This window comes from Plantibacter sp. H53, assembly GCF_001650455.1.
GTDB lineage: Bacteria > Actinomycetota > Actinomycetes > Actinomycetales > Microbacteriaceae > Plantibacter > Plantibacter flavus_A.
On the sequence record NZ_LWCT01000049.1, the window covers coordinates 1 to 57,671 of the forward strand.

At 67.4% G+C, this 57,671-nt stretch carries 44 protein-coding genes and 2 pseudogenes (1 of these 46 running past the window's edge); 20 read left to right on the forward strand and 26 right to left on the reverse strand.

Translation table 11 applies throughout. The features are described 5' to 3' along the window. Positions 1 to 41 precede the first annotated feature (41 nt). Positions 42 to 3,200, reverse strand: coding sequence for a discoidin domain-containing protein (locus A4X17_RS16500; RefSeq protein ID WP_064296753.1), 3,159 nt, complete (start codon positions 3,198 to 3,200; stop codon positions 42 to 44). After that, complete coding sequence (locus A4X17_RS16505) at positions 3,200 to 4,288, reverse strand: hypothetical protein (RefSeq protein WP_064296754.1); 1,089 nt, start codon at positions 4,286 to 4,288, stop codon at positions 3,200 to 3,202. The genes A4X17_RS16500 and A4X17_RS16505 overlap by 1 nt, the downstream gene beginning before the upstream one ends. Positions 4,289 to 4,485: 197 nt before the next feature. Here A4X17_RS16505 and A4X17_RS16510 point away from each other — a divergent pair, with 197 nt between their 5' ends. Beyond that, complete coding sequence (locus A4X17_RS16510; protein ID WP_082916240.1) at positions 4,486 to 6,339, forward strand: glycoside hydrolase family 35 protein; 1,854 nt, start codon at positions 4,486 to 4,488, stop codon at positions 6,337 to 6,339. 15 nt (positions 6,340 to 6,354) lie between these two features. Here A4X17_RS16510 and A4X17_RS16515 read toward each other — a convergent pair whose 3' ends face one another. From A4X17_RS16515 to A4X17_RS16535, 5 genes are all read right to left on the reverse strand, one after another. Continuing rightward, complete coding sequence (locus tag A4X17_RS16515; RefSeq protein ID WP_231884424.1) at positions 6,355 to 7,443, reverse strand: LacI family DNA-binding transcriptional regulator; 1,089 nt, start codon at positions 7,441 to 7,443, stop codon at positions 6,355 to 6,357. Between the two features lie 215 nt (positions 7,444 to 7,658). Next, on the reverse strand, positions 7,659 to 8,708 hold the full coding sequence (locus tag A4X17_RS16520; protein ID WP_064296895.1) for an aldo/keto reductase: 1,050 nt from the start codon (positions 8,706 to 8,708) through the stop codon (positions 7,659 to 7,661). A 58-nt stretch (positions 8,709 to 8,766) separates the two neighbouring features. After that, positions 8,767 to 9,759 carry a hypothetical protein gene (locus A4X17_RS16525; RefSeq protein ID WP_064296755.1) on the reverse strand — a complete coding sequence of 331 codons (993 nt, stop codon included), beginning with the start codon at positions 9,757 to 9,759 and terminating at the stop codon, positions 8,767 to 8,769. Positions 9,760 to 9,838: 79 nt separating this feature from the next. Next, complete coding sequence (locus A4X17_RS16530) at positions 9,839 to 10,186, reverse strand: GntR family transcriptional regulator (protein ID WP_064296756.1); 348 nt, start codon at positions 10,184 to 10,186, stop codon at positions 9,839 to 9,841. A gap of 211 nt (positions 10,187 to 10,397) precedes the next feature. Then, a complete protein-coding gene (locus tag A4X17_RS16535) occupies positions 10,398 to 11,213 on the reverse strand; it encodes a DeoR/GlpR family DNA-binding transcription regulator (protein ID WP_064296757.1) in 816 nt (271 codons plus the stop codon). Positions 11,214 to 11,371: 158 nt separating this feature from the next. On the opposite strand from A4X17_RS16535, the gene A4X17_RS16540 reads away from it, so the two are divergent. From A4X17_RS16540 to A4X17_RS16570, 7 genes are all read left to right on the forward strand, one after another. Continuing rightward, positions 11,372 to 12,688 (forward strand): alpha-glucosidase/alpha-galactosidase, encoded by a 1,317-nt coding sequence (locus A4X17_RS16540; RefSeq protein WP_064296758.1) that lies wholly within the window; start codon positions 11,372 to 11,374, stop codon positions 12,686 to 12,688. 62 nt (positions 12,689 to 12,750) lie between these two features. Further along, positions 12,751 to 14,106: an ABC transporter substrate-binding protein gene (locus tag A4X17_RS16545; RefSeq protein ID WP_082916241.1), complete on the forward strand. Its 1,356-nt coding sequence runs from the start codon at positions 12,751 to 12,753 to the stop codon at positions 14,104 to 14,106. After that, entirely contained in the window at positions 14,106 to 15,065 is a 960-nt protein-coding gene (locus tag A4X17_RS16550) for a carbohydrate ABC transporter permease (RefSeq protein ID WP_064296759.1), read from the forward strand. Before A4X17_RS16545 ends, A4X17_RS16550 begins: the two co-directional genes overlap by 1 nt. Next, positions 15,065 to 15,961 (forward strand): carbohydrate ABC transporter permease, encoded by an 897-nt coding sequence (locus A4X17_RS16555; RefSeq protein WP_064296760.1) that lies wholly within the window; start codon positions 15,065 to 15,067, stop codon positions 15,959 to 15,961. The genes A4X17_RS16550 and A4X17_RS16555 overlap by 1 nt, the downstream gene beginning before the upstream one ends. Positions 15,962 to 16,078: 117 nt before the next feature. Further along, a complete protein-coding gene (locus A4X17_RS16560) occupies positions 16,079 to 17,251 on the forward strand; it encodes an SIS domain-containing protein (protein WP_064296761.1) in 1,173 nt (390 codons plus the stop codon). Positions 17,252 to 17,253: 2 nt separating this feature from the next. Next, positions 17,254 to 18,219, forward strand: a complete 966-nt coding sequence (locus A4X17_RS16565) for an N-acetylglucosamine kinase (RefSeq protein ID WP_064296762.1) — start codon at positions 17,254 to 17,256, stop codon at positions 18,217 to 18,219. A gap of 256 nt (positions 18,220 to 18,475) precedes the next feature. After that, on the forward strand, positions 18,476 to 19,360 hold the full coding sequence (locus A4X17_RS16570) for a DUF2268 domain-containing protein (protein WP_064296763.1): 885 nt from the start codon (positions 18,476 to 18,478) through the stop codon (positions 19,358 to 19,360). 12 nt (positions 19,361 to 19,372) lie between these two features. On the opposite strand, the gene A4X17_RS16575 is transcribed toward A4X17_RS16570, so the two are convergent. Beyond that, positions 19,373 to 20,179: a MerR family transcriptional regulator gene (locus A4X17_RS16575; protein WP_064296764.1), complete on the reverse strand. Its 807-nt coding sequence runs from the start codon at positions 20,177 to 20,179 to the stop codon at positions 19,373 to 19,375. A 407-nt stretch (positions 20,180 to 20,586) separates the two neighbouring features. Then, positions 20,587 to 23,679: a lamin tail domain-containing protein gene (locus A4X17_RS16580; protein WP_064296765.1), complete on the reverse strand. Its 3,093-nt coding sequence runs from the start codon at positions 23,677 to 23,679 to the stop codon at positions 20,587 to 20,589. Positions 23,680 to 23,845: 166 nt separating this feature from the next. Here A4X17_RS16580 and A4X17_RS16585 point away from each other — a divergent pair, with 166 nt between their 5' ends. Both A4X17_RS16585 and A4X17_RS16590 read left to right on the forward strand, forming a co-directional pair. Beyond that, complete coding sequence (locus A4X17_RS16585; RefSeq protein WP_064296766.1) at positions 23,846 to 24,685, forward strand: dienelactone hydrolase family protein; 840 nt, start codon at positions 23,846 to 23,848, stop codon at positions 24,683 to 24,685. A 38-nt stretch (positions 24,686 to 24,723) separates the two neighbouring features. Then, positions 24,724 to 25,101 (forward strand): bleomycin resistance protein, encoded by a 378-nt coding sequence (locus tag A4X17_RS16590; protein ID WP_064296767.1) that lies wholly within the window; start codon positions 24,724 to 24,726, stop codon positions 25,099 to 25,101. A 49-nt stretch (positions 25,102 to 25,150) separates the two neighbouring features. On the opposite strand, the gene A4X17_RS16595 is transcribed toward A4X17_RS16590, so the two are convergent. Both A4X17_RS16595 and A4X17_RS16600 read right to left on the reverse strand, forming a co-directional pair. Then, on the reverse strand, positions 25,151 to 26,473 hold the full coding sequence (locus A4X17_RS16595; protein ID WP_064296768.1) for a GNAT family N-acetyltransferase: 1,323 nt from the start codon (positions 26,471 to 26,473) through the stop codon (positions 25,151 to 25,153). Positions 26,474 to 26,532: 59 nt separating this feature from the next. Continuing rightward, on the reverse strand, positions 26,533 to 27,342 hold the full coding sequence (locus A4X17_RS16600) for a MerR family DNA-binding transcriptional regulator (RefSeq protein WP_064296769.1): 810 nt from the start codon (positions 27,340 to 27,342) through the stop codon (positions 26,533 to 26,535). A gap of 152 nt (positions 27,343 to 27,494) precedes the next feature. Here A4X17_RS16600 and A4X17_RS16605 point away from each other — a divergent pair, with 152 nt between their 5' ends. Beyond that, a complete protein-coding gene (locus A4X17_RS16605) occupies positions 27,495 to 28,673 on the forward strand; it encodes a Fic family protein (protein WP_231884425.1) in 1,179 nt (392 codons plus the stop codon). 65 nt (positions 28,674 to 28,738) lie between these two features. Here the strand turns inward: A4X17_RS16605 and A4X17_RS16610 are convergent, their stop codons facing one another. The 5 genes from A4X17_RS16610 to A4X17_RS16630 all read right to left on the reverse strand — a co-directional run bounded on the left by A4X17_RS16610 (position 28,739) and on the right by A4X17_RS16630 (position 34,739). Next, a complete protein-coding gene (locus A4X17_RS16610) occupies positions 28,739 to 30,004 on the reverse strand; it encodes an MFS transporter (RefSeq protein WP_064296771.1) in 1,266 nt (421 codons plus the stop codon). Next, positions 30,001 to 31,380 (reverse strand): acetyl-CoA carboxylase biotin carboxylase subunit family protein, encoded by a 1,380-nt coding sequence (locus tag A4X17_RS16615; protein ID WP_064296772.1) that lies wholly within the window; start codon positions 31,378 to 31,380, stop codon positions 30,001 to 30,003. Before A4X17_RS16615 ends, A4X17_RS16610 begins: the two co-directional genes overlap by 4 nt. Further along, positions 31,370 to 32,146 (reverse strand): aminotransferase class IV, encoded by a 777-nt coding sequence (locus A4X17_RS16620; protein WP_175484324.1) that lies wholly within the window; start codon positions 32,144 to 32,146, stop codon positions 31,370 to 31,372. Before A4X17_RS16620 ends, A4X17_RS16615 begins: the two co-directional genes overlap by 11 nt. A 65-nt stretch (positions 32,147 to 32,211) precedes the next feature. Further along, positions 32,212 to 33,468, reverse strand: coding sequence for an ATP-grasp domain-containing protein (locus tag A4X17_RS19040; RefSeq protein ID WP_139205289.1), 1,257 nt, complete (start codon positions 33,466 to 33,468; stop codon positions 32,212 to 32,214). Then, positions 33,465 to 34,739, reverse strand: coding sequence for a DUF6421 family protein (locus tag A4X17_RS16630; RefSeq protein ID WP_064296775.1), 1,275 nt, complete (start codon positions 34,737 to 34,739; stop codon positions 33,465 to 33,467). The genes A4X17_RS19040 and A4X17_RS16630 overlap by 4 nt, the downstream gene beginning before the upstream one ends. Before the next feature lie 868 nt (positions 34,740 to 35,607). Between A4X17_RS16630 and A4X17_RS16635 the strand changes: the two genes are divergently transcribed. Both A4X17_RS16635 and A4X17_RS16640 read left to right on the forward strand, forming a co-directional pair. Continuing rightward, the gene (locus A4X17_RS16635; RefSeq protein ID WP_064296776.1) at positions 35,608 to 35,790 is read left to right on the forward strand and encodes a hypothetical protein; all 183 of its coding nucleotides are present in this window, start codon (positions 35,608 to 35,610) and stop codon (positions 35,788 to 35,790) included. Positions 35,791 to 35,804: 14 nt separating this feature from the next. Continuing rightward, positions 35,805 to 36,350 (forward strand): GNAT family N-acetyltransferase, encoded by a 546-nt coding sequence (locus A4X17_RS16640; RefSeq protein ID WP_064296777.1) that lies wholly within the window; start codon positions 35,805 to 35,807, stop codon positions 36,348 to 36,350. A gap of 9 nt (positions 36,351 to 36,359) precedes the next feature. Here A4X17_RS16640 and A4X17_RS16645 read toward each other — a convergent pair whose 3' ends face one another. Together A4X17_RS16645 and tdh are read right to left on the reverse strand one after the other, a co-directional pair. Continuing rightward, positions 36,360 to 37,529 carry a glycine C-acetyltransferase gene (locus A4X17_RS16645; RefSeq protein ID WP_064296778.1) on the reverse strand — a complete coding sequence of 390 codons (1,170 nt, stop codon included), beginning with the start codon at positions 37,527 to 37,529 and terminating at the stop codon, positions 36,360 to 36,362. 49 nt (positions 37,530 to 37,578) lie between these two features. Next, positions 37,579 to 38,691, reverse strand: coding sequence for an L-threonine 3-dehydrogenase (tdh, locus tag A4X17_RS16650; protein ID WP_064296779.1), 1,113 nt, complete (start codon positions 38,689 to 38,691; stop codon positions 37,579 to 37,581). A gap of 160 nt (positions 38,692 to 38,851) precedes the next feature. On the opposite strand from tdh, the pseudogene A4X17_RS19735 reads away from it, so the two are divergent. After that, positions 38,852 to 39,697 (forward strand): annotated as a pseudogene (locus tag A4X17_RS19735) (LysR family transcriptional regulator); the annotation flags it as partial. 24 nt (positions 39,698 to 39,721) lie between these two features. Further along, entirely contained in the window at positions 39,722 to 40,171 is a 450-nt protein-coding gene (locus A4X17_RS19740; RefSeq protein WP_231884429.1) for a VOC family protein, read from the forward strand. Here A4X17_RS19740 and A4X17_RS16660 read toward each other — a convergent pair. Beyond that, a complete protein-coding gene (locus A4X17_RS16660) occupies positions 40,143 to 40,547 on the reverse strand; it encodes a hypothetical protein (RefSeq protein ID WP_064296781.1) in 405 nt (134 codons plus the stop codon). The genes A4X17_RS19740 and A4X17_RS16660 overlap by 29 nt on opposite strands. A gap of 225 nt (positions 40,548 to 40,772) precedes the next feature. Between A4X17_RS16660 and A4X17_RS16665 the strand changes: the two genes are divergently transcribed. Beyond that, complete coding sequence (locus A4X17_RS16665; protein ID WP_157583583.1) at positions 40,773 to 41,195, forward strand: hypothetical protein; 423 nt, start codon at positions 40,773 to 40,775, stop codon at positions 41,193 to 41,195. A 26-nt stretch (positions 41,196 to 41,221) separates the two neighbouring features. Continuing rightward, on the forward strand, positions 41,222 to 41,443 hold the full coding sequence (locus A4X17_RS16670) for a hypothetical protein (RefSeq protein WP_157583585.1): 222 nt from the start codon (positions 41,222 to 41,224) through the stop codon (positions 41,441 to 41,443). Positions 41,444 to 41,610: 167 nt separating this feature from the next. On the opposite strand, the gene A4X17_RS16675 is transcribed toward A4X17_RS16670, so the two are convergent. Both A4X17_RS16675 and A4X17_RS19850 read right to left on the reverse strand, forming a co-directional pair. Then, positions 41,611 to 47,523 carry a DUF3320 domain-containing protein gene (locus A4X17_RS16675; RefSeq protein ID WP_369808471.1) on the reverse strand — a complete coding sequence of 1,971 codons (5,913 nt, stop codon included), beginning with the start codon at positions 47,521 to 47,523 and terminating at the stop codon, positions 41,611 to 41,613. A gap of 384 nt (positions 47,524 to 47,907) precedes the next feature. After that, positions 47,908 to 48,330, reverse strand: a pseudogene (locus tag A4X17_RS19850) (Swt1 family HEPN domain-containing protein); the annotation flags it as partial. Positions 48,331 to 48,553: 223 nt separating this feature from the next. On the opposite strand from A4X17_RS19850, the gene A4X17_RS16680 reads away from it, so the two are divergent. After that, complete coding sequence (locus tag A4X17_RS16680; protein ID WP_064296783.1) at positions 48,554 to 49,648, forward strand: hypothetical protein; 1,095 nt, start codon at positions 48,554 to 48,556, stop codon at positions 49,646 to 49,648. A 31-nt stretch (positions 49,649 to 49,679) separates the two neighbouring features. Here A4X17_RS16680 and A4X17_RS16685 read toward each other — a convergent pair whose 3' ends face one another. The 5 genes from A4X17_RS16685 to A4X17_RS19745 all read right to left on the reverse strand — a co-directional run bounded on the left by A4X17_RS16685 (position 49,680) and on the right by A4X17_RS19745 (position 56,564). Beyond that, positions 49,680 to 49,898 (reverse strand): DNA/RNA helicase domain-containing protein, encoded by a 219-nt coding sequence (locus A4X17_RS16685; protein ID WP_064296784.1) that lies wholly within the window; start codon positions 49,896 to 49,898, stop codon positions 49,680 to 49,682. A 124-nt stretch (positions 49,899 to 50,022) separates the two neighbouring features. After that, a complete protein-coding gene (locus tag A4X17_RS16690; RefSeq protein ID WP_064296785.1) occupies positions 50,023 to 51,207 on the reverse strand; it encodes a GIY-YIG nuclease family protein in 1,185 nt (394 codons plus the stop codon). Continuing rightward, complete coding sequence (locus A4X17_RS16695; protein ID WP_064296786.1) at positions 51,204 to 53,189, reverse strand: DEAD/DEAH box helicase; 1,986 nt, start codon at positions 53,187 to 53,189, stop codon at positions 51,204 to 51,206. The genes A4X17_RS16690 and A4X17_RS16695 overlap by 4 nt, the downstream gene beginning before the upstream one ends. Then, complete coding sequence (locus tag A4X17_RS16700; RefSeq protein ID WP_064296787.1) at positions 53,186 to 55,915, reverse strand: DNA methyltransferase; 2,730 nt, start codon at positions 55,913 to 55,915, stop codon at positions 53,186 to 53,188. Before A4X17_RS16700 ends, A4X17_RS16695 begins: the two co-directional genes overlap by 4 nt. Before the next feature lie 175 nt (positions 55,916 to 56,090). Next, the gene (locus tag A4X17_RS19745; RefSeq protein WP_231884426.1) at positions 56,091 to 56,564 is read right to left on the reverse strand and encodes a recombinase family protein; all 474 of its coding nucleotides are present in this window, start codon (positions 56,562 to 56,564) and stop codon (positions 56,091 to 56,093) included. 13 nt (positions 56,565 to 56,577) lie between these two features. Between A4X17_RS19745 and A4X17_RS16710 the strand changes: the two genes are divergently transcribed. Together A4X17_RS16710 and A4X17_RS16715 are read left to right on the forward strand one after the other, a co-directional pair. After that, on the forward strand, positions 56,578 to 57,315 hold the full coding sequence (locus tag A4X17_RS16710; RefSeq protein WP_082916247.1) for an MBL fold metallo-hydrolase: 738 nt from the start codon (positions 56,578 to 56,580) through the stop codon (positions 57,313 to 57,315). After that, positions 57,306 to 57,671, forward strand: partial view of a nuclear transport factor 2 family protein gene (locus tag A4X17_RS16715; RefSeq protein WP_064296788.1) — the 5' portion only. 57 nt of this gene lie beyond the right edge of the window; the window shows 366 of its 423 coding nt (coding positions 1-366); its start codon is at positions 57,306 to 57,308; its stop codon lies off the right edge, out of view. The genes A4X17_RS16710 and A4X17_RS16715 overlap by 10 nt, the downstream gene beginning before the upstream one ends.

A 57,671-nucleotide genomic window follows, 5' to 3' on the forward strand; every position in this document is an offset into this window, starting at 1 on the left:
GGGTGTTGTGGTGCGGGGATGGGCGAGGGTGCTGCGGTGGGTCATCGGTTCATGGCCGATGCGCGACGGGCCCGCAGGGTGAGTGCTGCTGCTCCGGCCAGCAGGAGGAGGATCCCCGCACCTGCCGGCACGAGGCCGTCGACTCCGGTGCTCGCAAGCGAGCCGCCGTTGGAACCGGTACCGGTGGCGCCAGATCCACCGGTACCGGGGCTTCCTGCGCTGGGCGTGCCGGGCGTACCCGGTCCACCCGGCGTGACCGGGGTGCCGCCACCGGGCTCGAAGGCCTCGATCGCGGCGTTCAGCGCGACGACCGCAGCTTGCACGTCGGCGTTCGTCACGGCGGTGTTGCCGGTCGCGACGGTCTCGCGGTTGACGAGGGCCAGGACCGCCTCGGCCGAGGCGACCGCCGCGGTCAACGTCTCGGCACCGTCCGCCGCCGGAGCAGCGGCGCGCGCCGACTGAGCCGCGGCCGCCGTCGGGGCGAGGAGGGCCTTCGCCGTGCCGATCGACGCCGCGAGTTCGGTCGTGTCGACGATCTCGACCGTGACCCGCTTGGTCGCGTTCGAGCCGAACTCGAAGACGACCCCGGAGGTACCGAGCTCCTTGTCGGCGGCGAACGCGTTCGTGAGGGTGATCGTCGCGCCCTCCGCGGTGTCGGTGCGGACGTAGTCGGCACTGTCGAGGCTGCCGACGATGGCGCCGGAGGGCTGGACGTACCGGAGACCGGTGAGCGTGTCACCGTCGAGGTCGACCGTGAACGTGGGCAGGTTGTCGGGGTCCTCGGCCATCGCGGCGTTCTTGTCCATGACCGCTGCCGTCGGGGTCACCGTGGGGTCGGTTGCGGCTACCGCACTGTTGAAGACGCTGATGGTGGTCAGGGTCGGCGCGTAGATCTGGCCTGGCAGGAGACTCTCGAGCGACACCCGGAGCTTGGAGCTGGTGACGGATTCGAAGTCCTTCACGACCTTGCTCGCGCCGATCCCGGTCTGGGAGGAGAACGTCACCCAGGCCCCGGCCGCCGCGTCCCATCGCTGCAGGGAGAAGGCGTTGACGCGAGGATCGGTGCCCGAGTCGGTGAACTCCGAGAGGTCGACCTCGTCGAAGGTCGTGTCGGCACCGAAGTCGATGTCGATCGTCAGCGGATAGGTGGCGTCGTCGGCACCGGCCCAGCGCGTCGCCGGGTCGCCGTCGACGAGCTTGCCCGCGTTGAACTCGAAGTCGTTGTGCGGGTGCGTGCTGCTGGCGACGATCGGCTTGCCCTTGGCGAGGTCGACGCGCGTGTCCACGCCCTCGTTCTCGATCGGGTCGGTGTCGACCGGGTTCTCGACCTTCGTCCCGACCGCGGCCTCGTACAGCCCGATGTCGACGCCGTCACCGTAGTAGAGCTCGGCGCCGAAGAAGTCGTCCGAGCCGATGCGCTCGTTGTACCGGCCGGCATCGATCAGCGGCGAGGTCTCCTGCAGCTTGAACAGGGACGCGGAGTCGCGGATGGCGTCGACGCCGGCGTCCTTGGCGTAGTCGGCCGGGTTCCCGACGAACTGCGGGTCGCCGACGACGGCACGCTTGTCCACCGGCTGGTTGGCCGACTGCGCCCCGCTCGCCTCGAAGTAGGCGTTGTTCGAGAACACGCCCTTGTCGAGGCCGCCGGCCTTCCGTGCCCAGTTCGTGGAGGTGGTCGTCGAGGTGTTGTAGAAGATGTTGTTCGCGAAGTAGACGCGGTCCTTCAGCACCTCGTCGTGGAAGCTCTCGAGCTCCGCGCCGTCGTAGACGAAGACGTTGTTGAGGATGTACGTGGGCGAGTAGTTCGACGACAGCATGTTCTTGAAGATCACACCGTTGTCGTTGACGCTGAGGTTGTAGCGGGCGATCGAGTTGGAGCTGTTGCCCATGTAGGACATCCAGCCGCCCTGGTTGTCGTGCGAGTAGTTGTGCTCGTAGACGACGTTGAAGTTGGTGAACTCGAGGTCCCACGGGGTCGCGTCGTACTCGTTGGCGGGGCCGCCGTAGATCTCGTTGAAGCGCATCACGCTGTCGGCGCCGGCCCACAGGTAGAGGCCTGCGGAGACCTGGTTGTAGCGCTCGAGCCATCCGTTGGCCTCGTTGTACTCGGCGGTCAGGCGCTGGGTGTTCGCGAACTGGAACGGACCCTGGCCGGTGCTCTCGGCGTAGTTGTGACTGATCGTCACGTCGCGGCTGTAGAGGTCGCGGTCGCGGACCCAGAGCTGTTCCCAACCCTCGTGGTACTTGCCGGAGGCGTCCGTCTGGCCCTGCTGGTCGCCGAACCAGTTGAACGCGAACTGCACCGCGTGCAGCTCGACCTTCTCGAAGGTGTTGTCCTGGATGCTGATGTCCTCGAAGTGGTGGCCACCCGTCGGGTACGCCGTGTACTGCTGCGAACCGAACACCTGGAAGTTGACCCCGGCGTAGTGGATCTTCTGCCAGGAGCTCGGGCCGTCGATGTCGTGGGCGAAGACGTTCGATATCGAGATCCCGCGCATGATCGAGTCGGTGCCGGCCTCGAGCTTGTCGGCGTTGATCGAGACGGAGATGCCGTCGCGGACGTAGCTGCCCGTGGTGATGTCGGTGGCGAAGTCGTCGTCGTTCGACACCTCGAGGTTCGCGATGTGGACGTACTGCTGGTTGCGGAGGATCACCGCGCCGGTCAGTCCGACGGTCTCGGGGTTCTTGACACCGGGACTCGTGAAGGGGCTGGGGACCTGTCCGTTCGTCGCGATGTAGGGACGGCGCGCACCGGCGTCACCGTACGCGTCGATCACGATGGGCGCGGTCTCGGTGCCCGAACCCTTCGGCCACAGGGAGGTGTTCGACCAGGTCTCGCCGGCCTTCAGCAGCACGCGGTCGCCCGGCGCGAAGGTCTTCGCGTTGACCGGGGTGAAGCTCTTCCAGGCGGTGGCCGCCGACGTGCCGGTGGCCGTGTCGTCCCCGGCGGTGGCGTCGACGAAGTAGTCCGTGCCACCCGTCGTGTTCGGGGTGTCACCGGCCCAGCCTGTCGGCGCGGCCGCCGCCTGGACGGCGGTCTCCGCGGTGGTCGGTGCCGCGGACGCCGCCGGAGCGAAGGCCGTGGCGAAGAGGGCAGAGAGCCCGAGGACGGCGAGTCCTCGGAGGGCGGGGTGCTGGGCTGTCCGGTTCCGACGTCTGCGTCGGGGTCCCGGGATCGCCGCGGGGGTGGCGGTGTTCATCAGTGCGTGTCCTCCATCGTGAGTTGGTGCAGGGCGTTGCTGTTCATCTGGCGTACTTGGGCCGCGACGCGTTCGGCGATGAGCGCGTCGAGGGCGGTGCTCTCGAGCTGGGCTCGGATCCGGTCGGCGTAGGCGGTGAAGGCGGCGTCCTGGTCGACGGTGACGGCGTCCACGCGGTAGACGACGTGCTCACCCAGCTCCACCACGGGCGAGCTGAGCGCACCGGCAAGCAGGGTCGCGACCTCGGCGACGAGGCGCGGGTCGGGTGTGCGGGAGCCGCCGTCGAGGAGACCGGTCGCGCCGTCGAGGGTGGACGCGGAGACGGTGGTGTCCGGGTCGGTGCCTGAGACGGCGTCGACGCCCTCCGCGGCGAGTCGTGCCGCGAACTGCTCGGCGGTGGTCGAGGCGAGCGGCACCGCGATCCGGGTGAGCTGGTAGGTGGAGGCGTTGAGTGTCCAGTCCTCGGCGTGCGCGTCGAAGGCGTCCCAGACCTCCTCGTCGGAGACGTCGATGACCGGATCCGAGCCCGAGCTCAGTGCAGAGACGAGCCTGGTGCGGAGATCGGCGATCGTCCGGCCGTAGAACTCCTGTGCGCGGAAGGAGGTGAGTCCGTAGACGACCTCGCCTTCGTCGAGCTGGGCCGCGCGGGCGGTGTTGGTGTCGGCGAGGGCCTGTTCGAATCCGGCGAAGTCCGAGAACGGGACGAGTCCGCGCTCGTGCCCGAGGTCGAGCACCACGCGGTCGGCCGCGAGCTCGTCGAGGGCCGCCGTCCGGAGTCGATCGATGGCGGTCGCGTCGCCGAGCGGTGCATCCCAGTCGACGGAACCGGATCCGGTCTCGACGAGGACCTCGTTCTCGATGGCGGGTCGGACGCGCTCCATGTGGAAGAGCAGCTCGTCGCGGGTGACCGAGGCTCCGTCGATGGTCCCCAGCTCGGCGGGTGCCGCACCCGCGCCGCTGACGGCGACACCGACGACGACCGTTCCCGTGAGCACCAGGGCTCCCGCGGCGAGCAGCAGCCGCGAGCGGTGCCGACCACGTGAGATCGCACCACGGAGGCCGTGGGCGGGAGCGTCGGTGCTGGTCATCGGTGCGGCCTTTCCGTGGGAGTGGAGCGGGGTCGGCGGTGCTTGGCAGTCATGCTGGCAGAAAATGCTACGGATAACAATCGATGACTCGAAAGCGTTACAAATCGGCTGAATTGAGCGAAGTAGAGGCTTGGCATCCATAACATGCATGGCCCATAGTGGAAGTCCGTACGCCGATCCGAGGAGACGACCGCACCATGACGAAGTTCGCCGACACCGTCGGTCCAGCCGTTCCGTTCGTGATCGACGACACCGTGCGGCGGGCTCCGGCAGCACTGCACTGGCGGGACGGCCGGCTCCTCCGCGATGGGGCACCGCACTCCGTGCGGTCCGGATCGCTGCACTACTTCCGCGTCGTGCCGGAGCAGTGGCGCGATCGGATGCTGCGCTTCGTCGACCTCGGGCTCAACTCGATCGACACCTACATCCCGTGGAACTTCCACCAGCCACGCGCGGACGCGGCACCGAGCTTCTCCGGTTGGCGTGACGTCGGCCGGTTCATGGAGACGGCCGCCGATCTGGGGCTCGACGTCCTGCTGCGACCGGGCCCGTACATCTGTGCGGAGTGGTCGAACGGCGGCCTGCCCGCTTGGCTCACCGCCCGCGACATCGCGCTCCGCAGCTCGGACCCCGGATACCAGCGGCCGGTCGAGACGTGGTTCGAGGAGCTCATCCCCCGGCTCACGCCGTACCAGGCGGTCCACGGCGGCCCGGTCGTCGCCGTGCAGGTCGAGAACGAGTACGGCAGCTACGGCGACGACGCAGAGCACCCCGGGTGGCTCGCCGCGCTGCTGCGTCGCCTCGGCGTGCAGGAACTGCTGTACACCGCGGACGGGCCCACCGACGTGATGATCGACGGCGGTTCCATCCCCGGGATCATGATGGCGGCGACCCTCGGCTCGAAGCCGGACGAGGCGCGCGCCCTCCTGCGGAGTCGGCGCCCGGACGAGCCGTTCTTCGTCGCCGAGTTCTGGAACGGGTGGTTCGACCACTGGGGGCAGCCGCACCACGTGCGGGACGCGCGGAACGCCGCAACGGTGGCCCGCGACATCCTGGCCGACGGCGGGAGCATCAGCATCTACATGGCGCACGGCGGCACGAACTTCGGGCTCTGGTCCGGAGCCAACATCGTCGAGGGCGAACTGCGTCCGACCATCACGAGCTACGACTCCGACGCGCCGATCGCCGAGGACGGCCGGTTCACGGACAAGTTCTTCGCCCTGCGGGAGGTCCTCGGCGTCGCAGACGAACCGCTGCGATCCCCCGAGGTGCGGTTCTTGCCGGAGGGCAGCGTGCCCCTCCAGCGCGGCGTCGGGCTCCTGGACGCACTCGCTGAGCTCGGCGACCCCGTGAGCCCGCGGTCGTCCGCGCCGCCGTCGTTCGAGGACCTCGGCGTCGACGGCGGTCTCGTCCTCTACGAGGCGGATGCTCTGCTTCCCGATCGACCGGTCGACCTCGTGTTCGACGGCGTCGCAGACCGCGCCCTCGTTTTCCTCGACGGGGCGTTCCAGGCCACGATCACCGGCTCGGGCACGGTCACCGTGACCGGTTCCGGCCTGGTGTCGAAGCTGACCGTGGTCGTCGAGAACCTCGGCCGCGTGAACTACGGTCCGCAGTTGGGCGCCGAAAAGGGCCTGCTGGGGCCCGTCCTCGTCGAACGCCGGCTCGTGCACGGCTGGCGGGCGCGACCGGTGGCCCTCGACCAGCTGGACCCGCTCCATCTCCGAGCGGTCGTCGACCGGACCATCGACCCGACGACCGCCGCGAGCGGTGGGGGCGGCCTGTCGAGCGCGACCTTCGTCGTCGACGAGCCGCTCGACACGCACCTCCGACTGCCCGGCTCCACGAAGGGCTTCGTCTGGGTCAACGGGGCGCTCCTCGGCCGCTACTGGAACATCGGCCCGCAGCAGACGCTCTACGTGCCGGGGCCCCTCCTGCGGGCGGGCACGAACCGTATCGTCGTCCTCGAGCTCCACGAGGCCGGATCGACCGTCAAGTTCGTCGATCGTCCGGAACTCGGACCGACCGAGGAGTACGTCGAGGAGTTCTGAGCTGCGCCGTGCGGGCTATGCGCGTGTCGTCGGTGCCGCGGTGCTCTCGCGCACGATCAGCTCGGGCAGCATGACCACCGTCTCCCGCTCCGCGGCCGGCTCCTCGATGAGCGTGAGCAGGTGCTCGACCGCCACACGACCCATCTCGCTGAACGGTTGCCGGATGGTCGTCAGCGGCGGTGAGGCGTATCGCGCCAGCGCGATGTCGTCCATGCCGATCACCGAGACGTCGCCGGGTACGCTCCGACCGAGTTCGTCCAGGGCCCGAAGGACGCCGAACGCCATCTCGTCACTCGAGACGAAGATCGCCGTCACGTCGGGCATGCGCCCGAGCAGCAGACCGTTGCGGTAGCCGGACTCCGGGCTCCAGTCCCCGTAGAGCACGGGCGGTTCGTCGATGCCACGGTCGCGCAACGCCGCCTGCCAGCCGGTCGTCCGGCCTCCCGCGTCCTTCCAGGCCGTCGGCCCGCTCAGGTGCCAGACGGTCTCGTGTCCGAGGTCGAGCAGGTGCTCCGTCGCCATGCGGCCAGCGGCCTCCTGGTCCACCCGCACGATCTCGTCGGCGAAGGACTCGAGGCCGTCGATCACCACGGTCGGCAGGTCGGCCGTGACCCGGAGCAGGGAGACCTCGTCCCAGATCGGGACGGCGATGACGAGGCCGTCGACACCCTGGTTGCGGAGCCGGTCGATGGCGTCGGTGATGGACGCGGCGGACAGCGATGTCGTGCCGGCGGCGCTCACGAAGTAGTCGTGCTGGTGCGTCGCCCGCTGGATGCCGAGCATCATGGAGGAGCGGGCGTAGTAGTCGGTCTCGTGGGTGAGGACCCCGATGGTGCGACTGCGGCCGGTGACGAGCGCGCGGGCGAGCCCGGTGCGCCGGTAGCCCGTCTGCTGGACGGCCGCCTCGACCTGGAGGCGGGTGACCTCGGTCACGTTGTCGAGGCCGCGGAGCACGCGGGAGACGGTCTGCGGGGAGACGCCGGCTATCGCGGCGACATCGGCCATCGTGGGCATCCGCGTCCGCTTCTCGCGACGCGATCGGCCCCCGCCGTTCGCCGTCGGTGTGGGCGCGTCGAGCGCGGTCGGTCCCCCGGGTGACGTCATTCCCACATGTTAGTCAATGGCACGGATAACACCTGAACCTCCACGCCGGTGTGCGCCGCGGCCGGCGCGGCGCGCTGTCGCGAGCGCACTCGAATCGGCGTGGCCGCGCCCCACAGCCGTGAGCGCGCCCCTCCGGAGACCCGCGCTGGCGTCATAGACCCGCGCTCACGTCAGCGCACCGCGCTGACGCAGCGGAGCCGGTCCACACGACGGCGTCAGATGAGCCCCTCGCGGCCGCCCGACACCCAGTTCGGGTCGGCGGCCCGTGGACCGCTCACCTGGTCGGCGTAGGTGTCGATCTCGGACCGGATCTCGTCCGTCAGCTCCACCTGGAACGCCTCGAGGTTCGCGTGCAGGTGCGCGACGCTCCGGGTGCCGGGGATCGAGACGACCCGTGCGCCGAGCTGCTGCCCGCGGTCGTGCACCCAGGCGAGCGCGAGCGCCTCCGCGGTCGTCCCGATGCGGCGGGCGAGGCTCCGGAAGCGTGCCGCGAGTTCGAGGTTCGCCGCGAGGTGCTCGGGCTGGAAGCGCGGGAAGTTCGCTCGCGTTCCACCGAGCGGCACCGTCTCGGCTGTGAAGTCCTCGGTGAAGAGTCCGCGCGACAGCGGTGAGAACGCGACGACCGTGACGCCGAGTTCCGCCGCCGTCGGGACCACGTAGGTCTCGATGTCGCGGCTGACGATGCTCCATTCCGACTGGATCGCGGCGATCGGGTGCACGGCGTGCGCGCGGCGGAGTTCGTCGCCCGTCGCTTCGGACAGACCGATGCGGAGGACCTTGCCGGCGGCGACGAGTTCGGCGAGCGCCCCCACCGTCTCCTCGATCGGTACGTTCGGGTCGACGCGGTGCTGGTAGTAGAGGTCGAGGTGGTCCGTGCCGAGGCGGGTGAGCGTCCCGTCGATCTGCTCGTGGAGGTGAGCACGGTCGCCGCGGATCCCTCGCTTGCCGATGCCGCCGCCGGTGACGATGCCGACCTTGGACGCCAGGAAGACGTCGTCACGGCGCCCGGTCAGGTACCGGCCGAGGAGCTCCTCGCTCCGGCCCTCGCCGTAGACGTTCGCGGTGTCGATGAGGTTCACGCCGCTCGCCAGGGTGGCGTCGAGGATGGTGGTGACCTCGGCGTCGGCGATCGCCCCGTAGGTACCGGCGATGGACATCGCACCGTACCCGATGGCGCCGACCTCCGCGGCGGTGTCGCCCGTGCCGATCGTGGTCGAGGGCAGTGCGGTCGTGGTCGGCTCCGTGGCCAGGGGCGCTTCGCTCATGGATTCACCGTACGGCTTCACGACAGGTTCGACGTCCGCTTCGTCACGCGGTGCAACGTCAGGCGCGTGATCCGGCTCGGGCGACGAGCGCCTGCAGGAGTGCGGCAGGTTCCTCAGGGTCGTCGATCGTGATCGCGAACTGCTTGCCGGAGGTGCTCGTGACGACGAGTCCGGGCCCGGAGCGCAGCACGACGGCCGAGCGACCGGGCATGATCCGGTAGCCCCAGCCGCCCCAGTCCATCGGGCGGATGTCGGTGGCCTCGACGACGTCGACCTGGTCGAGGGGGATGCGCTTCATGGGGATGCCGAAGAGCGAGACGACGCGGAGGCCGCGCCAGTCGACGCTGATCCGGAGGCGGATGAACGAAGCACAGAGGAGGGTCGCGACGGCGAGGATCGACAGACCGAACATCGCGACGCCCGACTCGCCGCGCAGCAGGATCGGTGTGTAGGCGACGGCGCCGATCGCGACGAGTGCGAGGGTGAGCCAGAGGAACAGCAGGGCCGTGACGCTCCGACTCCAGGCACCGACCTCGGTCTCGCCGAGATCCATCGGCGCCGGCCGGGCGCCTGCGCCTGCGAGCAGCGGCTGAGACGGCAGGATCACGGCGGGGATCACACCCCAGAGTGAGCACACGGCGAGGGGGACGATCCACCACCCGAGGACGGCACCGTCGACCGATCCCGCTTGGATGGTGAGCCACGTCGGGATGACCCAGACGGAGGCGGCCGACCCGGCGGCGATACCGATGAAGAGGATGATCATCCGCTTGGTCCGCATGCCGGGCCGCGGGAGGGCGAGCAGGATGACGGCTGTGACAGCAGCGACGGACGCGATGATCAGCGTCACGAGGAAGACGCGCGCGGCGGGCATGGCGTCGTCCGGTGCGCCGGTGCCCGACCAGTGCGAGGCGACGTCGGCCGGGATCGCATCGCCCCAGACGAGCCGCGTGAGTGCGATCGCGATCGCCGGGACGGCCATGGCGAGGCCGGCCAGGACGATTCGTCCGCGCGCTGGTGCCGCCGGTGGCGGTGTGGTGGTGTCGTGCATGTGCTCCCCCTGAGCTGCTGAGGTGGTCTGATCGTCGGTGTCGCCGATCGACGTGGTCGTGCGGTGACGTCGGTGATCGTCAGGTGCGTTCGATCATCCGGCTGAGGTCGTTCGGGGTGATCCCGAACTTGCGCGCCTCGGTGACGAGTTGGGCGACGAGTTCGTTGACCCGGACGAGGCCCGGGGCTGCGTCCTCGTTCACCCACGCGCCGCGGCCCTGTCGCATCCCGATGAGTCCGTCGTCGCGAAGCTCTCCGTAGGCGCGGAGGACCGTGTGCATGTTGATCTGCAGTGCTCGGGCGAGGTCGCGAGCAGGCGGGAGGCGCTCCCCCGGCGCGAGCGCTCCCGTCGCGATACCGGAGCGCACCTGCACCGCGATCTGCTCGGCGAGCGAGACCGCGGAGGTGGGATCGACGCGGAACAACATGTTTGCAATGGTACTAGAACAATGCTGCCTGCGCCCGCGACATCTGTGGGGTTGAGGTCGGCGCGGTGCGCTGACGCGAGTGTGCGCCACTCGGCGCGGGCGCACCCCACAACCGTGAGCGCGCCCCTCCGGAGACCCGCGCTCACGCGGCAGACCCGCGCTCACGTCAGCGCACCGCGCTGGCACAAGCCACAGCGGAGGGAGGGACGGGTCAGAGGGCGACGACGTGGACCGCGATGTCCGCGGCCGCGAGGCGCTCGAGCTCGTCGGGGTCGGCGGAGGAGTCGGTCACGAGGTCGTGGATCTGCCCCAACTCGGCCATGCGCGCGAGTGTGACCCTCCCGACCTTCGAGCCGTCGGCGACCACGATGACCCGCTGCGCGTGCCGCACCATCGCCAGGTTCGTCCGAGCCTCACGCTCGTCGTGCGTCGTCGCACCACCCTGCGCACTGATGCCGTCGGTCCCGAGGATCGCGGTACCTACGTTGATCGCACTGAAGGTGTTCTCGGCGAGCGCCCCCACCGCCTCGAACGACGTCGACCGCACCAGCCCGCCGGTCATGATCACCTGCAGGTTCGGCCGGGAGGCGATCTCGGTCGCCGTCGTGAGCGAGTTCGTCACGATCGTCAGCTCCGACCGGTTCGACAGCTCCTTCGCGACCGCCGCGGTCGTCGTGCCACCGCTCAGGGCGATGGCGTATGGCCCCGCGGGGATCATCTCCGCCACCCGCACCGCGATCCGCCGCTTCGCCTCACGGAACTGCGTGTCACGGAACCGGACCGGCACCTCGTCGCGTGCCTCGATCGCCCGAGCGCCACCGTGGGTGCGGAGGACGAGTCCGAGGTCGTCGAGGTCGGCCAGGTCGCGCCGGATCGTCGGCGCCGAGACCTTGAGCCGCTCGGTGAGCTCGTCGATCGAGACCACGACGTCGTCGACGGCGAGCAGTGCGAGGATGTCGCGCATCCGCTGGCTGCGCTTGCCCGACGGCGCGTGTCGAGACAGTTCCGCCGCTGTGGGTGCTCGCATCACTGCCTCCGTCCTCGGGTGCTTCATCGACCGACTCGCCAGAGCTCGACCGCCGCACCCGCCGTATCCCGCACCAGATGCTCAGCGAAAGTGAGCATTTGAGTCGATTTTCGATCAAGTTCTTGCTCGGTTCGATCACTGTAGTCGATGATCACTCCATGACACGAGTGACTTTCATCGGGGCGGGCAGCGTCGTCTTCACCCGCCAACTCATCGCCGACCTCCTTCGCTACCGCGACCTCGCCGGCCTCGAGATCGTCCTGCACGACATCGACCCCGAACGCCTCGCGGTGGCCGAGGGCACCGCTCGCCACGTCGACGAACGCCTCGATGGCCGATCGACGATCTCGGCGGAGTCCGACCGTCGTCGCGCCCTCGCCGGCGCGGACTTCGTGATCAACATGGTGCAGGTCGGCGGCATCCGCGCGACCGTCTCCGACCTCGAGATCCCGGCAGCGCGCGGCCTCCTGCAGACCATCGGCGACACCACCGGCGTCGGCGGCGTCTTCCGCGCTCTCCGCACCTTCCCGCTGCTCTCGGCCCTGACCGCCGACATGCGGGAGATCTGCCCCGACGCCCACCTCCTGAACTACACCAACCCGATGGCGATGAACATCTGGTGGGCGTCGGTCGTCGCCCCCGACATCAGCGCGATCGGCCTCTGTCACAGCGTGTTCTGGACGGTGAACGACCTCTGCGAGCTCGTCGGCGTGCCGATCGAGGGCACGAGCTACCGCGCCGCCGGCGTCAACCACCAGTCGTGGTTGCTCGAGTGGACCCACGAGGGCCGCGACCTCTACCCGGCCCTGCGCGACCGCATCCGCGAGGACCCGGAGCTCAGCCGCCGCGTGCGCGTCGAGATGTTCCGCCGCATCGGCTACTACCCCACCGAGACGAGCGAGCACTCGTCCGAGTACCTGTCGTGGTTCCTCCGCTCCCCCGAGCAGGTCGAGCGCTTCCGCCTCCAGCCGCTCGAGTACCTCGGCATCAGCGAGGAGAACGTCGCGGAGTTCGAGGCGACGAAGGCCGCTCTCTCGGCCGGGACCCCGTTGACGCTCGAGGACGAGGCGAGCGAGTACGCCCCGCAGCTCATCCACTCGCTGGTGACCGACACCCCGCGACTCATCCACGGCAACGTCGTCAACCGCGGCCTCATCGACAACCTGCCGCAGGGCGCCGTCGTCGAGGTCCCCGTCCAGGTCGATGCGAACGGCATCGCCCCGCAGCCCATGGGTGCCCTGCCCGTGCAGTGCGCCGCGCTCAACCGCCCGTACGTCTCCGTCGCCGAGCTCACGATCGAGGCCGCTCGCACCGGTGACCCGACCCTCATCCGGCAGGCGGTCCTCATGGACCCGAACGCCTCGTCCACCCTCACGCCCGAGCAGATCTGGGAGCTGTGCAACGACCTCGTCGCCGCGCACGGCGAGCTGCTGCCGGAGCCGCTGCGGGAGATCATCCCCGCCGACCGCATCTGACCGACCCGAAGCACCGCAGCCCCGCACCGTTCCCGAACGATCGACACAGGAGACGACCACCGATGTTCCCACCCCGTTCCACGATCCACGCTTCCAACTCCCCGCACGCCCGCCGCGCACGTCGCCTCATCACCGCGACCGCCGTCCTCGCCGTCGGAGCGCTCGCGCTCTCCGGGTGCGCCGGCGGGTCCTCCGGTGCCACGACGCTCGACAAGGATGCGAAGGTGAAGCTCACCTTCTGGACCGGGCAGGCCGACGCGGCCCAGCAGATCCTCACCGGTCTCGTCGACGACTTCGAGAAGCTGCACCCCAACGTGACCATCGACGTGTCCTCGGGCGCGCCGTCCACGGAGGACCTCCTGCAGAAGCTCTCCGCGAGCTTCGCGGGCGGCAACTACCCCGACGTCTCGTACGCCTTCGGTTCCTGGGCGAGCCGACTCGAGGCGTCCGGCCGCACCCTCGACATCACCGACCAGGTGGCGGAGCCCGACGTGAAGTGGGACGAGTTCTCCGAGGCGGCCCGGAAGACGGTGCAGCCGACCGGCGAGAAGACGATCGGCTTCCCCGCCGTGGTCGACAACATCTCGCTCCTGTACAACACGACCGTGTTCGACGCGGCCGGCGTCGACTACCCCACGGCCGACTGGACCTGGGACGACTTCCGCGAGGCGTCGAAGCAGCTCACCGACCCGTCGACGAACACCTACGGCTACGCGTACTCGGTGTCGGGCAGCGAGGAGACGACCTGGCAGTTCTGGCCGCACCTGTGGCAGAACGGTGGGTCGATCATCTCCGACGACGCCAAGACGGCCGAGTTCGCCTCGGATGCGGGCGTCGACGCACTGACCTTCCTCCGCGACATGGCGGTCGACGACAAGAGCGTCTACCTCGACCAGACCGACACGAAGTTCGGCGACCTGTTCGCCAGCGACCGCATCGGCATGATCACCTCCGGTCCGTGGCAGCTGTCGACGCTGCAGACGAAGGGCACCAAGTACGGCGTCACCGTCCTCCCCGGCACCGACGGCGACCACCAGACCGTCTCCGGGCCCGACGTCTGGGCACTGTTCGACCACAAGGACAAGAACCGCGAGTACTGGGCGTACGAGTTCACGAAGTGGCTCACCGACTCGGAGCAGGACCTCAAGTGGAACGTCGCCTACGGCAACCTCCCGCTGCGGTCGAGCGAGATCGACACCCCCGAGTTCCAGGCGCAGGTGGCTCAGCTGCCCGGCCTCGATGTGATGGCCGAGAACGGCGTGAACGCGAAGCAGGCCCGCCCGACCGTGCCCGGCTACGTCGGCCTGTCGGAGGCCATCGGCAAGGCGATCTCCTCGGTGCTGCAGGGCCAGGGCGACCCGAAGCAAGCACTCGAGGATGCCGCGAAGGCCGCCGACGACGCCCTGGCGGAGGACTGATGTCCACGGTCACAGGACGCGACACGACCCCCAGGACGGAGCCGGAGCGACCCGAACGTCTCCCGGCTCCGTCTCGGCGAGGCAAGAACCGACTTCGCGACAACCTCACCGGGTGGGGCTTCGTCGCCCCGGCGATGCTCATCGTGCTGGGCCTGTCGATCTTCCCCGCGATCTGGGCGTTCTTCCTGTCACTCCAGAAGTGGGACGGGTTCAGCGAGCCGGAGCAGGTCGGACTGGAGAACTACGCCAGCATGATCGGCAACGACGAGCTGCAGGCGGCCGTCGTCCACACGGTCGTCTACACGCTCCTGTTCGTCCCGGCGTCGCTCGGACTCGGACTCTTCCTCGCCGTGGCCCTCAACCGCCGGATCCGCTTCATCGGCGTCTACCGCACGGCGATCTTCGTCCCCTTCGTCGCCTCCGCGGCCGCGACCGGCATCCTCACGACCTACCTCTTCAACCCGCAGTTCGGGCTCCTCAACACCGTGTTCCGGTTCCTCGGACTCCCGGCGCAGGGCTGGCTCGAGGACCAGGGGCAGGCGATGGTCGTCATCACGATCATGTCGCTCTGGGGGCAGGCGGCGTTCACGACCGTCATCTACCTGGCGGCCCTGCAGGACATCCCCTCCGAGCTGCTCGAGGCGGCGCGGATCGACGGCGCGAACGCCTGGCAGTCGTTCTGGCGCATCACCTTCCCGCAGCTCGGGCCGGTCACCGTGTTCGTCGCCATCTGGCAGTTCATCCAGGCGATCCAGCTGTTCGACCTCGTGTACACCACCACGAGAGGCGGCCCGCTCGGCGCCACCCAGACGATCGTGTTCTACCTCTGGGACGCGGCGTTCAAGCAGTTGCAGTTCGGGTACGGTTCCGCGGTCGCCTACGGGCTCTTCGTGGTGACGCTCATCGCCACGATCGGTGTCGTCCTGTACTCCCGCCGCTCCAACGTGGAGGCATTCTGATGACCGTCCTGACCACCCCACCGCGCGGCGACGCCGCCACCGGCAAGCCGTCCGTGACCGCCACGCCCGCTGAACGACGCACCCGTCGGCGCTTCAGCCCCTGGCACCTCGTGCTCGCGCCGATCGCGATCATCTTCGCGATCCCGTTCGTGCAGATGTTCATCACCTCGGTGACGCCGGAGTCGGAGATCAACACCTATCCGCCCCGCATCCTCCCCTCGCACATCACCTTCGACGGGTTCGCGAAGCTCTTCTCCGAGTCGAACATCCTGCTCTGGCTGGGCAACACGGTCATCGTGTCGACGGTCGCGGTCCTGTCCCACCTCGTGCTCTGCTCGCTCGCCGGCTACGGGTTCGCGCGCCTGAAGTTCCGCGGCAAGACGATGGGCTTCCTCATGATCGTCGCGACGATCATGATCCCGACGCAGCTGCTCATGATCCCGACCTACATCCTGTTCTCCCGGATCGGGCTCATCGACAGCCTCGGGGCGGCGATCGTGCCGTGGCTGGCGTCGGCGTTCGGCATCTTCCTCATGCGGCAGTTCTTCCTGTCGCAGCCGGCGGAGCTCGAGGAGGCCGCGCTCATCGACGGCTGCACCCGCCTGCAGGTGTTCTTCCGGGTGATCCTGCCGCTCGCGAAGCCCGCGCTGGCGACGCTCGCGATCTTCACCCTGCTGGGTTCGTGGAACGACCTCGTCTGGCCGCTCATCGCGATCAACAACGACCAGGCCTTCACGCTGCAGCTCGGCATCACGAACTTCCAGGGCGCGCGCCGCACCGACTGGGCGCTCCTCATGGCCGGCAACGTCGTCGCCACGCTCCCGCTGATCGTGTTCTTCCTCTTCGCTCAGAAGCAGTTCGTGGCGACCATGACCTTCTCAGGCCTCAAGGGGTAGGCACCGATCCCGGCGTGGCAGGATCGCCTCCATCGCCGCGAGAGCGCGTCACACGCTGAACCAACTCCGATACCTCGCAACTTCCTCTCATCACCTCGACCCACCCCAGGAGCAACCGTGTCCATCACCACCATCGTCGGTTCGGAAGCCACCGTCCGCGAGATCACCCAGCAGCCCGACGTCTGGCTCGAGGCGTCGACGGGGATCGCAGCCCGACGCGAGGAGATCGACGCGTTCCTCGCACCGCTCCTCGCCCGACCCGAGCTGCGGATCGTCCTGACCGGGGCGGGGACCTCTGCCTTCATCGGCGAGATCGCGGCACCCGCCCTGACCCGGACGCTCCGTCGCCGGATCGACGCCGTCGCGACCACCGACATCGTCTCCAACCCGCAGGAGTCGTTCGCCGAGGACGTCCCGCTGCTCCTCGTGTCGTTCGCGCGCTCCGGCAACAGCCCCGAGAGCGTGGCCGCGACGGAACTCGCCGACCAGCAACTCGCCGAGGTGCACCACCTGGTGATCACGTGCGACGAGACCGGCGAGCTGTACCGACGCCACCACGACCGCGCCTCGTCGCTCACCGTCCTCATGCCCCTGCGGTCGAACGACGAGGGCTTCGCGATGACGTCGAGCTTCAGCTCGATGCTGCTCTCGGTGCTCCTCATCCTCGGCGGCGCGGACGACGCCGCGGTGCAGGCGCTCGCGGCCGGCGCGACGACGATCCTCGACCACCGCGAGGTGGACATCCGCGCGCTCGCCAACGAGGGCTGCGAACGCGTCGTCTACATCGGCAGCGGCCCACTCACCGGTCTGGCCCGGGAGTCGGCGCTCAAGCTGCTCGAGCTGACCGCCGGACGGATCGTCACCTACTACGACTCGGCGCTCGGGTTCCGTCACGGACCGAAGGCGGTCGTCGACGACAGCACGCTCGTCGTCGTCTACCTGTCTTCCGATCCGTACACGCGGCGGTACGACCTCGACATCGTCGCCGAACTGCGCGCGACGCTCTCGCCGGAGCGCGTGATCGCGATCTCCTCCGAGCCCGTCGCCGACGCGACGGTGTACGACTGGGTGCTGCCCGAGCTCGCCGGCCTCGATGACGCGCAGCTCGCGATCGGCTACGTGCTCGTCGCGCAGCTGCTCGGTCTGTCCTACTCGCTGCAGCTCGGTGCGACCCCGGACAACCCGTTCCCGAGCGGCACGGTGAACCGCGTCGTGCAAGGGGTCCGGATCCACGAGTTCGACGGCGTCGACGACGCTCGGAGTGTCGCCGCTCGGCTGCAGGAGCAGTAGTCGTGGCGCGGTACCTCGGCGTCGACGGTGGCGGGTCGAAGACGGCCTTCGTGCTGCTCGACGATGCCGGACGGGTGCTCGCGGAAGCGAGGACGGCCAGCTGCTACTACTTCGACGAGGGGATCGAGCTGGTCGGTCGCATCCTCACCGAGGGTGTCTCGGAGGTGTGCCGGCAGGCGGATGTCACGACCGCCGACATCGATCAGGCCTTCTTCGGCCTTCCCGGGTACGGCGAGGTGAGTTCCGACATCGCCCACCTCGATGCGCTGCCGCGCGACGTGCTCGGTCACGACCGGTTCTCCTGCGACAACGACATGGTGTGCGGCTGGGCCGGATCGCTCGGCGCCGTCGACGGCATCAACGTCATCAGCGGCACGGGCTCGATGACGTACGGCGAGCGCCGTGGCCGGGGGCACCGGGTCGGCGGCTGGAGCGAGCTGTTCGGCGATGAGGGGTCGGCGTACTGGATCGCCGCCCGCGGGCTGAACGCCTTCACGCGGATGAGCGACGGCCGTCTGCCACGCGGTCCGCTCGCCGAGCTGGTGCGGGCGCGGGTCGGGATCACGAGCGACCTCGACGTGATCGACGTCGTCATGAACCGGTGGAAGGGTCAGCGGGGCCGCATCGCGGACCTCGCGAAGACGGTCGTCGCGGCCGCGGACCAGGGTGACGAGGTCGCCGTGCGCATCCTGACCGACGCGAGCGGGGAGCTGGCGGAGATCGTCGAGGCGACGCGCGTGGAGCTCGGTTTCAGCGGCGACGAGGTCGTTCCGGTGTCGTACTCGGGCGGGGTGTTCTCGGCCGAGCCGGTGCGGTCGGGTTTCGAGCAGGCCATCGCGGCGCTGCCCGCCCGGTACGAACTCCGGACCCCGCTGTTCGGTCCGGCGATCGGCGCCGCGCTGTACGCCGCGAAGCGCGCCGGGTCACCGCTCTCGCCCCAGGCGCTCGAGGTGTTGCGCTCCCGGTAGCCCGCTCCTCCACCCGCCGTCGCCTTGGGCCAGCGCGGTGCGCTGACGCGACCGCGGGCCTGACGCGCGAGCGCGGGTCTCCGGAGGGGCGCGCTCACGCGCGCGGGGCGCGGTCACGCCGGTTGTGCAGCGGTCACGCCGGTTGTGCGCGGCCACACCGGGCACGCCACACTCGCGTCAGCGCACCGCGCTGGCGCGAGGATGGGCTACTTGGAAGCTTGACCCTCACGCGGCGTGAGGCTTTAGCGTCGTCACCATGACGATCACGATCCTCGATACCGCCACCGGCATGCGTTCCGTTCTCGACGCACCGGAGGACGAACGACCCGCGCGACTCCGCGCCATGCTCGAGCCCGTCGCCGACATGTACCGGTACTTCCCCGGCGAGGTCGACCTGCTCGCCATGCACTCGATGGGCTCGGGATTCCCGATCGATCGGAGCCGGGATCGGGTCGTCGACGCCCTCGGCCGGCTCGTCGCGGCGGACGCGTGGGGACGGATCTCACGGGCGCTCGACGCGGCGGTCGCCACCCAGCTCGCGGCGGTGCCGACCCTCGTGGTCCCCGACATCGTCGTCCTGCTCGTCCTCGGCGACCCGGACGACACCTACTTCATGGAGTCGATCCGCGGATTCATCGGCAACGGCAGCGCGACCGGGTTCATCTCCCTCATCCTCTGGCCGACGGAGGAGAACCTCGCCCGCCTCGAGGCGGCCGCCGTCCACGAGCTCAACCACAACCTGCGGTACGCGCCGGGCGGGGTGGTGTGGGATCCGGCGACCGTCGTGGTCGGTGAGCAGATGGTGTCGGAGGGGCTCGCGGACGCGTTCGCCCGGCAGATGTACGGACCGTCCGGCTACACGCCGATCGGTGTCGCGCACCTCGACGACGACGCGGTGTTCGACCGGGTCGTCGAGGGTCTCGACGTCAGAGGGATGCAGCACTTCGTCTCGTGGGTGCACGGTGACGAGGCCGCGTTGCGATACGGGGGCGAGCCGGTCGGTCTGCCGATGGGTGCCGGGTATGCAGCGGGCAACCGTCTCGTGGACGCGTATCTTGCGGCGACCGGGTCGACCGCGGCCGAAGCGCTGCACGTCCCGAGCGCGACGATCATCGAGGTGGCACTCCGCGAGCTGGGCTGAGGCGGCTCGCGCTCACTCCCAGACGGCGGTCTCCGGGTCCACGCCGTGGCCGCGTGCGTTCGCGTCGATGACCCGTGAGAGCCACGCGGCGAGGCCGGGTTCGATCCGGTCGTAGGTGTCGGCCATGCCGGGCTCGGTGAGCGCGAGACGACCGATGATCACGTGCATGGACGGCGTGCAGTGGAAGTACTCGCTGAGGGCGGCGCGATGCCGTTCGGCGAGGGTGTTCGCCGTCTCGCTCCCGGCGACGACACCGGCGCGCTTGGCCTCGGCGAGTTCGTCGACCAGGTCGCGCATGGGTCCGACCAGCGCACGCCAGTCGTCCGACGTGCGGGTCGCGGACCGCTCGGCGTACTCGGCCCACTGCGCGGAGTCGCCCCAGCGGGCGCGGGCGGTTTCAGCCATCGTGGGGTTCCAGTCGTCGCCGAACACCGCCTGGCGCTCATCCTCGGGGACGAGCACGCCGACCTCGTCGGCTTCGAGCAGGCGGTCGACGGACCGGGCGACGGCTTCGAGTCGTTCGATGGTGTCGCCGAGTTCGCGCCGACGCTGTGTGAGCTCCGCCCGTCGTTCGGCGGCCGGAGCGCTGAGGAGGGTGGGGATGCGAGCGAGCGGGACACCGAGGTCACGGAGGAGCACGACGCGGCGGAGGCGGGCGATGTCGACGGGCAGGTACGAGCGGTAGCCGCTCTGGTTCCTTCCGGACGGCTGCGCGACGCCGATCTCGTCCCAGTGGTGCAGCGTCCGCACGCTGACGCCGATCTCGGCCGCCGCCCGACCGACGGTCACACCACCCTCGGCCCTCCCGTGCTCGTCCATCCCCCCAGCATCGCACCCGGGTCCGACCTGCGTCCTCTGCCCTCTGCCAGCGCGGTGCGCTGACGCGAATGCACCCGACCCGGCCCGAGCGCGCCCCACACCCGCGAGCGCGCCCCTCCGGAGACCCGCGCCCACGCGCCAGACCCGCGCTCGGCCCCAGCGCACCGCGCTGACACCGGTACCGAACTCGCCAGCGCGGTGCGCCGGCGTGAGTGTGCCCCCTCGGCGCGAGTGTGCATCTCCCGGCTTGAGCGCACCCCACACACGCGAACGCGCCCCTCCGGAGACCCGCGCCCACGCGCCAGACCCGCGCTCACGTCACAGCACCGCTCTGGCACCAGGCCCGACGGGTGACGCGAACGGCCCCGGGAGCTGTGTGCTCCCGGGGCCGTCGAACGTTCAGACGATCAGGCCGCCCGGCGACGCGCACGCATCGCGACGAGGACACCACCGAGGAGGACCAGCAGGACCCCAGCGCCGATCGTGCCGAACGGCAGCTCCGTCCCGGTCGTCGCGAGCGCCCCACCCGACGCCGCACCGTCGACGGTCGTCCCGTCGGCCGCGACGATCCGCACCTCGGTCCAACCGATGAGCGAGCCGTCCGCCGCGTAGACCGCGACCCGGTGGTCGCCCAGCGTCGCGTCGGCGGGGATCGTCGCCAGCAGGTCACCGGCGGCGTTCGTCGTGCCGGTGGCGACCCGCGCCGGCGTCGAGTACAGCCACACCTCGACGGCCGTCGCGGCGAAGCGGTCCTCGAGGCCGACCGTCACGGTCTCGCCCCGCCGCACCGTGTCCGCCAGCGTGATGGCACCACGGTTGGCCTCGGTGAGGCTCGTCCCGGGAAGCGGCGTGATCCCACCGGTCGGCGGCGTCACGGGCGGCGTGGTCGTTCCGGGCAGCGACCCGAGACGCAGGGCCTCGGAAGCGTAGCCGTCGGCGAACCAGTACACGGGACGCTCACCGTCGACCGACAGGGAGGCCGGCGCGGTCGCGAAGCCCTCGTTGTTGAGGTTGGGCAGGCCCGCCGGACGCTCGACCTGAGCGATCCCGGGCTGCTCGGTCCCGTTCAGCGTGATCTGAGCACCGGTGCCCGCGCAGCCGTCGTCGCACACGGCCCACAGCACGCCGAGGGTCGTGTCGTAGTCGAGCGCCATGACCGCCGGGAGGCCCGGGTCGATCGTCGAGATCAGCGTGGCCGAGCCGTCGGCGTTCAGTGCGAACGCGTAGACGTCGCCGGTGTCCTCGACGCCGACGAAGAACAGTCCGTCACCGTGGCCCGCGTAGTCGGCCGGGTCGTACGTCGCCTTCGTGTTGTCGTCGAAGAGCTTGCCGGCGAGGTCGCCGTCGGCCACCCACTCGACGGCCTCGACACCGAGGTTCGCACCGACCGTCGGCAGCAGGGCCGTGAGGTCCCACTCCTGGGAGGCGACGACGTCGGGTCCTGGCGCGTTCGGGTCGACCTTGAGCACGGCGTTGAGGGTCGTGCCCTTCACACTGTTGTCGCGCTCGACACCGACGTAGACGGAACCTGCGCCGTCGACGGTGATGCCCTCGGTGTCGGGGCCGGCAGCGGCGGGGTTCGACGCGTCCTTCTGGAAGCAGGCGCGCTTGCCGCTCTCCCAACCGTCGACGAACGAGACCGAACCGTCGGCGGCGATCGCGAGCTTCCAGAACGAGCCGGTGCCGTTGTCGACAGCCCAGAGGAACGCGCCGTCGGCCGTGACCTGGGTGTCGAGTCCTGAGCTGTCCTCGAGGAACATCGGCGTGGTGTCGAGCACCGTCACGTCGGGCGAACCGGGCCACGGACCGACCGGGATCTCACCGGCGCAGACGTTGGCCGTGCCCTTGGTGGCCTCGGCCGTCGCAGCGAAGGCGCCGGTCGCGTCGGGGCAGCGTCCCCAGGTGTTCGCCGGGTGGCCCTCGCCCCAGGTGGTCGCGTCGAGCAGTGCGTCGCCCTCGAACAGGCGAACCGTGTCGCCGCCGCCGAGACCGAAGCCGAGGGCTGCGCGCTCGATGACGAGGTAGCCGCCGGCCGCGATGCTCGTGCCGGTGGGGATGGCGTAGGCGTGGGTGTCGTCGTCGTCCTTCACGACGATGCCGGAGACGTCGAGCGCCGCGGTCGTCGGGTTGACGAGCTCGATCCAGTCGTCGGGCGATCCGCCGTCGGACTCGACCTCGTTGATGCGCACCGGGTTACCGCAGGCGTTGCGCAGGCCCTTGGTGGAGACGGCCGTGTCGACGAACTCCCCCGTGCCGTCCGGGCAGCGCGCGAAGACGCCGTCCGCGTGAGCCGCGTAGCTGTACTCGGCGACCGTCGCGCCGGCGGCATTCCGCACGGTGGTGGTGTCGCCGTTGCCGAGCCCGAACGCGAAGTTCACGTTCTGGTCGAAGACGAAGTACGCGCCGGGCTCGAGGATCGTGCCCGCGGGCAGCGGGGTCGTGTCGGCGGCGTGGCCCACCGGGTCGTTGTCCATGAGCGTCCAGCCGGAGATGTCCAGCGCGGTCGCCTCGAGGTTGACGATCTCGACCCAGTCGGTCGCGTCGTTGTTCGATTCGACCTCGTTGATCGCGACGTTCGGGAGGACGCAGTCGTTCGCGGCACCCTTGGTGATGCGTGCGAGCACGAACGGGCCTTCACCGTCGGGGCAGCGGGCGAGCGTCGCGGCGATGAAGTCACCGTCGATGGCCGCGTGGCCGCTCCACGTTCCCGAGCGGTCGATGAGGGTGCCGGTCGCGTCGAACAGGCGGATCTCGTCGGCGCTCCCGATGCCGATCGGGTCACGGAACGCGCCCTGCGTCTCGGTGCCGCCGACCAGGCCGATCGTCGCCTCATCGACCACGAGGAACTCGCCGGGGGCGATCGACGTGCCGGGCAGGAACTGCCAGCGGTGATCGTCGGAGTTGTCGCGGATCTCGTAACGCGAGATGTCGAGGGCCGTCGTGCCGGGGTTGAAGAACTCGACCCAGTCGGACGGCTGGGAGTCGATCTCGTTGATGCGGATCGCACCGTCGGTCTCCGGGACCTCGGGTGCGGTGAAGACGTTCGCGGCGCCCTTCGTCGACTCGGTGGTCTCGGCCCAGCCGGCGCGGTCGGCGGTGACGCCGTAGGTGACCGGCGCGTGTGCGGTCCACGAGTATTCGTCGGCGATCGCGGCGGTCGGATCGAACAGCCGGACCGAGTCGTCCTTGCCGAGACCGAAGCCGAACTGCGTGTCGTCGATGACGAGGAACGCGCCGGGCTCGACGACCGTGCCGGCCGGGAAGGCGTAGGGCTTGTCGTCCTTGTTGTCCTTCACGACCCAACCATCGAGCGTGACGGCGGTCGTCGCGGTGTTGGTGAACTCGATCCAGTCACCGGGGACGCCGTCGGAGGACTCGATCTCGTTGATCTGGAGCCCCGGCGCTGGGGCGGCGATGGCGGCGGCTGGCGTCGCGATGAGGGCGGTCGCACCGATGGCGCACGCGGCGGTCATCGTCAACACGCGGTTGAGGCGGGGCATGGGTCTCCAGGGCACGAAGGGACGGGGATCGTGTCCCATCCCATCGGCGCGGGGTGGCCGGGTGGAGGAGCTGCGGTGACCGGCAGGTGAACGACAGGTGGCTTCCCAGGCGGGACGTGCCACGATCCAGCAGATCTGACGCAGCGACCAGGACTACGCTCACCCCATGACCGACGACGCGACCACCGACACCGCTCCACGCGCAGACCTCACCGGCTGGGTGCGGACCCCGTTCACCGGCGGCGGCGTCACGCACGACCGCTTCGAGAAGGGGTCCGGGCCGGGTGTCGTCCTCATCCCCGAGCTGCCCGGACTCACGCCCGAGGTCCTGGGGCTCGCAGAGCATCTCGTCGCGGAGGGCTTCACCGTCGCGATCCCATCGCCGTTCGGAACCCCTGGCCACGAAGGGACCATCGGCTACACGCTTGCCAGCGTCAGCAAGGTCTGCGTCTCCGCCGAGTTCAAGGCGTTCGCGACCGGCGCCCACCGGCCCGTCGCCGACCACGTCCGGGCACTGGCCGCCGACCTTGCGGCCCGCACGCCTGGTCCTGGCGTCGGCGTCATCGGCATGTGCTTCACCGGCGGTTTCGCGCTCGCGGCGGCCGTCGACGAGCACGTCCTCGCCTCCTCCGTCATGAGCCAACCGTCCACGCCGTTCCCCGTGAGCCGCGCCCGCCGCGTCGACCCTGGGATGTCCGCCGCCGAGTTCGACGCCGTCGCAGCCCGTGCGGCTCAGGGCTCGGTCTGCGCACTCGGCCTCCGCTTCAGCGAGGATCGAGCCGTCCCACGAGAGCGCTTCGCCACCATCGCGGCCAAGCTCGGCGACGCGTTCGAGGTCATCGAACTCGACTCCTCCCCCGGCAACACCGCCGGCTTCGCGAAGACCGCCCACTCGGTCCTCACCGGCGAGGTCCGCGAGCGCGACGGCCACCCGGCGTTCGAAGCCCGCAAGCGCGTGGTCGCCTTCCTCCACGAACGACTCGCGACACCGACCACGTCGGCCTGACCTTCCCAGCCGTCCGACACGCTGCGATCATCGACTCCATGACCTCGACCCGACACGACCGCGCGACACCGAACCTGCCGTCCCGCAGCTTCGACGCGACGGAGACGTTCTACTCGGCGCTCGGGTTCGAGCGCACGTTCCGAGACGAGGGCTGGCTGATCCTCGTCCGCGGTGGTCTGCAGCTCGAGTTCTTCCCGGCACCCGACCTCGACCCGGCGTCGAGCAGCTTCATGTGCTGCCTGCGCGTGGCCGACGTCGACGAGCTCTACGACGCCATCCAACGATCGGGAGTCGTCGAGGCGACCGTCGGGGCGCCTCGCCTGCACCCGGTCCGGATGCAGGATTGGGGACTCCGCGCCGGATTCCTCATCGACCCCGACGGCACGCAACTCACCCTCATCGAGCAGCGCGGCTGATCGGCGACGGCACGACGTCCGCCGATTGCCGTTCGCTGTTCGGAAAGGCCTAGAAGAAGGTGATTCCGTGCGGCGCGCGCGGCGTCTGGAGCATCGATCGCAGCAGGAGCGGCGCTGCTGGGTCGGCCGCCTGCAGCACCCCGGCTGCGGCGAGCGACACCGGGGAGACCGCGCCGAGCAGGAGCGAACCGAGGTCGGCCACGTCGAGCGCGAGGTCGGCGCCGGCAGCGTCGGTCTCGTCGCTCAGCTTCGTAGCCGTGCCGCGGCCACCGGTCACCTCGAGGCGGAAGGTGCCCGCCGCGTAGCCGAGCGCGTCGGTGACGGCGATCGTCAACGTGCCGTCGACCGCGAACGGACGCGAGGCGAAGACGGCCGGGAGGTCGAGGACGCGCAGCCACACGTGGTCCTCTTCGTGCTCGATGTCGTACGCGCGGTTGTCGCCGAGGGCCGAGACGATCGGGTCGTCGAGCCTGGCACGGTTGTACTTCACGACGTCGTTGAGGTCGATGGAGAGCAGGAACTCCCACAGGGAGAGGTAGGCCGCGTCGGTCGCGTAGACGAGGTCGATGATCTCGATGCCGGTCTGACCGCCGGGCTGCTCGACCATGCGCCACGTGACATAGCCGTCGACCTCCTCGCCGTCAGCGGGACGGTGCACGGCGGCGCGGGTGTCCTTCGCCGGTTCACCGTCGCGACCCAGCGTGCCGAGGACCAACGGCCAGGATCCGGTGTTGCGGACCATGGACCCGATCGAGCGCTCGTCGAAGCGGTCGAACACCTGACGCGCGACGCCGTCGACCAGGTACTCGGGCGTGACGACCGACACGATGCCGCTCGTCGGCGCGAGGAACGGCAGCGCCTTCGCGCGCTTCACGACGACGTTGCGCTCACGGATCGCGGAGCCGAACCCGAAGCGACGGTAGATCGTGCCCTCGCTGGCGGTGAGGGCCGCGATCGCATAGCCGTCGGCGACGCCGCGCTCCAGAGCCTGCGTCATCATGCGGCGCAGGATGCCGCGGCGGCGTTCGGTCGGGCGGACCGTGACGTCGGAGATCGCCTGCGTGTCGATGCTGGTGCCGTCGCCCCAGCTGAGCGCCTTCGGGAACCAGGAGAAGGTGCCGGCGGGCCAGGTCTCGTCGACCGAACCGGGCTGCGGCTTGCGGACGTAGGCGCCGAGCAGCACCGCTTCGTCGGCGATGAGGTCGTTCACCTTGCGCTTGCGCGCCTCCGGCTTCGGGGTGGGCTCGTGGAAGCCGAACCCGATGGCGTCGAGCGCCGCGAGGCTCTCGGGCGTCGGTTCGCCGTCGGCCCCGTTCGCGAACGGGAACTCACGGAGCTCGTAACGGGCGTCGAAATCTTTGCTGTTGGCCACGAGTCCACCCTAACGACCCGGCCTGACACGTCTCCGGGAAGCGCGTTGGGACCGCGACCTCACGGCAGGGTGATCGACACCTCGACCGTGTACTCGTCGGCGGTCTGGCCCAGCACCCGCTGCCGGAGCTCGGTAGTCGGCATCGTGATCCCCCGCTCCGCGATCGCATCGAACAGGGCGACCACCGCGGGGTGCGTCGATCCCTCCGGAAGCTCGACGCCCGGTTCGGGTCGCCAGACCGCAGCGAGTTCGGTCCGCTCGGGCAGCACGCCGACCGTGGTCTCGTCACCACCCCACGTCGGTTCGAGCTGCGACGAGGTCGGCCAGCAGCAGACGATCTCGACCGCTCCCTGCTCACCCGGTCGGAGCGCGGTCCAGAACGGCCCCGTCGGCCCGACGCCGGCCTCCTGCACGGCGACGTAGAGCTGCGAGAACTGCTCGTTCGCGTCGTCATCGGTCACCGAGTCCTCGTCGCCGCGCGGCACGGTGAGCACCCGGCCGACGTAGGGCTGGGGAGGGAGCGAGCGTTCGACGATCTCGACCGGTGCCGCGAGCGACGCGACGACCGCGCGGGCCTGCGCGAAGGTGTGGTCCTCCTGCTCCCGCTGCTCCAGGACGAGGCGGTGGTGCACGTCGATCGCGGTCGACGGATCCGCGCCGGCGACGGTCACACCCACCGCGGCGAGGGGCACGCCGGCGTCGCGGAGTGCCTTCACGATCACGCCGGAACGCACCTGCTCCTCGCCGTAGCGGCGGTAGCCGGAGTCGGAATCGACCTCGGCTGGAACCAGCACGCCCTTCTCGTCGTAGTGGCGGAGCGCCTTCACGCTCAACCCGGTCATGCCTGCGAACTCTCCGATGTGCAACATGCTTCAAGCATCCCGTCTCCCCCTACGGGAGGGTCAACTCCGGTCCGAGCGGCCTTGAAGTTGCGCCTAACAGGTTCCTTAGTGAAGGATAAGCGCCTAAACTTCACTAAGAGCCCTCGTGACTGCAACTTGGGCCGATTCAGGAGGGGATGATGACGACAGCCGTCGCGTATGAGCAGCGGCCCTGGCAGTCGCGCATCGCCCCCGACGCGTTGCCGAAGCGCCAGCGACTCCTCCTCGCACAGCCATACGACGCCGCGGTCCCGCCACAGATCGCCGATCTCGACATCCGTCTGTCGGACGATCTCGTGGAGCTGCTGGGCGAAGCGCAGGAGCGGATCATCCGTTTCGACAGCGAGGTCGGTCACATCACCGCACCTTTCTCGTCGATCCTGCTGCGGAGCGAATCGGCGTCGAGCTCGCAGATCGAGAACCTGACGAGCAGCGCGAAGGCGATCGCCGAGGCCGAGTTGGATGAGCGCGACACCGGGAACGCGCCGCTCATCGTCGCCAATGTCCGAGCGCTGGAGGCGGCACTCGCGGCATCGGACGAGCTCTCCAACACGACGATCATCGCCATGCAGGAGCAGCTTCTCGGCACATCGGCACCGGAGATCACCGGCCGGTATCGCGACGAACAGATCTGGATCGGGGGCGGCAACTACAGCCCGCATGAAGCAGACTTCGTTCCGCCGCACCATGACCGTGTCGCAGCGGCGATGGACGACTTCATCACCTACTCCCTCCGACCGGCACCCCTCCCGCTCGCTGCGATCGCCGTCGCTCACGCGCAATTCGAGACCATCCACCCGTTCCCCGACGGCAATGGGCGCACCGGTCGAGCGCTGGTGCAGGCCGCTCTCCGGCGAGTCGGGCTGACCAGCGGGGTCACTGTGCCCATCTCAGCCGGCATCCTGCAGCAGCGTGACGACTACTTCGCTGCACTCACCAACTATCGGCAGGGCGACGTCGAGCCGATCGTCCGCGTGTTCGCCGATGGTGCGTTCCTCGCGATCGCCAACGGCCGGACGCTGGTGGAGGAGATCGAGACCATCCGGACGGCATGGCAGGAGGCCTTGCGCGACGTCCGCGCCGATTCGGCCGCGCATCGCATCACGGCACTGGCAATGGAACATCCGGTGATGAACAGTCGGCTCGTGCGCGAACATCTCGACGCCTCAGATCGCACGGTCTTCAACACCCTCGACACCCTCGTCGACCGTGGCATCCTCACGGTCGGCTCGTCGCGACAGCGGAACCGTCTCTGGACTGCGCCTCCGGTGCTCGCCGCCCTCGACGGGTTCGCTGCGCGCAGCATGCGGCGCGGTTGACGCCCTGGGCGGACATCGATCTCAGGATCGGACGGGCCTGAGCGGAAATGTGAATCCAGGCTCCATCAGCTGCACCTCGTCGCCTGGAACCGGCGCGACACCGCAACCCACAGCAGACCGCCGGTCATCGCGTACGCACCTCCGAGGATCAGCCATCCGACCGCGGTCTCTCCGACCGATGGCCGGATGACGATCGCGGTGAGAACAACCGGCGCGACCATGACCCCGAGCGACGTTCCGAAGCCGAAGACGCCCTGGTAGGCGCCGATCCGATGCGGCGGCGCGTAGGCGTAGCTCAGGGTCCACCCGGCAGCCGACGTCAACAGCTCGGCCAGGGTGAGGACGACGACAGCCCCGCAGAACAGTGCGGCGCCCGGCAGGTCAGGGAGCAGCGTCGAGGCTGCGAACAACGCTGTCGAGCCGAACAGCAGTCCGCCCGCGAGAGCGAGCGCACGACCCGACCGTGAGGGTGTGTCGGCGAGGCAAGAGATCGGGACCTGCAGCAGGACGACCAGGACGGTGTTGACGATGATTGCGACGGGGATGAGCACGTAGCGATCCTCAGTTCCGGCCGACACCCACAGCGGCAGCAGGAAGTCCAGGATCAGGTAGAACGAAGACAGCGCGGCGATCCCGAGGACGAAGACCGTGAATCCTTGGTTGGCGAACACTGACAGCGGCGATCCTTCCCCGACCTGTCGGACGTCGACCGGCTTCGGCCGAGGGGCGCGCAGCAGCAGCAGGATGCCTCCCACCTCAACTACCGCCATCGCAAGGAACGCTGCGGCATATGGAATCGGCGCGGGAAGTACGAGGACCACCGCAGCGAGCGCGGCTCCGATCGCGATGCCGAGATTGCCGACCGCACGCATCAGAGCGCGACACCTCGTCGCGGCCGCGGTCGGCAGTCGCTGACCGATCCAGGTCGCGAGGGTCGCCGCGGAACTCCGGTCGAATGCAGCCACCACGCTGAACGCGATGACAGCCACCAGCCCGTCGCCACAGAACACGAGCGCGCCGTACCCGACTGCGACACCGCACGACGAACCGACGGTGACCGCCTTCGGGCTGAGGTGGTCGGCGACGAACCCACCAACGAGCGACCCGGCAAGCCCGAAGGCCCCTGCGATGAAGACCGCGACCGCGACCGTCTGCTCATCGATGCGCAGCCCACTCGTCAGGTAGATGACCGACAGCGCCACGAATCCTCCGCGTGCCAGGGCTTTCGTAAGTCCGTTGGACAGCATGGCGACGACCGTCCGCCGATCCCCGTCACTGAGATCGTTCGGAAGACGCCAGCCGGCGCGCAGCCCGTGCAGCAGCGAGGTCATCCCGCACCTGGCCCGGCATCAAGACCGAACGTCGCCTCCGATGGCATCGCGTCGGAGAAGTGCGCTCGCTGCCAGGCCCGAAGCCCGGCGGCATCGGACGCTGGTGGTGCCACGTCGACCTGCTCAGCGAACCAAGCCTGGAGCAGGCGGACCCGCTCGTCGAACTGGGCGAGATCCGGCGCGGTGATGAGTGCCTCAGCGGTACGGATGTGCGTTCCGTGGGCGACTCCGTGCCGCAGGACCGATCCGGGGGCGAGGAAGTACCGGGCGAACTCGACGCCGCTCTGGCGGTGGACCTCGTCGAGCGTCGGAACCGTCAGGATCGTGCCCTCCGGCGTCAGCAACTGCGTCGTGCCGACGATGCCGGAACGCGTCGCGGTCGGCTGCTGCGCTTGTCGCCCGAGCGCGCAGCGGATAGCTGCCTCGACGATCGAGAAGCCGTACTTCAGGAGCAGCTGCTCGAAGGTGAAGGCCCCTCCACGCCGGAGGGCGCACTCACCGAAGACGTAGCCATCGGTCGGCGACCAGAAAATCTCCATGTGGAATGCCCCGCGCCATGCGCCGAGGGCGGACAACACCGACTCAGCCATCGGCGACACGTCCCTGTACACGTCAGGCGCTTGTGCCGGGTCGAGCTTCACCATCGTCATCGGCGCACCGGCGCTAAGCGATTGCAGCGGCGGAGCACCGTAGTGACTCATCGAGAGGAACTCGATGCGACCGTCGAAGACGATCCCGTCGACCACCCACTCCTTCGCGACGTCGACGCACGATTCGAGGAGGAAGTCCTTGTCGCCGGCGTCGGACTCGCCGAGGGCGATCAATGCCGCACGGAGCTCGGGCTCATTCCGGACGATCGCGGTGTGCATCGTCCCTGCGCGCGATGCCGGCTTCAACACGTACGAGCCAGGCCAGGGTACTGAACCGGCGTCGAACGTCCGCACATCTGGAATCGGCCAATGGGCGGCGGTCGGGATCCCCACTGCCTGGACCGCGCTCTTCTGCACGCGCTTGTCCCGGAAGACCGAGACATCACCCGAGCGGGTGAGCCGCGACGTGTCGGCAAGCGCGGCGAGCGCGTTGCAGGCGCCGAGCGCGAACTCGTCCGTCGTGTATACACCGTCGAACTGCTCGGGACGCGAGCCGGCGAGCATCAGAGCGGCGAGACAATCGTCGAGTCGACTGTGGTCCTCGACCAGCAGGACTGGCAAGTCTCCAAGCTCACGAAGCCCAGCTCGCGCACTGGCTCGTGAGCAGATGACCACCGTCTCGACGCCGAGGGCCGCTGCAGTATCGACCGCCGGCCAGTCGAGCCCGATCATCAAGAGCCGTGAACCGGCGACGTCGCGGGTGCGGTCGTTCGAGCTATCGGCCATGAACCGTCTCCAAGTACCACTGCTGCACAGTCCGTCCTATGTCTGTCTTCGGCAGCACGCGCCAATCCACGCTCCGGACCGGGACGACCTCGTACGCAGTGCCACAGACGAAAGCCTCATCCGCCTCGAACACCTCACTCGGCCGGACATGGCGTTCTTCCGTTCGCAGACTCAAGGACTCAGCACCGTTCAGGATCGTGCGTCTCGTGATACCTCCGAGAAACGTGTCTGCGATTGGCGTCACCAACGTGGAGCCGAAGACCAGGAAGACGTTCGCTCCCGTGACATCCGCAAGCCGGCCGTCATGCGTCGTGAACAGCGCGTCGTCGGCACCCGCCTGGCGCGCTTCCTGTGCGGCAAGTGTGCCGATCGTGTAGACCGTCGAGCACTTGGCCAGAACCGGAACAGTGTCCGGAGCTGGCCTCCGCCACTGCGACCAGCTGAGGTCGATGCCGTCTCGGGTGGCGAACGGAGCGGGCCACACCGCCGCAGCGAATGCGAGATGGACGGGCGCCCCCTCTCCGCCGAGCCCCAGCGCCTCTCCGCGCCAAGCGATGATCCGGAGGTAGCAGTCGCTCACGTCGAGCACTGCGAGATAGCTCTCGATCTCGAGGCAGATCCGTCGCCCGTCGAGCGGCAAGCCGAATCCGAGGTGCTCAGCGGAAGCGACGAGACGCGAGACGTGACGGTCAAGCTCGAAGGCCCGGCCGCCGTAGACGCGAATGCCCTCATAGACCGCCCCCGCGTAATGGAGGGCGTGGGACATCACCGAAGCCGTGGCATGCTCCGCGGGGAGAATCCGGCCATCCACCCACAATTGCTTCCGAGCCATCATGCGTACACGACCGAGATGTCTGCGTCGAGCTGATGGTGGAAGTCCCGCAGCTCACCGAGATCCGCGTGTGCAGAAAGAACGAAGGCCGGGTACCCACTGAAGGCAGGGTAGGGGAGGATGACTTCGCCGGGCCACATCATTTGGACGATGTCGAGAACGGCTGATCGCTGGCTCACCATATCGAGTCCTCGAATCTCCTGGATCACGCCGCTGCCGCGACAGGGCACGATGTAGTTACCGGCTGCTTGCACCACCGAGGTCGTCTCGTGATCGAACACGCTCGGGCGCCGCCCGGTAGCGGCAGCGAGTACCTCCGCGAAGAAGTCGATCCCGGTCGCGGCGCTCACGAGGGCGGCAGAGACACCTGAACCGCCGATGCGGGCGCCGATCTCCAAGATGTGAGGGGTGCCGTCCGCATCGAGACGGAGCTCGGTGTGCGTCGGACCACTGTCAATATCAAGCGCTCGGTGTGCCTCCAGAACGACTCGGCGGATGTCGTTCTCGCGTTTCAGGTCCAGGCCTGACGGGATCTGGTAGATCGACTCCTCGAAGAACGGACCCTGGGGCTGTCCTTTGTATCCGATGGACAGGATGCGGCTTGCTCCGGCGAAGGTCATGGCTTCGACCGCGAACTCCGGCCCTGCGATGAACTCCTCGACGACCACCTCGGTCGACGGACCGAGATCGGTCATCGCGGCGGCCGACCGGACAATCGCATGAGCAAGCTCATCGTGATCGACCACAAGCTCGACCCCTGTACTCGAGAACCCGTTCGATGGTTTGACGACCACCGGCAGGTCGAGTGACTTGGCTTCGGCGAGCAACGCTTCACCTACGGGCCCCGAACAGTATCTCGGGCTTGGTAGTCCACTACGCACCAAAGCCGACCGCATAGCCCCTTTGTCTCGCAGGCGTGAGATGACACGAACCGACAGTCCGGGCAGCTGATGCATCGCTGCTGCAAGACTCACCGCCGGTAGCGAGGCCTCATGCATGCCGAAAATGCCGGATGCGCGAAACCGACCGATGACATCACTCAAGAACTCGACGAACTCTGTTCCTCCGATCGGGCCCGACCAGTGCGCGATCACGACATTCGTCCTCTGTTCTGCGAGATCCCAATCGGAGGACTCGTCTTCGCGAGGAATCACGACCACGCGGCATCCGAGCTTCTGCGCACTCGAGATGAATCCGTCGAAGCGTCGTCGTGGATGAACGACGACGGCCACTTCCGGTTGATGCTCCCCGGTCACGCGGAGGGTGTTCTGCTGAAGTCCAACGGGGGTACGGCATCGAAATGTTCGACGTGACGGCGAAGAATGCGCTGTTCGTCGGTCAGCGCATACTTGTCACCCGCGACAGTACTTTCGACGAGGTACCGGCGCACCATCTGGGTCGCGTTCCAGCGGTACTCGTCAGGCGTCAATGAGTCACGTTCCAGGGCTTCAATGTCCACGACCAACGCACGCAATGCCTCGACCGCGCCGCCTTGGTCGATACCGATCACCCCACCGCGGATCTCCAGAGCTCCGCGATCCTGGAGGTATGAGAACAGGAAGATGCCAGTGCCCGCATCGAAGTTTCGCTCGGGGTGAGGCTCCAGTGGATAGCGGAACACCCGTTCAAGCAAGATCATGCTGAAGAGCTCGTCGAAGTACGGAACGTCACCTTCACGCGCCATCAGGAGCAGCTTGACGTCAACCTTGATCTCTTCAATCACCCCGATGAACCAGTGCATCTTCAGCACCGCGTTATCGGCCATGGACCACGGGCCCGAGAAGTGTGCACGGTCGTGCAGATACCCCCACAGACTTCGCACTTGAAAGCAGAGGTACTCGTCGAGTCGGGCTGAGCTCGAGAAGCGGTTGGGATCGTCCAGCAGGAGGCCGGCATTTGCGGCCGCGATCGTGCGGTGGATGTCGAAGAACTTGCTGAAGAAGAAGACCGCGTAGGACTGACGCTCGATCGGTCGGTGCGCGGCGACACTCTCTGGAAAGAAGACGAGGCAGTTACCGAGCGTGAACCCCTCGGAACCAGCGAGCAGGATCACGTCCATGTGCACGTCGTGGTCGTGCGGGTAGGTCGATTCCACCTCAGCCAGCAGCCTGGACTGATGGCGCTGGATGAAGAACAGCTCAAGTCGGACACCGGAGGGTGTCGTGCTGTTCGTTGCGCGAGTGACGCCGACGAAGAGGGCAGCTTCGCCGTCGCCGACACGGGAGAAGGCATCACGCGATCGGTCGAAATATGGCTTTTCGTCGAGTCCTCTATCGAGCCAATCGGCAATGTCGTCCGCGAAGGCTTGCGCCTGAACGTCCCGACCAATGTCCCCGAACACTGCAACGACTTGATCTCGGATACGAGTCAGTAGCTCTCGGTCCGAATCGGTCGGATCAGGGATGACCCCCAGGGCAGTTTGACGCAGTCGAAACGCATCGATGAGGGGCACCACCTGGTCGCGAAGAACGTCCGCTGTGGCCGCGTTGGCAGGCCGGATCAAGTTCTCCAAATTGGTTTCGAGCATGTTGGTCCTCTTCTTTGGTCGGCCGACAGCGCGTGCGGATAGACGGGTGAGCGTGCAAGGTGAAAGCCATGTCGACAGGGCCATGGTCGATGAGTGTCGTCAGCCCGAAGCGGTCAGCCGCCGCTTGTGTGGTGATACACGAGTCGGCGAGTCCGGCCGCGCAATCGGCTGCTGCTTGCGAGTTGCTGCTGCTCGAGATCCACCTGACCGCACCTGGAACGAGTGCTCGCGGTGCGGGGTGAGCCGCGCAGGTGGAAATGACCGCACCTTCAGTCGCATCGGTGCGCGCGAGGACCATCGAGTGCGTCGGCATGAGAAACGTGTCGATGATCGTCAGCTCCCCAAGGTTGCTGAACACGAGGTCATGGAGAGCCGGGTAGGCAGCGCAAGCCATGACCGCTTGCGACGCATCTTCGAGCGCCTGGACCGCTCGCTCCACACTGCTGTGAAGCTCCACTCGGCCCGTCACCTGATGATCGCTCAGCCATCTCCGCGCAGCCGCCTCGAGATTCGAGCCCTCCGGGCCCAAGGTATGAATGCGACTGATCGTGCCGAGATACTGCGGATCCACGTACTTCCCCCGTTGTTGGACTCGTGCATTGGGGTGTCTGCTCTACGGAGGCTCCCCGGCACGATGCGAGATGGCATCCAGAGTGCTCGGAGCCAGCAAGATCGAGCATAAGGTGGGCGAATAACATATATCAAGTATCAGAGGGTTAACAGGCGACTGTTGCCGTTTCACCTCCACCTCGGGGTGAGGCCCGAAGACGGCGACACTTGCGCGAGGTCCCGGGCAAGGCCGTCGGTGAGTGACCTCAGCACCGCTCAGCGGACCTCGCGGTCTTCGGCCAACCGGTAGCCTTCACGCGTGAACATCGATCCCACCGCATTCACCATCTTCTCCGTCACTGCCTGGCTCCTCGGCTTCATCCTGTTCGTGCTGCTGTGGATCTTCATCATCCGGACCGCGGTCCTCTCCGCGCTCCGGAAGCACCACGCGGAGACACAGGCCGAGCGCCGAGCCGCCGCAGGACGCGGCCTGCCGCAGTAGAGGTCGCGCAACCGATGCCACTTCCCCACGGCACAGAGCACCTGCGGTTCCGGCGCATGACGCCGGCGGACCTCGACAACATGGCGAAGCTCCTCGGCGATCCTGCGGTCATGGAGTTCTACCCGTCACCGAAGAACCGCGAGCAGGCCGCAGCGTGGATCGCCTGGAACGAGGACAACGACGCCCAGTACGGCCTCGGGCTCTGGATCATCGAGACCCACGACGGGGACTTCGTCGGTGACTGCGGCCTGACGTGGCAGCGGGTCAACTGCGAGCTGAAGCTTGAGGTCGGGTACCACGTGAGCGCCGCCTGGCAGGGTCGAGGGTTCGCGACCGAGGCCGCCGCCGCCAGTCGGGACTTCGCCCAGGAGCACACGGACTCGTCAGAGCTCGTCGCGATCGTCCACCCCGACAACCGGGCGTCGTCGCGCGTGGCGGACAAGATCGGCATGCGGCGCGTGGACGACGACCTCGGCGCAGACGGGTCGGTGCGGCACGTGCTGAGCATGCGACTTCGATCGACGGCCGCCCTCAGCGACGCCGATCACCCCGCCGAGTAGCCGCCGCACCTACCCCCGCGCCGCCACGAACGCGGCGACGCAGTCCTCGATGTCCTGCTCGCTGTGCGCGGCACTGATCTGCACGCGGATGCGAGCCTCACCGCGGGGCACCACCGGGAAGCTGAACGGGATCACGTAGATGCCCTGCTCCAGCATCCGCGCCGCGACCTGGGCCGCCTGCTGCTCGTCGTCGAACATCACCGGGATGATCGGGTGCGAGCCGTCCAGCAGCCGAAAGCCCTCCTCGGTCATGCGAGCACGGAACAGGTCCGCCTTGCGGAACAGTCCCTCGCGCAACTCGTCACCCTCCGCCGCGAGCTCCACGGCTCGACGTGCCCCGGCGACGAGCGACGGCGCCAGGCTGTTCGAGAACAGGTACGGCCGGCCCGACTGCCGCAGCACGTCGACGATCTCCTGCTTCGCGCTCACATACCCGCCCGACGCACCACCGAGCGCCTTGCCGAGGGTGCCGGTGAGGATGTCGACCCGGTCCTGCACGCCGAACAGCTCGGGCGTCCCGCGACCGCCCGGGCCGACGAAGCCGACGGCGTGCGAGTCGTCGACGAGGACGAGCGCGCCGTAGCGGTCGGCGAGGTCGCAGATCTCGTTCAGGGGTGCGTAGAACCCGTCCATCGAGAACACGCCATCGGTGACGATCACGGTGCGACGAGCGTCGGCGGCGTTCATGAGCTGCTGCTCGAGGTCGGCCATGTTGCGGTTGCGATAGCGCAGGCGTCGGGCCTTGCTCAGACGGATGCCGTCGATGAGCGACGCGTGGTTGAGCGCATCGGAGATGATCGCGTCGTGCTCGCCGAACAGCGCACCGAAGACCGCTCCGTTCGCATCGAAGCAGGAGGAGAACAGGATGGTGTCCTCCGTGCCGAGGAACGCGCTCAGCTCCTGCTCGAGGTCGCGGTGGATCTGCTGGGTGCCGCAGATGAAGCGGACGCTCGCGAGCCCGTAGCCCCACTCGTCGAGCGCTAGTTTGGCGGCCTCCACGATCGAGGGCTCGTTGGCGAGGCCGAGGTAGTTGTTGGCGCAGAAGTTCCGCACCTCGCGACCGTCGATCGTCACGTGGCTACCCTGGCGGGACGTGATCGCGAACTCGCGCTTCGTGAGGTCGTCCGCCTCGATGGCGTCGAGCTGGTCGCGCAGTTGGTTCTTGATGATGCCGTACATGTCGTCTCCTCGGGGTCGAGTGGGCGGTTGAGCTGAGTGTGGCGGTCGCTCAGGCGGCGGTCGCGGCGTGGGCGGCGACCGGTGCCTGTTCGTCGATGACGCCGGTGATGACGACGTCGCGGTTGTCGGTCCAGTCGATGAGCACCTTGCCCGCCGCTCCCCCGCGCGCGGTGTCGAACGCGTCCTGCCAGGAGGCGAGCGGGAAGCGGGCGGTCACGAGGGACTCGAGGGCGTTGCGGAGCTCAGGGCTGTGGTCGACCATCGCGCTCGCGTGATGCCAGGTGTCGAACATCTCGCGGCCGTAGATGCCCTTGATGGTGATCATGCGGGTGATGACCTTGGTCCAGTCGATCTCGATGTTCGTCGACGGGAGACCGAGGAGGGCGACCTTGCCACCGGTGTTGAGGTTCTCGATGAGCTCACTCGCCGCAGCGGCCTGTCCCGACATCTCGAGGCCGATGTCGAAGCCCTCCAGCATGCCGAGCTCGACCTGGGCGTCGGCGACCCGCTCCTTCGAGACGTCGACCACGCGGTCGGCGCCCACGGCGAGCGCCTTCTCGAGGCGGTCGGCGACGACGTCGGTCGCGACGATGTTGCGCGCCCCGGCGACCCGGCAGACGGCGATGGCCATGAGACCGATGGGGCCGCAGCCGGTGATGAGGACGTCCTCACCGAGGATCGGGAAGCTGAGGGCCGTGTGGACGGCGTTGCCGAGGGGGTCGAACAGGGCACCGAGGTCGGGGGTGACCTGGTCGCCGTGGACCCAGACGTTGGTGGCCGGCAGGACGACGTACTCGGCGAAGGCGCCGTCGAGGTTGACGCCGAGGCCGCGGGTGTGACGGCAGAGGTGACGGCGGCCCGAGCGGCAGTTGCGGCACGTTCCGCAGACGAGGTGCCCCTCGCCGGAGACCGCTGCGCCGACCGGGATCCCCTCGACGCGGCTGCCGACCTCGACGACTTCGCCGGAGAACTCGTGGCCGGGGACGAGCGGGGCGTCCACCGCGCCGGCCGCCCAAGGGTCCCACGACTCGATGTGGAGGTCGGTGCCGCAGATGCCGGTGCGGTGGACGCGGATGAGAACGTCGTCGGAGCCCATGGCCGGCATCGCACGCTCGATGAGTTCGAAACCGGCGGTGTCGGGTCGTTTCCAGAGGGCGAGCAACGGCGTTCCTTCCTGCGGGAGCGGCGGCGGCCGGTGGTATCGGCTGACGCGGACGGGCGTCTTTGCGCTGTCCTGGTGACCAACGTAGTCAGATCGATCCGTCATGAATATTGAGGGTTTCCACGTGACCAGTTAGCTTGAGCTGATGAATCTCTCTCAGATGCGGATCATGCGCGAACTGGCCGAGCGCGGCACGATCGCGGCCGTCGCACGGCACCTGCATGTGACGGCGCCGGCGGTCTCGCAGCAGCTGGCCGCGCTGCATCGTGAGCTTGGCGTCGCGCTGACGTATCGGGTGGGGCGCGAGATCCGCCTGACCGAGGCCGGCATGGCGCTGGCCGAGATGGCGGGCACGGTGCACACGCTGATCGACCGTGCGGCCGAGACGGTGCGCGAATACGGCGACGACGCCGGCGCACGGGTGCGGGTGGCGGCGTTCCAGAGTGCCGGGCAGGCGTTGCTGCCGGGATTGCTGGAGGACGCTGAAGGTGGCCCGTCGCTGGTGTTCGGGGAGCACGATGTCGCGCAACCCGAGTTCGCCGAACTCGTCGACCAGTACGACCTCGTCGTCGCGCACCGGATGGACCACGACGAGCCGTGGCCGTCGGAGCAACTGTCGGTGACGACGCTGTTGAGCGAGCCGTTCGACGTGGCGATGTCGGTGGACCATCCGCTGGCCGGGCGGTCATCGGTGTCCGCGGTGGAATTGGCGGACGAGTCGTGGATCGCCGCCCACGCGGGCTTCGCGCCGGACGTCGCGCTCGGGGTGGTCGAGGCGACGGCGGGCGTGCGGTTCCACCGCGCGCATCGGGTGAACGACTACCACCTGGCGGCGTCGCTCATCGTGGGCGGGGAGCTGCTGGCGTTGTTCCCGAGGTACACGGCGCCGCGGGCCGACCCGCGGCTGGTGCTGGTGCCGCTCGAGGACGTGCGGATCGCCCGCAACATCGACGTGCTCGCGCGTCCGCATGCGCTGGCTCGGGTCGCGGTGGCGGGGACGCTGGAGCGACTGCAGGACGGAGCTGATGCGCTGCAGCGGGAGCGTCCGGCGGCGCCGGCCGGTCCCGGGCTGCATCACGTCGAGGTGTGGCTCGCGGACGTGGAGGCGGAGCGTGCGAGCTGGGCCTGGCTGCTGTCGCGTATCGGGTTCTCCATGGAGAGCGAATGGCCGGGCGGCGAGTCCTGGGGGGCCGGTGACACCTACGTCACGCTGACGGCGTCGCCGAACCTCAGCGCGGAGTCGCACGATCGGCGCCGTCCGGGCGTGAACCATCTCGCGTTCCGTGGCGGCACGCGGGAGGCCGTCGACGCGATCATGTCGGCGGGCCCCGAGCACGGCTGGCGGCCCCTCTACCAGGACCGCTATCCGCACGCCGGTGGTGAGCAGCACTACGCGGGCTGGCTCGAGAACGAGGCGGGCTTCAAGGTCGAGGTTGTCGCGGATCCTAGTCTCAGCGGGTCGCGGGCTGACGACGTCTGAGCAGCGCCGCCCAGATCTCGACGCTGACGATCGCGATGATGACCAGGCCGATGCACCCGAGCCCGGCGATGGTGTTGCCGCTGAGCAGGAAGATTCCGCCGAGCCCGAGGCAGACGAGCAGGAGATCGTTGAAGCTCCCGGCCCGGGCTGTGACCGATAGGTCACGCTCAAGACCAGCCGACTCGTCGACCCGACCCTTCGCGAGGAGGTGTTCACGGAGCATCTTGGACCCCAGGCCGGCCGAAAGGACAATCACCGCATAGACCGCGCTGACCATCGGCGGCGGGACCTCCTGCCAGAGAACGGTCTGGACCAACCACGTCAGCAGAATGGTGCAAGCCACGGCCGCCGTGAAGATGTACCAGGGCCTACTCACCAGACTCCTCCCTCGCTGCGGTCGGCCGACACCGGACATCTCATCGACGCTTGGCGCGGGGAGAGATGCCGTCAATGCGCTGGTGGCATGAGCCACACGTGGCGTCTCTGGCATCCGCCCCGAGATGCGATCGTGCGTCCTCAGAAATGAGGGGTTCCGAGATGGAATTTAACATTCTACATTCTTGCCACGGCCAAATCGGTCGATGAAGTCAAGGGAGTGAGCATGAACACGATGAAGCGCAGCATGATCAGTACCTGCACGGGCCTCAGCCTGGCGGCAGCCCTGACCATCACCAGCGCAATGAGCGCGGGAGCGACGCAGCTGACCGACGAGGATCCAGCTCACTCGTCGAGCGCCACGACACAGGTATCGGAAGACGAGGCTGTGGTCGACGTCAGCCCGAGCGACGTCGATACTCAAGCCGTTCCCGTCATCGCGATCATCATCGCCGTGATCGCCATGGGTGGGTCCGCGCATGCGATGGGAACCGAGGCAGCGCGGAAGGCCTACTACGCGGGCCTCCGCAATGCCGAGTACCAATCGATCAAGTGGACGGTGCGTGCAACCGTCGTGACCGCCCTCGGCCCCGCACTCGGTGGCACGTTCATGGTGGGTTTCGAGAACCAGTTCTACGCGATGTCATGAGGATGTCTCCGGAACAGATCAGGCGGATGCTGATCGTCATCTCGATCATCTTCGCGGCCTTCGCCCTGACGAGCTCAGTCGGCGAAGACGGCACCCCCGGAATTGGTATCGCCATGGCTGGGGCACTGACGCTCCTGGCGATCATCGCTGCGCGATCAGGTCCACCGACGCGAGAGCGTGATGCCGCGCCGACGGAACAAAACGCCGAACGAGGGGCGTGTTCCGAGGGCGGTGCTCCCACGCGGTGAGACGACTCGTCGGAGCGTGACCGACACGTGACGGTGCATACAAGGCGGCGGAACTGTCGCGGGTTGGAACTTCTGGGCGGTAGACCTCGCTCTGTCCCGGACGCTCGCGGACGTCCGCGCGACCTACGCGGGTTCGACTAACTGAATCACCCGCGACCGCGCTCCAATTAAAGCCTCGAAACGATCGTCTCTCCGCTTCGCGCCAACCTCCCCGAGGCCAGCCCGAACTCGAGGGCTTCGTCGAGGCGCGACCCGATCGCGGCGGTGACGCGCTTGCCACCGAAGATCGCAAGGGTCTCGCGGCGGAGTTCGTCGGGCGAGAGGCCGGCGGACTCCTCCGCTGCGATCGCCATCGCGTTCGCGATCTCCACCAGGGAGATGTGCTCGATCGCACGAGCCGCTTCGGCCGACGACTGCCGCGCTCCGCGCCAGGTGAGTGGGTCGATCGACGTCGGCCAGGCGAACGGTTCGTCGGAGCGGCCCAGCAATTCGGCCGGGACCTTGTCGAGGATGGACTTCGCCCGCGAACCCACCACCCGGTCGAGACCGAACGCACCCGCGACCAGCTTCGCCAGACGCGACACGTGGATCGGCCCCTCGGCCTCAACCGCAGCACGGATCGCACCCTGCACCGCGACGACCGACTGACGCCCCGGCAAGCGATCGAGCACCTCGATCCCGCCCAGCGTGGGTGCATCCCAGGGCTGATACTCGGACAACTCCGGGTGGCGCGCGGAGGTGTCCGCCACCGGCACCGCCTCGAGGGACTGCGCCGAACCGACCTTGCGGTCGCGGAACTCCGACAGGGTCTCCAGTGACGCCAGCCGCTCCGACCACTCCCGCACTCGGGCGCTGCGAGCGGCCGCGGGCGCATCCGAATCCTCGCCAGTGACGTCCGCATCATCGGTAGCCGACGCATCGGCCGCATCCGACTCCGCACCAGCCGACGCTTCCGCCGCTGCACTCCCCGCAGCCACCCGCTCGGCAGCAGCCTCCACCGCCGCGACCAGCCGGTCCAGCACCTCCTCGCGGTGGTGCAGCCACTCCGGCAACCACACGCGCTCGACGCCCGGCCACCGCATCAGGCCGCTCAGCACCTCGATCGGCAGTCCGTCACGGTCCGCGACCGTCCGACGCTCACGCCACGACGCCCCGTCGAGCAGTACGGCCACCAGCGGCCTGTCGGGCTCCGCCTCGGTCGCGATACTGATGTCGACGCGGAAGTCCGACAGACCGACGTCCGTCCGCACGGCATGCCCGGCGTATCGGAGCTCGTCGGCGATCTCGTCGCGGTGGCGGTCGATGATCGCCTGACGACGACCATCCTCACCCGCGGCCTCGCTCCCCCGCTGAGCCAGCTCCAGATACGCCTTCAGGTGCTTGATGCCGATCGACGAGGTCTGCTCCGCCCGCAACTCCGAGGGGTCGAAGCTCGCGAACAACACCACCTGTCGCCGAGCCCGCGTCACAGCCACGTTCAACCGCCGCTCGCCACCCGCACGCGTGAGCGGCCCGAAGTTCAACGGGATCACGCCCCTCTCGTTCGCACTGAACGCGATCGAGAACAGGATCGTGTCGCGCTCGTCGCCCTGCACGTTCTCGAGATTCTTGACGAAGAGACCGTCCTGCTCATCGAGCGCCAGCGCGATCCGCGGGTCGACACTGTCACGCAGCAGATCCTCGATCAACGTCCGCTGCTGCGCGTTGAACGTGATGACCCCGAGCGACGGCGTCTCGTCCGGTGAAGCCTCGAAGCGACGCGAGATCTCCTCGACGATCGCCTGCGCCTCCACCGGGTTGGTCCGCAGCGACCTGCCGCGACCGCCACGCTCGAACTGCCCGTCGAGTCGCACGAACGCCAGCCCGTGACCGGCCACCCCACCGTCGCCCGCGCCCGCGAACGGCGCCGGGAACGACGACAACTGGCTGTCGTAGTAGTGATGGTTCGAGAACGCGATGAGCGACTCGTCCTGGCTACGGTAGTGCCACGACAGCCACTTGCTCGGCACCCGCGCCTGCACACACTCGGAGAGGATCGACTCCTCGTCCTGCAACACCTCGCTCGTGAAGTCGGCGTCGTCGTCGATCGTCGCGCCGGCCTCGGCGAACGTCGTCGGCGGCATCTGCTTGCTGTCGCCCACGACCACGACCGAGCGCGAACGCCCCATCGCCCCGATCGCGTCGGCGACGCGGATCTGCGACGCCTCGTCGAACACGACGATGTCGAACAGCTCGGCGGCGGCGGGGAAGAACCGCGCGACCGACTCCGGGCTCGCGAGCGTGCAGGGCATGATCTGCGTGATGAGCTCGCCGAAGTTCTCGAGCAGTGCGCGGACGCTCATGCCGCCGCGCTGCCGGTCGATCTGCCGACGCAACCCGCCGACCTGACCGCTCTCCGACTGCGAACTGAACGTCCGCAGGCCGAGTACCGACGCCGGGATCGCCCGCGGCAGCTCCTCACGCACGGCCTTCACGCTCGTGGTGAAGCGGGTGACGCTGCGGTTGTGGGCGGTGGCGTCGAAGGCGTCGAGCGTGGTGGTGCGCTCGCGCTCGTCGATCGACGCCTGCGCGAGGCCCTTCTCGAAGGCGAGTGTCGCGTCCTCGGTCTCGATGCGACCGGCGAGGATCGCGGCGCGGACGTCGTCGAGTCCGTGGGTGCGGAGCGGTTCAACGACCCGCACGAGGTCGAGCCAGCGTTCGAGGACGACGGGCTCGGCGGCGTCGAGACGGCGGGCGTCGCGCGTCGACCACCAGGCCTGCAGGAAGCCCTCGCCACCCGACCACGCCGACAGGCGCTCGGAGCTGACGGACGCGGTGCGCAGGAAGTCGCTCCAGGTGCTCGCGAGCGTCGTCAGCGCCTGGGCTGCCTGCTGCGACGGCTGGGTCGTGGCGTAGTGGTCGCGGACCGCGGTGATGAACGCGTCATCGGGCGTGCCCGGCAGGCGGAAGCCCTCCGAGAGCCAGCGGTACCAGCCGAGGAGTTCGCGGACGGGCTGGGTCGGCTCGACGAGCGGGTTCCAGCGGTCGCCGACGAGCGGCAGGGCGGTGGACCGGAGCGTGCCGCGGAGCTGGACGAGACGGTCCTGCGCCGCCTTCGCCTCGGTGAGCTGCGGGACAAGCTGCTTGACCTTGAACGAGGTCGCGTCGACGGCGAGGACGTCACTCAGCTGGGCGAGCGCTGCCCGGAGCCGCTTCTTGCGACCGAAGAAGCTCGACGCCGCGGCCTGCTCAGCGGCGTGGAGGGGGCCGGCGATGTCGCGATCGAGGATGGTGGGCGTGAAGGTCGAGCGCCACTCGGCCTGGGCGTCGCGGAGCTGTTCGGCGGCGGCGAGGGCGTCGTCGAGCCGGACGAAGTCCTCAGGCCGAGTCCCGGCCATGAGCGCGCCGATCGGCAGGCGTGGTGCGGCGACCGCGGTCGACCAGAGGCCGAGGAGGTCGGGGCGCGTCGCGAGACGCAGGGCGTCCATCGGGAGGCCGGCGTCGAGCGTCGTCGCCAGAGCTGCGTCCAGCGCTCGGCCAGCATGCTGCACGGTCGCGGCGTCGAGCCCGGGAGCCGACGGACCGTCGAGGAACGCCCACGGGTGGGTCGTGCTCGGGCGGGCGAGGTCGGAACGCTCGGGGAGGTCGCGGAACACCTGCCGCAGCTCCTCGAAGGCCTCGGGCGTGCCGGCGGCGACGAGCTGCTCGGGGATCGCCATCGGGACGAGGTCGTGGTCCATCGCGAGCAGGCGACTCCGTGCGGAGTACAGGGAGAAGCCGGCGGCGTTGACCTCGTGGAGGCGGTCGGCGTAGCGGGTGAGGGTGCGGAGGCCGGACTCCGACAGCTCGCGGTTGGTGCTCAGCGCGTCGATGTCGGCCTTGATGCGGAGGTCGAGGCCGGTCTTGATCTGCGCGCGGACGACGTTTGGCCGCGCACCCTTGTCGTGGAGGTCCAGCGAGAACGTGCCGAGTCCGACGTCTTCGAGTCGCTGCTTGACGACGTTGAGCGCCGCACGCTTCTCGGCGACGAAGAGGACCTTCTTGCCCTCGGCGAGCGAGCGGGCGAGCAGGTTGGTGATGGTCTGCGACTTGCCGGTGCCGGGCGGGCCTTCGAGCACGAAGGTGCGGCCTGCGACCGCTTCGGCGACGGCGTCGAGCTGCGAGGAGTCGGCGGCGACCGGGCAGTCGAGGCCGAGGCGGTCGAGGTCGGTGTCGGTCTGCGCGGGCGTGGGGTCGGCGTAGGCCTCGAGCGGCGAGTTGATGAGGTGGTCGACGAGGCTGTTGGACGCGAGGGTCTCCCAGTTCTCGTCGAGGTCCTTCCACAGCCGGTACTTCGCGAACTGGAGGATCGACAGCGACGCCGTCTCCTCCACACGGAACGGGAGGCCGGCGTCGAGGATCGCCTGGCGCACGGCGGTGAACGCGGCCGGGAGGTCGATGCCGGAGCCGTCCTCGACGGGGTTGGCGAGTCCGGGGATCTCGAGCCCGAAGCTCAGCCGCAGCTTCTCGAGCAGGCAGTAGTTGGGTGTGGAGGAACCCGACTCGTCGAGGGTGAGGCGGTAGGAGGAGCCGCGGCTCGTGGTCGTGAGCGTGACGGGCACGAGCACGAGCGGTGAGCGGAGGTCGCGGTCGCCGAAGCGCCAGCTCAGCATGCCGAACGCGAGGTAGAGGTTGTTGGCGCCGGTCTCCTCGACGATCGTCTTGGCCTTGTAGGCGAGGGCGCGGAGCTTCGTCGGGTAGGCGGCCTCGGTGACGTCGATGAAGGCGCTTTTCTTGTCCTCGAGGAAGGTGATGCGGTCGCTTTCGGCGAGGTCGCGGCCGAAGCGGATGCCGCGCTGCTGGTCGATCGTCGCGACGCTGTCGGAGGCGACGAGGGTGAGCGGGGTGCCGTGGTTGATGCTGTCCTCGAGGCGTCCGAGGGCCGGGCCGGGGACGGCGAGCTCGAAGCCGGAACGGTCGGTGTAGTTGATGAGCTTGTTGCGGAGGCTGAGGTCGAGGAGGGCGTTCTTCCAGGTGGAGACGCGCTTCGGGACGTCGGGGCCGTGGCCCGCGGCGGTGGATTCGGCGGTGGCCGGGGCGTCCTGCGTGAGGGCGCGGGCTTCGGGTGCCTGGTAGAGGGTGACGACGGGTTCGCCCTCGGCGCCTACGCGGCGGCTGGGCAGCGGGTAGATCTTGCGGAGGCGGGCCTGGACGACGTCGGTGACGCCGATGAAGTCGTCGAGTGAGCCGGCGAGGTGGTCGGTGTGGGGCCGGCGGGAGGCCTCGGCGAAGGTGGCGGAGGTGCCGGTGAGCATGGTGGTCTCGACGACGCCGATGCGGCCGAGTCCGAGGGAGTTGACGGCTTCGGAGACGTCGGTGCTGGCGACGACGTCGAGGGTGGTCTGGACTCGCCAGTAGCCGAGGAAGATGTGGTCCTTGAGCAGCCAGAGCAGGGGGTGGATGCCGATGGCTTCGAGGACGGACGCGAGGAGGATCGTCGTGTCGAGGCAGGTGCCGAGGTGGCTGGTGAGGACTTCCTCGGGGGTGCGGACCTTCTGGCCGCTCTGGCCCCAGCTGGCGGGCGGTTCGGCGTAGCGGATGTCGCGGGCGCGGGCGGCGTCCCAGACGGCGGCGACGATGGCGTCGATGCGGGCGGGGTCGTCGAGTTGGTAGGTGGCGAGGGAGCTGTTGCCGGTCTGCTGGTCGAGGAGGTCGGAGACTTCGAGCATGAGCTCGCTGACGACGAGGGCGTTGGGCTGCACGTGGGCGGCGAGGAGCTCGAGGCCGAGCTGCACTGGTGCGGCGATCCACTGATTGGACGCGAGCACGGTGACGGGGCTCTCGACGGTACCGAGCTGGGTGCCGGCGGCGTCGCGCACGGTGACGCGGATGACGCCGGGGCGCTGTTCTTCGACGAGGAGCATGCGGCGTGGGTCGAGGAGGACCTCAGGGCTGCGGAGGAGGGTGGTGCGGTCTTCGCCGAGGTCGGCGAGGAGCACCTTGGTGTCGGCGAGGGCGCCGTCGGCGGTGACGACGTCGATCTCGACGGACGCCGCCCGGCGTTCCCCACCGTGGTTCTCGAGGACGATCTCGTCGATCACCGCGATGCTGCAGTGCGCCATCGCGTAACTGAGCGTCGGCGTCGCGCTGACGCGGATGGAGACGGAAGAGGGGGCTGCGCCTTCGGCGACCAAGGAGCCTGCGGCGCCGTCAACGGAAATGGAGCCTGCGGCGCTCTGCCCATCTTCCGCTTCGCACTCGCTGGCCAACCCTGTCGACGCAACCGCTCCGGTCCCTGAGCCTGTCGAATGGCTCATCTCGCCAACGCGCCCCGTCCCTGCCAACGCAACCCCGTCGGTCCCTGAGCCTGTCGAAGGGCCCATCTCCCCACCGCTCTCCGTCTCGGCCAACGCAACCCCCTCGGTCCCTGAGCTTGTCGAAGGGCTCAACACCCGCCCCTTCAACGCCCCCACAACTGCAGCCTGCTCCGCAGCCCCAACACTCTCCAACAGCAACTGCATCGAATCCAACGCCCGATACGCCGTCTGCTCCGTGAACCCGGCGTTGTGGGCCCAAGCATTCCGAACCTCCCGAAGCTCACTCGCGTACCCGCGAGCGCTCCGCGACAACACGCGGTCGAACGGGTACCCCAGTTCTCCGATCCGCTCGGTCATCGCCCGAAGCATGAGTGACACGTCGGTCACCGAGTACCGCCCATGTCCGCCCCCGGCTGCGCGGTCCTTCTCCTCGATGATCCGAGTCCACTCGACCCCGGGCACTGACTCGGCAAACGCACCCTCGACGATGGGGCGAAGCCCCAACCCGAGCTGCTCGAGCCCCTGGCCGACGGCGGAGTTGAGTTCAGAAGCGTCCACGTGTGGGCCTTTCATCGGGGTGGTGCGTTGGAATCGAGCGCGGACCTCGTCCATCAGATGGCCGCGACAGAACTACACCCTGTGGCGTCGGTCGCGACAGTGAGATGTTGTCGCCGCGACCCCAGGAAGTCTGCCGGGCGCGCCTGTACGAACCCTAACGAACACTGGGGACACCACTGCCTCGCGAGCTTCCCGACCCATCGCAACTGACGGTCACTTGCCCAACAAGAGTTGGCCATTCACTCGATAGGCAACACCTGGCCGCTAGTGTCGGCTCATGCCGCTCATCACACCTGCAAGTCTCTCCCTCGAGCTCCAGGTGGATCAGAAACGCATTCGCAACGTCCTCCGGGAGCTGTACGGCACGCTTCCAACCGGGACGACGCGCTGGGAGCTCAGCGAGGAGCAAGCCGACGCAGTGCGTTCACGTCTTCCCGCAAGCGAGGCCAGCAAGGAACGTCAGTGGACGCTCGAGGTCGGCGACACAGTCCGTCGCCGCGAGATCCATGATGCCTTTCGTGGTCAGCAGCAAGGCGGAATCTCGACTCCGAAGAGCATCCCCGCCATTCTGATCTTCACCGACCCCAAGGAGGGCGCGAAGTTCGGCTACGACCGGTTCGAGGGGCTACGTGAGGACGGCTCCTATTCGTACACGGGCGAGGGGCAAGAAGGACACCACGAGTTTCTCCGCGGAAACAAAGCTCTGCGCGATGCAGCTGCCGATGGCAAGACCATCCGTTTGTTTCGGACGAGCGGGACGATGGCAACCTACGTCGGCGCGTTCACAACGGGTGAGCCTGTCTATCGAATGGAGACAATCCCCGATGCGAGCGGTGCCCCTCGGTCCGGGATCATCTTCAATCTCGTGCCCGTCGATGCCGATACCACGCTCCTCCCGCCGTATGGCGGCGAGCGCCCGGCAAGTGCCACGATCACCGACTGGACGCCGCCGAATCACTCTGACATAGTCGTCGCCCAGGATGAGCTGGTCACAACCGGCGAACGAGTGGTTTCGCGGGTCGAATTCGAGCTGCAGGCCGACTTCGGCCGTTGGCTCGAGAGTCAAGGACACGTCATCAAGCGACTCACGCTTCCCACGGAGTCGTCCACAATCGAGCCTGATCTATACGTCGAGTCCAATGGCTGGATCGTCGAAGCGAAGAAGTCTTCCGGGCGCGCATACGTGAGGACCGCCATTGGCCAGGTTCTTGACTACGCGCATGTCGCGCGCCGCGCTGGCTACACCGTTACCCCGGTCATCCTTCTACCGGGCCACCCGGAGCGAGAGCTCCTGCAGTTGATGACAAGCCTCGACATCACCGTCGTCGTCCGCCGTGGCGATTCGTTCCATGCACTACAACCGAATCACTAACGCGGAGTCCAGCTTCGGGTTCGCCTTGCCGTCATTGCGATCCGGCCTCGAACTGCGACGACAAGAAACTCCTGAGGTGCGCCCGGAGGTCGGGATCGCTCACGTATACGTACATCCCGCGGATACCGCGCGTCAGTAGCACCGTGTAGATGTTCTTACCAGTGCCGGGATCGCCCTGCACAATCGCGGTGCTTCGCTCAAAACTTGCGAGCTCTTCAAAGAGCCCTTCGAGCATGCCTTCCACCGCCATGCCCTGATCGGGAGTGAACGCTTTAAACGGCGGCAGCTTGAAGAGTCAACCTCGCGGATCAGTTGTCGGGTGGGCGTCTCGAACGACACCGCGAGATAACCATGCGAGCGAATATAGTGTCTGATTAGCTACTCTCGACCAGGCGCTGCTGCGCCTGATCATAGATGTGCTCGGTGATCTCACCGGACATGATCATCGCCACAGCGGTGTGGATCACGTTGAGCGGCACGACGAACCACTCGGACGGATCGTAATTTCGACCCTTTCTGTCGACCTGTGTCAGGTCCAGTCGGACGTCTGCGAACACGCGGTGCAGTAGATGCTCGAGCGCTGAGGCCTTGACATTGTAGAGGCGGTAGTCCGCGACAATCTTGACCGGCGCCATGAGGTAGGTCGGCGAGGTCTGGGCGCCCTTGACGCGCTGTTCGACACTTGTGGTTGAGAACCCGATTTTGTGCAGATCCGTCAAGTTTGAAATCAGTGGGTCAGTGCTCATGGACTGTAGGACATAGATGTGGCCACTCTCGACATCGGCATCGAGGATTTCGCTCGCGTCGATCCCGGTGCGGGCCAGGACCTGTCCCTGTGCCTCGTACATGCGTGTCATGAGGCTTTGCCTGTACATCGCCGATTCGGTGCCGTTCTCAAACACGACGCGCAGCCGTTGCTTTTTTTTCTGCTTGCCGCCCACGACGAGGTCCACATCGTCGCCAACCTCGGCGACAAAACACATGACGCCGCTGAGAATGAAGAACACACCTTCGCGGATGAGGTCCATGCCAGTGAAAGTCCTGAGCTCGAACGTGCCCTCGGCGAGCTCAGCGTGTTTGGCTTTGAATAACGGCTCGAACATCGCGAAGTCTTCAGACTTAACACGCTGTGCGACCGATTCCGGTGACTCGGGACGCTTGATCACCGGCAGACCGGACACGTCCAGGATCCCGGTTTCATCGCCCAGGAGGCCGTCGAGGTCATCGCCTTCGAGCAGTTCATCGAGCGACGACGGCCCTGCCGGTGCTGTGAGTAGACCGAACTCATCGAGGTGCCTGACTGCGGACGCCTTCTCGTCACTGGCGAGGAACCCATCGAGCCGTGCTCCGAGCTTCCGTTCGGCGATCTCGCGCGTCTGCGAACTCGGAAGCCGCCCCTCCGCGCGACGAAACTCAGCTATCTCGAGGAACGCCCGCTCGAGCCGGTCCGACGACGTGAGCTGCTTCGATTTCTCGGCAGCGGTGAACAGATCGTCATCGAGGATGTCGTCGAGCGTGAGGACAGTGTTCTCGTCGTCCGTGGAGCTAACTTGCGTCATGACCGCTCCACCGTCTCGGTTTCACGTTGCTCGGCCTTGCGCTCAGCGGTGCGCCTCCGCAGATACAGCAGCGCTGTGGCCAGCCGCTTCTCTGTCGGGTCCTCAGACCGTATGTCCGGGATCTTACCGTTCACCTGTCGCCACGTCTTGATCGTGGTCACCAGCGCCAACGCCTCGTCGTCTGTGAACTCGATCTTCGTCGCTGCAATCGTGTCCTGGATGATCCGAAGCACCGAAGGCGTGACCGACTTTGACAACACCTCGAAGGCCCGCTGGAACGGATTGACGGAGTCGATGAGGTTGATGTTGATGTCATCGATATTGACGAACTTCTCGGCCATCTTGATGAAGCGCTTATCGCCGACCTCGCGGACTTCGCTGTTCTTAATGACCGAGTCAACGACGACCTGCTGGCGGACTTCTTCAACCTGCGTCTCGTCCAGTTCTGGGTACTTCTCACGGATAATCTTGGGGATCAGTATCTTGTTGGTCGTCTCGGCGTCGATCGAGCCGGCCGCAGCGCGCGCGAATGTGTCGTCCTGCAGGATGGTTGCCTTGAGGTCGTTGAGGTCCGTCGCGACGATCTGCTTCACGCGCCCGCTCGTGGGCTCCTTGAAGCCCTTAATCTTCAGCTCGCCCTTCTTCGCGGGTTCGTCGTCGCCGAACTTCTTCGTCTTGAACGTGAAGTTTTGCGCGAGCACCTGCTCCATGAGCAGGGAGGCCGTGATCGCTTTCAGCATGTTGTTCACTGAAACCTTGACCTCGCCCTGTGATGCGTCGGGCTCAGCGATGAGGTTCGTGAACTGGGCATGCTCCTTGCCCATACTGTCCCGGGTCACTCGGCCGATGATTTGGATGACCTCGGTGAGCGAGGCCCGATACCCGACGGTCAGCGCGTGCTCCGCGAAGGGCCAGTCGAAACCTTCCTTCGCCATGCCGAGAGCGATGATGATGTCGACCGCGTCACGTTGTTCCGATGCGGTGTGTGCGAGGTAGTGGAGGGTGTCGCCGCGCTTTTTCGGGTTGGTATCGTCGACGAGGTCCGCGACCCGCACGAGCGTGCCGGTGTCGGTGCGGCGCACGCTGATGATGCCCGTGTCGGGGTCTGTTGCCTCGACCCGCCCGATGGCATCGATGATGAACCCGACCTCTTCGATCTTGTCTTTCGTCGATTCGGCGGCGTTGACGCTCGGGATGTGCACGAGCGTCTTCTTGTCGAGGTTCAGCACTTCGTGGATCGCCTCGGTGTAGCGGCCCTGATAGAAGTGGTGGCCGATACCAAGGGAGCGCAGGTACTCGTACCCGTTGAGCTGGTCGTAATAGTTGAACGTGACAGGTGTGAATTTCGCTTCATCCTCGGGTGCAAGAACTGGCACCGAGTCACCCCGGAAGTAGGAGCCGGTCATCGCGACGATGTGCACGTCGGAACCGTTCATCACGTCGCGCAGCAACGCGCCGAGCCGAGAGGTTTCGGTGTCCGCAGAGACATGATGGAACTCGTCGATCGCGAGCACGGTGCCGTTGAACGCCTCGGGGGCGAGCTTCTCGAAGGCGAAGCGCAGTGTCGCGTGCGTGCACACGAGCACCGCATCGCGCCCTTCTAGAAACCTGATGAACGCGCTGACCTTGCCGGCCGATGAGCCTGCGTCGCAGAGATTGTTGGCGTCGTTGACCTCCCAGTCTGCCCAGAAACCGAAATCCGTTAGAGTCGTCGACGCGAACGAGGCACCGATTGAACGCTCCGGTACCGCGACAATGACCTTCTCGCGGCCCTGGTTGTAGAGCTTGTCAAGCGCGACGAACATGAGTGCACGCGACTTCCCGGACGCTGGCGGGGCCTTCACGAGCAAGTGCTGAGCATCACGCTTCGCGAATACACGCTGTTGCATTTCGCGCATACCGAGCTCGTCAGTATGCACCGAGGCCTTCGTTTGTGCGTATGTGACGTCAACGACGTTGACGGGCTTGGTAATCGCATTCACTTCGATGCCGCCTTCCTCGGAGCTCTGGTTTTCTTCGTTGGAGCTTTCGCGGTCTCCGCAGCGGTCATACGCTCAAACATCGCGAACAGGTCCGAGAGACGCTGCTCGTCGGTCTCATAGGTCTTCTTCGAGTAAATCGAGTCTACGAGCGCATCGACCTCAGCGTGAGCCGCGCGAAGATCTTTCGGCATCTTGTCCGGGTCGTAGAGCTCAGCCAAGGTCTGTTCACAATGATACTCGCGGACGTCGAGGACTCGCAGGGCGGCGACCGTGAGCTTTTCTCTACTCGACTCCGAGAGCGGTGGTACAGGGAAGTTATTGTAGACAATGGTATTTGAATATCGGTAGTCGGTTTTCATCCGGCCACCGACAGCTCGCGTCCATGCCATGTGCATCGCCGAGTTCAGAAGCGCGAACAGCCACGGCTCTGCGTCGTAGATCGCGAACGCTGCATCAGAGATGACGGTGTCAGGGCCGAGGAATCCCATCGGCATGTAGGGACGCCGCTCCGATGACACGCGTGGCACGATGATCGAATCAGTGGGCTTGTAGCGAACCTCTCCGAATCGGTGTGGCACAGCGGCAAGTTTCTTAGTTGATGCTCGCTCACTGCTTGAGCGGGAAGCCCTGACTCGTTCAATCCGAGCCGCAATCTCCGGTATTGCCGTGGCATCTCCAACATCCACGTTGTCGATCCACAGTGTGAACCGGTCGATATCTGAGATAAATTCGAAAGCGCCCACGAATTTCTTGACGAAGCGTTCTGCCTGCGGATCCGCGTCAAGGAGCTTGTTCCGTTCCTCGGGGCTCAGAATGAGGGCCCCTTTGTCGTTGGGCATGCTGCCAAACGACATCGTGGGGACCATCGACAACGGCTTCGCCCGCTTGTCCACGAACACGTTTTCGCCGTCAGCGAGGTAGCCGTTGATGTTCGTCGCGGCGATCTGCAGGTCATCGGTGTAGATGTATTTCGGGCCTGAGGACCTATTCCGCAACCCGATCACCGCGACGGTCACGCCGGCATTGCGTTTCGCATTGTTCTCCCACTTGAAGGAGGTATAGGCGAAGCCAATCTCGATGCCCTTTGCGAAGATCATCGGGAACATGAGAGCGACATGTTCACCCTGGGCGACCGAGTTTGTCGTGACGAAGGCGAGCGCCGCCGACGTACCCTCTATGTAATCGGCACCCTTAACAAACCACAGGGCGATGTAGTCGAGATTCTTCGAATATGAGCGACCCTCGAACACGAAGTCGTAGTCGATCTTCTGTTCCTTCGTTTGGGTCTTCGCCCCGACATAAGGAGGATTTCCGATCAAGTAGATCTCAGACTTGTCGTCGTTCGGGCATACTTCGTTCCAGTCGACGCGCGTCGCGTTCCCCGCGCGGATCTGACCGGCTTCCTTGAGCGGGATCAACGGGATCGAGACGCCGAACCTCGCCCGGAATTCGCTGTTCATCTGGTGCTTCGCGATCCACAGAGACAAGACGGCGACCTCGGTGGCGAAATCATCGATCTCGATGCCATAGAAGTTCTCGATGCTGATTCTTGAATCAGCCCACAGCACCTGGTACGTCGAGCTGAGCTCGGCGAGCCGCCCGAGGATCGCGTGTTCGAGCTTGCGCAGTTCCTTGTACGCGATGACGAGGAAATTGCCGGACCCACATGCCGGGTCGAAGACTTTAATGTCGGCTATCCGGTCCAGAAGGCGTACGAGACGACGCTCGCTGTCATACGCCGCATCGAGCTCCGCCTTCAGAGCGTCGAGGAACAATGGCTCGATGGTCTTGAGGATGTTCGGCACCGACGTGTAGTGCTGACCCAGGTCACTGCGTTTGCCGGGTGTGACGATCGCTTGGAACATCGAGCCGAAGATATCGGGGTTGATCTCGCGCCATATGAGCATGCCCGACGAGATCAGCTCCTCGCGAGCCGTCTTGGTGAACCGCGGCACCACATGCTCATCGGTCATCGCGAAGAGACGACCATTGACGTAGGGAAAATCTGCGAGGTGCTTCGGCTTTGCCTTCGGGTTCTCGGTGTCAAGCGCGGCGAACATGTCTGTCAAGAACTCGGCCGTGTCTGATCCGTCGGACTGAGTGTGCGAGCCGACGGAGTTCGTGAATTGGTTCTCCTTAAAGATCCCTGTGTCCTCGGCGAAGAAGCAGAACAGCAGGCGTGTGAAGAAGATGTTGAGTGCGTGCCGGCCGCGGTCGTCATCAAAAAGCCCGGGGTTCGCGTGCAGCAGCTCGTCGAAGAGCCTGCCCATGCGCTCAGCAGCTTTGACGTCGGCGTGAGCTTCGGCGACGTACTGAGCCTTCTCCATGCCTGCCCACGGCAGGAAAAAAGTGAAGTGCTGGTCGATCTCGCGGATCGGGAACCCGATCATCTGGCCGGTCTTCGAATCTGTCGCGATGAGATCGACGTAGTCGGTCACGATGACGAAGCGTGTGCTGAATCGGACGACTGCAGGCGAGGACTTGAGCTCCTCGATGACCGCTAGTAGGTCTCCGGTGGTCTCCTTGAAGTAGACCGTGTTCTTCTGCGCGACTTCGAAAATAGGATCCGCGGCGACGTTCAGTGCACCGTTGCGCAGGCGGGTGACGTTGCCCTGCGGTTTCCCGAACGCGAGGAGCAGATCGAAGATGAACTCCCGGTCGTAGGTCTCACGACTGGCAAGCGGAGCAACGCGCTCTTCGACGGCTTTGAGACTCAGTCTCGCCATGGGTGTTTCCTATTCTCGTGCACGCTACAGGCCTGGGAAGAACCAGCAGATCTTCGCGCATGTCGGCTCGACCCTCAGCCGAAATCTTCACGCGGGTCAAGCTTATCCACCAGCTACAGAATGTAGATCTGTATCCCGACTTTGGCGAGGGGTGGAAGCCCCGGCAGCCCCATGTTCAAGGCGATGGGACCCTTCTTCGGGTCTCAGATTGATGTCGGTAGAGCGTTGCGCGGCTCCAGCCGACGAGCGCGGCTGTGCGTCCGCGGCTACGTGCCTCGGCGACGAAGGCGAGCTTCTCGGCGATGATCTCGCGGGTCACGGGCGGGCGCCCGAACCGGGTGCCCGATTCGCACGCCGCGGCGATGCCGGCGTTGACGCGTTCGACGGTGAGCTCGCGTTCGTACTCGGCCAAGGTGGCGAGCATGTGGAGCATCAGCCGACCCACATGAGGCTGCCGAACATCGGGTCGACAGAGGCGGGTATATCTCGACCGAGACCTCTCCACTTCGCCTTGAACGTCGAAGTGTTGAGCGAGCCGTTCGAGCGTGAACTCCTGGCGCAGCTTGCAGGCACTGTTCTGATTCGCGAAGAGCCCCTTCTCCAGGTGTGCCTCGGCCTGCGGGACGGTGTGGATCCACTGAACCGACAAGTCCGCCGTCCTCGTGACCGGCGAAACCGAGGCGCTCCTCGTCGACGCCGGTTTCACCCGCGCCGACGGCCACCGCCTCGTCGCGGCCATCCTCGACTCCGGCAAGACACTCACCACGGTGTTCGTCAGCCACGCCGACCCCGACTTCTACTTCGGCCTCGAGGTCGTCGCAGACGCCTTCCCCGACGCAGCACTCGTCGCCACCCCCGTCGTCATCGAGCACATCAACGCGTCCTTCGAGGGCAAGCTGACCGCCTGGGCCTCCCTCGGCGCCAACCTGCCCACCCGACTCGTCCCCCTCACCCCGCTCAGCGGCGACGCACTCTTCGTCGACGGCCAGCGCCTCGAACTCAAGGGCGCTTCAGCCGCCCTCCCGGACCGCCAGTACCTCTGGAACGCGGAGCACCGCGCCATCCTCGGTGGCGTCCTCCTCTTCCAGCAGGAGCACGTGTGGACCGCCGACACGGCGACGCCGGAACTCCGCGCAGCGTGGATCGAGCTCCTCGATGAGATGCAGGCCCTCGACCCGCAGCTCGTGATCGCCGGTCACCGCCTCCCCGACACCGCGAACGACGCGACCGCCATCGACTACACGCGCTCGTATCTGCAGGCGTTCGAGACGATCGTCGCAGCGTCCGCTGATGGCGCGGCCGCGACGCAGGCGCTCGTCGAGCAGTACCCGTCCTCGGGCATGCTCATCGCCGCCCAGATCGGGCCGAAGGTCGCGAAGGGTGAGATGACATGGGGCTGAACGAGACCACCACGACCGAGCCGTCCTCGGCAGCACGCGACGTCGTGCGGAGGCAGTACCTCACCTCCGCCGCCGGCGACCTCGACGCACTGCGGGCGACCCTCGCGCCCGACGTCGAGTGGACCGAGATGGCCGGCTTCCCGCTCGCCGGCACGTACCGGACGCCGGAGGGCGTCACGAGCAACGTGATGGAACGACTCGGCGCGGACTGGTCCGACTGGACCGCGCACGACGACACCTACGTGGTCGACGGCGAGAACGTCGTCGTACTCGCGCGGTACACGGCGACGCACCGCGGCACGGGTAAGGAGCTGAACGCCCGGGTGGCCCACCACTTCGTCGTCCGCGGTGGACTC

What these genes read in the sequence shown, in the direction of transcription:
- A4X17_RS16500 (WP_064296753.1), bottom strand. Translation starts at nt 3,200, where the DNA reads ATGAACACCGCCACCCCCGCGGCGATCCCGGGACCCCGACGCAGACGT.
- A4X17_RS16505 (WP_064296754.1), bottom strand. Translation starts at nt 4,288, where the DNA reads ATGACCAGCACCGACGCTCCCGCCCACGGCCTCCGTGGTGCGATCTCA.
- A4X17_RS16510 (WP_082916240.1), top strand. Translation starts at nt 4,486, where the DNA reads ATGACGAAGTTCGCCGACACCGTCGGTCCAGCCGTTCCGTTCGTGATC.
- A4X17_RS16515 (WP_231884424.1), bottom strand. Translation starts at nt 7,443, where the DNA reads ATGACGTCACCCGGGGGACCGACCGCGCTCGACGCGCCCACACCGACG.
- A4X17_RS16520 (WP_064296895.1), bottom strand. Translation starts at nt 8,708, where the DNA reads ATGAGCGAAGCGCCCCTGGCCACGGAGCCGACCACGACCGCACTGCCC.
- A4X17_RS16525 (WP_064296755.1), bottom strand. Translation starts at nt 9,759, where the DNA reads ATGCACGACACCACCACACCGCCACCGGCGGCACCAGCGCGCGGACGA.
- A4X17_RS16530 (WP_064296756.1), bottom strand. Translation starts at nt 10,186, where the DNA reads ATGTTGTTCCGCGTCGATCCCACCTCCGCGGTCTCGCTCGCCGAGCAG.
- A4X17_RS16535 (WP_064296757.1), bottom strand. Translation starts at nt 11,213, where the DNA reads ATGCGAGCACCCACAGCGGCGGAACTGTCTCGACACGCGCCGTCGGGC.
- A4X17_RS16540 (WP_064296758.1), top strand. Translation starts at nt 11,372, where the DNA reads ATGACACGAGTGACTTTCATCGGGGCGGGCAGCGTCGTCTTCACCCGC.
- A4X17_RS16545 (WP_082916241.1), top strand. Translation starts at nt 12,751, where the DNA reads ATGTTCCCACCCCGTTCCACGATCCACGCTTCCAACTCCCCGCACGCC.
- A4X17_RS16550 (WP_064296759.1), top strand. Translation starts at nt 14,106, where the DNA reads ATGTCCACGGTCACAGGACGCGACACGACCCCCAGGACGGAGCCGGAG.
- A4X17_RS16555 (WP_064296760.1), top strand. Translation starts at nt 15,065, where the DNA reads ATGACCGTCCTGACCACCCCACCGCGCGGCGACGCCGCCACCGGCAAG.
- A4X17_RS16570 (WP_064296763.1), top strand. Translation starts at nt 18,476, where the DNA reads ATGACGATCACGATCCTCGATACCGCCACCGGCATGCGTTCCGTTCTC.
- A4X17_RS16575 (WP_064296764.1), bottom strand. Translation starts at nt 20,179, where the DNA reads ATGGACGAGCACGGGAGGGCCGAGGGTGGTGTGACCGTCGGTCGGGCG.
- A4X17_RS16580 (WP_064296765.1), bottom strand. Translation starts at nt 23,679, where the DNA reads ATGCCCCGCCTCAACCGCGTGTTGACGATGACCGCCGCGTGCGCCATC.
- A4X17_RS16585 (WP_064296766.1), top strand. Translation starts at nt 23,846, where the DNA reads ATGACCGACGACGCGACCACCGACACCGCTCCACGCGCAGACCTCACC.
- A4X17_RS16590 (WP_064296767.1), top strand. Translation starts at nt 24,724, where the DNA reads ATGACCTCGACCCGACACGACCGCGCGACACCGAACCTGCCGTCCCGC.
- A4X17_RS16600 (WP_064296769.1), bottom strand. Translation starts at nt 27,342, where the DNA reads ATGTTGCACATCGGAGAGTTCGCAGGCATGACCGGGTTGAGCGTGAAG.
- A4X17_RS16605 (WP_231884425.1), top strand. Translation starts at nt 27,495, where the DNA reads ATGACGACAGCCGTCGCGTATGAGCAGCGGCCCTGGCAGTCGCGCATC.
- A4X17_RS16610 (WP_064296771.1), bottom strand. Translation starts at nt 30,004, where the DNA reads ATGACCTCGCTGCTGCACGGGCTGCGCGCCGGCTGGCGTCTTCCGAAC.
- A4X17_RS16615 (WP_064296772.1), bottom strand. Translation starts at nt 31,380, where the DNA reads ATGGCCGATAGCTCGAACGACCGCACCCGCGACGTCGCCGGTTCACGG.
- A4X17_RS16620 (WP_175484324.1), bottom strand. Translation starts at nt 32,146, where the DNA reads ATGTCCCACGCCCTCCATTACGCGGGGGCGGTCTATGAGGGCATTCGC.
- A4X17_RS16630 (WP_064296775.1), bottom strand. Translation starts at nt 34,739, where the DNA reads ATGCTCGAAACCAATTTGGAGAACTTGATCCGGCCTGCCAACGCGGCC.
- A4X17_RS16640 (WP_064296777.1), top strand. Translation starts at nt 35,805, where the DNA reads ATGCCACTTCCCCACGGCACAGAGCACCTGCGGTTCCGGCGCATGACG.
- A4X17_RS16645 (WP_064296778.1), bottom strand. Translation starts at nt 37,529, where the DNA reads ATGTACGGCATCATCAAGAACCAACTGCGCGACCAGCTCGACGCCATC.
- A4X17_RS16665 (WP_157583583.1), top strand. Translation starts at nt 40,773, where the DNA reads ATGAACACGATGAAGCGCAGCATGATCAGTACCTGCACGGGCCTCAGC.
- A4X17_RS16670 (WP_157583585.1), top strand. Translation starts at nt 41,222, where the DNA reads ATGCTGATCGTCATCTCGATCATCTTCGCGGCCTTCGCCCTGACGAGC.
- A4X17_RS16675 (WP_369808471.1), bottom strand. Translation starts at nt 47,523, where the DNA reads ATGGCGCACTGCAGCATCGCGGTGATCGACGAGATCGTCCTCGAGAAC.
- A4X17_RS16680 (WP_064296783.1), top strand. Translation starts at nt 48,554, where the DNA reads ATGCCGCTCATCACACCTGCAAGTCTCTCCCTCGAGCTCCAGGTGGAT.
- A4X17_RS16685 (WP_064296784.1), bottom strand. Translation starts at nt 49,898, where the DNA reads ATGGCGGTGGAAGGCATGCTCGAAGGGCTCTTTGAAGAGCTCGCAAGT.
- A4X17_RS16690 (WP_064296785.1), bottom strand. Translation starts at nt 51,207, where the DNA reads ATGACGCAAGTTAGCTCCACGGACGACGAGAACACTGTCCTCACGCTC.
- A4X17_RS16700 (WP_064296787.1), bottom strand. Translation starts at nt 55,915, where the DNA reads ATGGCGAGACTGAGTCTCAAAGCCGTCGAAGAGCGCGTTGCTCCGCTT.